This window comes from Sporosarcina sp. P17b (genome assembly GCF_002743115.1).
In the GTDB taxonomy this organism is placed as follows: Bacteria; Bacillota; Bacilli; order Bacillales_A; family Planococcaceae; genus Sporosarcina; species Sporosarcina ureae_C.
Genome location: NZ_PDYP01000010.1, coordinates 57,672 through 98,176 on the forward strand (window position 1 = coordinate 57,672; position 40,505 = coordinate 98,176).

General features: G+C 41.8%; 45 protein-coding genes and 1 riboswitch (1 of these 46 only partly in view). Of the genes, 29 read left to right on the forward strand and 16 right to left on the reverse strand.

Annotated features, from left to right (window positions below; translation table 11 throughout):
- The 10 genes from CSV76_RS12100 to CSV76_RS12140 form a co-directional block, all read left to right on the forward strand.
- Positions 1-777 carry the 3' portion of a sulfite exporter TauE/SafE family protein gene (locus tag CSV76_RS12100; protein ID WP_085426805.1) on the forward strand. Its footprint begins 48 nt before the window's first position, so the window shows 777 of its 825 coding nt (coding positions 49-825); its start codon lies beyond the left edge, outside the window; its stop codon occupies positions 775-777.
- A gap of 5 nt (positions 778-782) precedes the next feature.
- On the forward strand, positions 783-2,162 hold the full coding sequence (locus CSV76_RS12105) for a bifunctional metallophosphatase/5'-nucleotidase (RefSeq protein WP_233192391.1): 1,380 nt from the start codon (positions 783-785) through the stop codon (positions 2,160-2,162).
- A 47-nt stretch (positions 2,163-2,209) separates the two neighbouring features.
- Complete coding sequence (gene yunB, locus CSV76_RS12110; protein ID WP_085426803.1) at positions 2,210-2,977, forward strand: sporulation protein YunB; 768 nt, start codon at positions 2,210-2,212, stop codon at positions 2,975-2,977.
- Positions 2,978-3,032: 55 nt separating this feature from the next.
- A riboswitch (Lysine riboswitch) is annotated at positions 3,033-3,208 on the forward strand.
- Positions 3,209-3,400: 192 nt separating this feature from the next.
- A complete protein-coding gene (locus CSV76_RS12115; RefSeq protein WP_085426802.1) occupies positions 3,401-4,969 on the forward strand; it encodes a Na+/H+ antiporter NhaC family protein in 1,569 nt (522 codons plus the stop codon).
- Positions 4,970-5,133: 164 nt separating this feature from the next.
- Positions 5,134-6,654 carry a sodium-dependent transporter gene (locus CSV76_RS12120; RefSeq protein WP_099625735.1) on the forward strand — a complete coding sequence of 507 codons (1,521 nt, stop codon included), beginning with the start codon at positions 5,134-5,136 and terminating at the stop codon, positions 6,652-6,654.
- The gene (locus CSV76_RS17130; RefSeq protein ID WP_232319588.1) at positions 6,655-6,792 is read left to right on the forward strand and encodes a MetS family NSS transporter small subunit; all 138 of its coding nucleotides are present in this window, start codon (positions 6,655-6,657) and stop codon (positions 6,790-6,792) included.
- Between the two features lie 158 nt (positions 6,793-6,950).
- A complete protein-coding gene (gene lipA, locus CSV76_RS12125; protein WP_085426800.1) occupies positions 6,951-7,916 on the forward strand; it encodes a lipoyl synthase in 966 nt (321 codons plus the stop codon).
- Between the two features lie 18 nt (positions 7,917-7,934).
- A complete protein-coding gene (locus CSV76_RS12130) occupies positions 7,935-8,288 on the forward strand; it encodes a YutD family protein (RefSeq protein WP_085428986.1) in 354 nt (117 codons plus the stop codon).
- 97 nt (positions 8,289-8,385) lie between these two features.
- Positions 8,386-8,832 carry a DUF86 domain-containing protein gene (locus CSV76_RS12135; protein WP_085426799.1) on the forward strand — a complete coding sequence of 149 codons (447 nt, stop codon included), beginning with the start codon at positions 8,386-8,388 and terminating at the stop codon, positions 8,830-8,832.
- Positions 8,829-9,599: a TIGR01457 family HAD-type hydrolase gene (locus CSV76_RS12140; RefSeq protein WP_335696122.1), complete on the forward strand. Its 771-nt coding sequence runs from the start codon at positions 8,829-8,831 to the stop codon at positions 9,597-9,599. Before CSV76_RS12135 ends, CSV76_RS12140 begins: the two co-directional genes overlap by 4 nt.
- A 787-nt stretch (positions 9,600-10,386) precedes the next feature.
- Here CSV76_RS12140 and CSV76_RS12145 read toward each other — a convergent pair.
- Positions 10,387-10,623, reverse strand: coding sequence for a YuzB family protein (locus CSV76_RS12145; protein ID WP_085426798.1), 237 nt, complete (start codon positions 10,621-10,623; stop codon positions 10,387-10,389).
- 139 nt (positions 10,624-10,762) lie between these two features.
- Between CSV76_RS12145 and CSV76_RS12150 the strand changes: the two genes are divergently transcribed.
- Positions 10,763-11,830, forward strand: coding sequence for an NAD(P)/FAD-dependent oxidoreductase (locus CSV76_RS12150; protein ID WP_085426797.1), 1,068 nt, complete (start codon positions 10,763-10,765; stop codon positions 11,828-11,830).
- Between the two features lie 163 nt (positions 11,831-11,993).
- Here the strand turns inward: CSV76_RS12150 and CSV76_RS12155 are convergent, their stop codons facing one another.
- Complete coding sequence (locus CSV76_RS12155) at positions 11,994-12,320, reverse strand: YuzD family protein (protein WP_085426796.1); 327 nt, start codon at positions 12,318-12,320, stop codon at positions 11,994-11,996.
- 83 nt (positions 12,321-12,403) lie between these two features.
- On the opposite strand from CSV76_RS12155, the gene CSV76_RS12160 reads away from it, so the two are divergent.
- Positions 12,404-12,643, forward strand: a complete 240-nt coding sequence (locus CSV76_RS12160; RefSeq protein ID WP_085426795.1) for a NifU family protein — start codon at positions 12,404-12,406, stop codon at positions 12,641-12,643.
- A 60-nt stretch (positions 12,644-12,703) separates the two neighbouring features.
- Here CSV76_RS12160 and CSV76_RS12165 read toward each other — a convergent pair whose 3' ends face one another.
- Positions 12,704-13,408 (reverse strand): DUF2225 domain-containing protein, encoded by a 705-nt coding sequence (locus tag CSV76_RS12165; RefSeq protein ID WP_099625736.1) that lies wholly within the window; start codon positions 13,406-13,408, stop codon positions 12,704-12,706.
- Positions 13,409-13,528: 120 nt separating this feature from the next.
- Here CSV76_RS12165 and CSV76_RS12170 point away from each other — a divergent pair, with 120 nt between their 5' ends.
- The 4 genes from CSV76_RS12170 (at position 13,529) to CSV76_RS12185 (ending at position 16,510) form a co-directional block, all read left to right on the forward strand.
- Entirely contained in the window at positions 13,529-13,894 is a 366-nt protein-coding gene (locus tag CSV76_RS12170) for a HesB/IscA family protein (RefSeq protein ID WP_085426793.1), read from the forward strand.
- Positions 13,895-14,252: 358 nt separating this feature from the next.
- On the forward strand, positions 14,253-14,402 hold the full coding sequence (locus tag CSV76_RS17555; RefSeq protein ID WP_099625737.1) for a hypothetical protein: 150 nt from the start codon (positions 14,253-14,255) through the stop codon (positions 14,400-14,402).
- A gap of 347 nt (positions 14,403-14,749) precedes the next feature.
- Positions 14,750-15,967: an NAD(P)/FAD-dependent oxidoreductase gene (locus tag CSV76_RS12180; protein ID WP_099625738.1), complete on the forward strand. Its 1,218-nt coding sequence runs from the start codon at positions 14,750-14,752 to the stop codon at positions 15,965-15,967.
- Positions 15,968-16,183: 216 nt separating this feature from the next.
- Positions 16,184-16,510: a YuiB family protein gene (locus CSV76_RS12185; protein ID WP_085426791.1), complete on the forward strand. Its 327-nt coding sequence runs from the start codon at positions 16,184-16,186 to the stop codon at positions 16,508-16,510.
- 98 nt (positions 16,511-16,608) lie between these two features.
- Here CSV76_RS12185 and CSV76_RS12190 read toward each other — a convergent pair whose 3' ends face one another.
- On the reverse strand, positions 16,609-17,085 hold the full coding sequence (locus CSV76_RS12190) for a divergent PAP2 family protein (RefSeq protein WP_085426790.1): 477 nt from the start codon (positions 17,083-17,085) through the stop codon (positions 16,609-16,611).
- Between the two features lie 158 nt (positions 17,086-17,243).
- Between CSV76_RS12190 and CSV76_RS12195 the strand changes: the two genes are divergently transcribed.
- Positions 17,244-18,758, forward strand: a complete 1,515-nt coding sequence (locus CSV76_RS12195) for a leucyl aminopeptidase (protein ID WP_099625739.1) — start codon at positions 17,244-17,246, stop codon at positions 18,756-18,758.
- A gap of 70 nt (positions 18,759-18,828) precedes the next feature.
- Entirely contained in the window at positions 18,829-19,071 is a 243-nt protein-coding gene (locus CSV76_RS12200) for a hypothetical protein (protein ID WP_099625740.1), read from the forward strand.
- 18 nt (positions 19,072-19,089) lie between these two features.
- On the opposite strand, the gene mnhG is transcribed toward CSV76_RS12200, so the two are convergent.
- Genes mnhG through CSV76_RS12235 form a run of 7 tightly spaced genes read right to left on the reverse strand, consistent with a single transcriptional unit; the run spans position 19,090 to position 24,859 of the window.
- The gene (gene mnhG / locus CSV76_RS12205; RefSeq protein WP_099625741.1) at positions 19,090-19,473 is read right to left on the reverse strand and encodes a monovalent cation/H(+) antiporter subunit G; all 384 of its coding nucleotides are present in this window, start codon (positions 19,471-19,473) and stop codon (positions 19,090-19,092) included.
- Complete coding sequence (locus tag CSV76_RS12210; protein WP_085426787.1) at positions 19,457-19,738, reverse strand: Na(+)/H(+) antiporter subunit F1; 282 nt, start codon at positions 19,736-19,738, stop codon at positions 19,457-19,459. The genes mnhG and CSV76_RS12210 overlap by 17 nt, the downstream gene beginning before the upstream one ends.
- Positions 19,735-20,217, reverse strand: coding sequence for a Na+/H+ antiporter subunit E (locus CSV76_RS12215; RefSeq protein WP_085426786.1), 483 nt, complete (start codon positions 20,215-20,217; stop codon positions 19,735-19,737). The genes CSV76_RS12210 and CSV76_RS12215 overlap by 4 nt, the downstream gene beginning before the upstream one ends.
- Positions 20,218-20,223: 6 nt before the next feature.
- The gene (locus CSV76_RS12220; RefSeq protein ID WP_099625742.1) at positions 20,224-21,708 is read right to left on the reverse strand and encodes a Na+/H+ antiporter subunit D; all 1,485 of its coding nucleotides are present in this window, start codon (positions 21,706-21,708) and stop codon (positions 20,224-20,226) included.
- Positions 21,701-22,042 (reverse strand): Na(+)/H(+) antiporter subunit C, encoded by a 342-nt coding sequence (locus CSV76_RS12225; RefSeq protein WP_099625743.1) that lies wholly within the window; start codon positions 22,040-22,042, stop codon positions 21,701-21,703. The genes CSV76_RS12220 and CSV76_RS12225 overlap by 8 nt, the downstream gene beginning before the upstream one ends.
- The gene (locus tag CSV76_RS12230) at positions 22,042-22,464 is read right to left on the reverse strand and encodes a Na(+)/H(+) antiporter subunit B (protein ID WP_029054412.1); all 423 of its coding nucleotides are present in this window, start codon (positions 22,462-22,464) and stop codon (positions 22,042-22,044) included. The genes CSV76_RS12225 and CSV76_RS12230 overlap by 1 nt, the downstream gene beginning before the upstream one ends.
- On the reverse strand, positions 22,451-24,859 hold the full coding sequence (locus CSV76_RS12235; RefSeq protein WP_099625744.1) for a Na+/H+ antiporter subunit A: 2,409 nt from the start codon (positions 24,857-24,859) through the stop codon (positions 22,451-22,453). Before CSV76_RS12235 ends, CSV76_RS12230 begins: the two co-directional genes overlap by 14 nt.
- 183 nt (positions 24,860-25,042) lie before the next feature.
- Here CSV76_RS12235 and CSV76_RS12240 point away from each other — a divergent pair, with 183 nt between their 5' ends.
- The gene (locus CSV76_RS12240; protein ID WP_099625745.1) at positions 25,043-25,615 is read left to right on the forward strand and encodes a YufK family protein; all 573 of its coding nucleotides are present in this window, start codon (positions 25,043-25,045) and stop codon (positions 25,613-25,615) included.
- Between the two features lie 41 nt (positions 25,616-25,656).
- Here CSV76_RS12240 and CSV76_RS12245 read toward each other — a convergent pair whose 3' ends face one another.
- The gene (locus CSV76_RS12245; RefSeq protein ID WP_233204476.1) at positions 25,657-27,510 is read right to left on the reverse strand and encodes a transglycosylase domain-containing protein; all 1,854 of its coding nucleotides are present in this window, start codon (positions 27,508-27,510) and stop codon (positions 25,657-25,659) included.
- A gap of 120 nt (positions 27,511-27,630) precedes the next feature.
- Positions 27,631-28,872, reverse strand: a complete 1,242-nt coding sequence (locus tag CSV76_RS12250; protein WP_085426780.1) for an MFS transporter — start codon at positions 28,870-28,872, stop codon at positions 27,631-27,633.
- 160 nt (positions 28,873-29,032) lie between these two features.
- On the opposite strand from CSV76_RS12250, the gene CSV76_RS17350 reads away from it, so the two are divergent.
- From CSV76_RS17350 to yugI, 5 genes are all read left to right on the forward strand, one after another.
- Positions 29,033-29,182, forward strand: a complete 150-nt coding sequence (locus CSV76_RS17350) for a hypothetical protein (protein WP_158232800.1) — start codon at positions 29,033-29,035, stop codon at positions 29,180-29,182.
- 166 nt (positions 29,183-29,348) lie between these two features.
- Complete coding sequence (locus CSV76_RS12255; RefSeq protein ID WP_085426779.1) at positions 29,349-29,939, forward strand: peptidylprolyl isomerase; 591 nt, start codon at positions 29,349-29,351, stop codon at positions 29,937-29,939.
- Between the two features lie 29 nt (positions 29,940-29,968).
- On the forward strand, positions 29,969-30,190 hold the full coding sequence (locus CSV76_RS12260) for a hypothetical protein (protein WP_085426778.1): 222 nt from the start codon (positions 29,969-29,971) through the stop codon (positions 30,188-30,190).
- Between the two features lie 116 nt (positions 30,191-30,306).
- Positions 30,307-30,573 (forward strand): DUF1871 family protein, encoded by a 267-nt coding sequence (locus CSV76_RS12265; RefSeq protein WP_199173058.1) that lies wholly within the window; start codon positions 30,307-30,309, stop codon positions 30,571-30,573.
- A gap of 116 nt (positions 30,574-30,689) precedes the next feature.
- On the forward strand, positions 30,690-31,064 hold the full coding sequence (gene yugI / locus CSV76_RS12270) for a S1 domain-containing post-transcriptional regulator GSP13 (protein ID WP_085426777.1): 375 nt from the start codon (positions 30,690-30,692) through the stop codon (positions 31,062-31,064).
- Positions 31,065-31,174: 110 nt separating this feature from the next.
- Here the strand turns inward: yugI and CSV76_RS12275 are convergent, their stop codons facing one another.
- The gene (locus tag CSV76_RS12275) at positions 31,175-32,476 is read right to left on the reverse strand and encodes a sigma 54-interacting transcriptional regulator (RefSeq protein WP_085426776.1); all 1,302 of its coding nucleotides are present in this window, start codon (positions 32,474-32,476) and stop codon (positions 31,175-31,177) included.
- Positions 32,477-32,655: 179 nt separating this feature from the next.
- Between CSV76_RS12275 and pruA the strand changes: the two genes are divergently transcribed.
- The 3 genes from pruA to CSV76_RS12290 all read left to right on the forward strand — a co-directional run bounded on the left by pruA (position 32,656) and on the right by CSV76_RS12290 (position 36,810).
- Complete coding sequence (gene pruA / locus CSV76_RS12280; protein WP_099625746.1) at positions 32,656-34,200, forward strand: L-glutamate gamma-semialdehyde dehydrogenase; 1,545 nt, start codon at positions 32,656-32,658, stop codon at positions 34,198-34,200.
- A 32-nt stretch (positions 34,201-34,232) separates the two neighbouring features.
- The gene (locus CSV76_RS12285; RefSeq protein ID WP_085426774.1) at positions 34,233-35,426 is read left to right on the forward strand and encodes an ornithine--oxo-acid transaminase; all 1,194 of its coding nucleotides are present in this window, start codon (positions 34,233-34,235) and stop codon (positions 35,424-35,426) included.
- 139 nt (positions 35,427-35,565) lie between these two features.
- A complete protein-coding gene (locus CSV76_RS12290) occupies positions 35,566-36,810 on the forward strand; it encodes a Glu/Leu/Phe/Val family dehydrogenase (RefSeq protein ID WP_099625747.1) in 1,245 nt (414 codons plus the stop codon).
- A 41-nt stretch (positions 36,811-36,851) separates the two neighbouring features.
- Here the strand turns inward: CSV76_RS12290 and CSV76_RS12295 are convergent, their stop codons facing one another.
- Positions 36,852-37,109, reverse strand: coding sequence for a DUF378 domain-containing protein (locus tag CSV76_RS12295; protein WP_099625748.1), 258 nt, complete (start codon positions 37,107-37,109; stop codon positions 36,852-36,854).
- Positions 37,110-37,213: 104 nt separating this feature from the next.
- Between CSV76_RS12295 and CSV76_RS12300 the strand changes: the two genes are divergently transcribed.
- Complete coding sequence (locus tag CSV76_RS12300; RefSeq protein WP_099625749.1) at positions 37,214-38,377, forward strand: iron-containing alcohol dehydrogenase; 1,164 nt, start codon at positions 37,214-37,216, stop codon at positions 38,375-38,377.
- A gap of 107 nt (positions 38,378-38,484) precedes the next feature.
- Here CSV76_RS12300 and CSV76_RS12305 read toward each other — a convergent pair whose 3' ends face one another.
- Complete coding sequence (locus tag CSV76_RS12305) at positions 38,485-39,207, reverse strand: MgtC/SapB family protein (protein ID WP_099625750.1); 723 nt, start codon at positions 39,205-39,207, stop codon at positions 38,485-38,487.
- A 125-nt stretch (positions 39,208-39,332) separates the two neighbouring features.
- Between CSV76_RS12305 and CSV76_RS12310 the strand changes: the two genes are divergently transcribed.
- Positions 39,333-40,235: a DMT family transporter gene (locus tag CSV76_RS12310; protein WP_085426769.1), complete on the forward strand. Its 903-nt coding sequence runs from the start codon at positions 39,333-39,335 to the stop codon at positions 40,233-40,235.
- Positions 40,236-40,505: the final 270 nt, after the last annotated feature.

The following is a 40,505-nucleotide window of genomic DNA, read 5'->3' on the forward strand; positions in this document are numbered from 1 at the left end:
GGTTCCATCGCAGGCCTTGGAGGCGGAACCATTTTAGTTCCAGTGACATTGTTTGTCGGTCTGAACCTCGGCATGATTCCCGATATTACGCCGCAGAGTGTAGTCGGTTTGTCGGTCATTATGATGATCGCGAACGGACTTGGTTCGACAGTTTCATATATGAAAGTCAAAACTATTGATTATAAAAGCGCATTTCTATTTTTTGTAGCGAGTATTCCGGGCATCATAATCGGTGCGTTGATTAATAAAAACTTGAGTTTGCAATCATTTAATTTATATTTTGGTATATTGCTCATTGTTTTATCTACACTGTTATTAACAAGAAAATATTTAAAACCGATTCGATGGTTTGTTGACAATGGCAAGAAAATGAAGTTTACTGATCCGCAGGGCAAAACACATATCTATGGCTATCCAATATGGTTTGCGATTCTACTAGCATTATTCATTGGATTTACTTCGGGATTATTCGGAATTGGTGGAGGTACGATGATAGTGCCAGCCATGATTTTACTATTCTTGTTCCCACCACACGTGGCTGTCGCGACATCGATGCTCATGGTATTTTTATCAGCCATCGTCAACTCGATTTCACATATTTCACTAGGTCACGTACCATGGCTCTATACGATTCCTGTTGTGCCAGGAGCTTATTTTGGCGGGATGCTCGGAGCGTACTTAAATAGCAGAATGAAATCAGAAACTTTGGTTTTAGTCATACGCATCATTTTACTCATCTTTGGACTGCGTTCCATTTATGAAGGGATTTGGGGTTGACACTTATGAAGGAAACCGTAGCGACAATTCACATTTATCATACGAATGATGTACATAGTCATTTTGAAAACTGGCCGCAAATTCGCCATTTCCTCTCGCAGCGTAAGCAGCAAGCGGCAGACAATGGCGAAGCATGTTTTTTATTTGATATCGGAGACCATATTGACAGATCTCACCCATTCACAGAAGGAACAGAAGGTAAAGGAAATGTGGAATTATTAAATAAATCAGGATACCACGCTGTAACGATCGGCAACAATGAAGGAATCACCATGTCCAAGGAAGCGTTGAATACATTATATGAAGATGCGAATTTCGATGTAGTGCTCTGCAACTTAAAATATCAAGATGGAGAGCTGCCTCACTGGGCAAAAACGTCTAAAGTGTTTGAGACTGCAGAAGGCGTGCGTGTCGGTGTTATAGGGGCTACAGCTCCGTATTACGCGTTTTATGAACAACTAGGCTGGAGTGTTACTGAACCGCATATAGCATTACAAGAAGTAGCGCGTAACTTGCGCCCTCAATGTGATGTGATTGTTTGCCTCTCCCATTTAGGTATTCATGAAGATCGTCTGCTAGCTGAACAATGCCCAGAAATTGATGTTATTTTGGGCGGCCATACACATCATTTATTGCAAAACGGTGAATGGTTTGATGACACATTGATCGCGGCTGCTGAAAAGTTCGGTCATTATGTCGGACATGTGCAAGTAGATGTGGACCGCATGACGAATCAAGTGATTCATATGAAAGCAGAAGTGTTCCCAACGCAAATGATGGAAATGTCCGAAGAAGACATAAAACAGGTGAATGATTTATTTGCTGAAGGGGAAGAAACTTTACAAGTCCCGGTATTTTATAATCCTTCACCGTTATCACAGCGTTTAACAGGAGATAGTCCATTATCTTCACTGTTTGGTCGGGCGTTACTCGACTATTTGGATGCTGACTGTGCATTATTTAATGCAGGGATTTTCCTTGGTAGTCTAGAGGAAGGATGGATTACAAAAGGTGACTTACATTCCTTATTACCGCATCCCATCAATCCATGTCTTGTTCATTTAGATGGGGCAGAACTGCTGACAATCTACGAGCAATCGCTTGATCCAAAGTGGACAGAGCTTCCAATCAAGGGGCTTGGTTTCCGTGGTACATTAATGGGCAGCATGATTCATGAGCATTTATATGTCAATCATGAAGGGCAATTATTCGCCGGAAATCGATTAGTGAAGCCTGGGGAAAACTACACACTGGCGACGCTTGATATGTTCACGTTCGGCTTTTTCTATCCTTTATTAAAAGAAGCAAAGAAAGAATATGTCATGCCGGAAATGCTTCGTGATGTACTCGGTTGGTACGGCAGAAAATATTTCAATGAACGCTAGTTATGTATGCCTCCTACTTCGCATAATGTGATGTAGGAGGCGTTTTTATGCGGTTTTATACGAATCAAAAACGGCCAAAGAGACACAATTATGGCAAAACCATACTACGATTTGTCATCCCAACCGTTTTAGTAGGGGTGGCGATATTTTTCTATACCGTCAACAAACAACTAACGCCGATCTATACACAGTACGCCGAAGTGCAAACCCAGAAAATAGCCAGTCACGTCATCAGCCAGGCAATCAATAATCGATCTACCAGTGTCTATGATGTCAATGAAATTATTGAAAACGTCCCCGACGATACAACCGACACGGTGACGACGAAGTTCAATGCAGAAATCATTAGCCAAGTTATGTCCGAAATACATCAGCTCGTAGAAGATCATCTAGAGCGAGCAGAGGGCGGAGATCTGGATATGCTACCGCCACTTGGCGATCTTGAATACAATCCCGATCGTATGCAAAAGGAACAGGGCATCGTGTTTTTTGTTCCACTTGGGCAAGCAACCAATATTCCCTTAATTGGTAACTTGGGTCCAAAAATTCCTATCCGTTTCCATGTTGTAGGGGATGTACATGCAAATGTTGAAACTGATATACGAGAATTCGGTATTAACAATGCCTATGTAGAAGTAAATTTGTTGTTGAAAGTGAATGTACAGATCATCGTTCCATTAGCGACAAGCAAGAGTGTCGTAGAGCAGAAAATCCCTATCGCTATTGGCTTGATTAGAGGGAAGGTACCGCAAATTTATTCGAAAGGAGAGCAAATGCCAGCACAAATCGAGGTTCCCCTTGAGAAGACCGAGTAAAAGGGTGTTGTGAACGATGTCGATTATTGCTACACTAAGTACAGAAGAATATCGAGACTTACGTAGAGGCTGCATTGTTTATAAGTACCTAGCGAGAGAGTGACGTCTATGACCGCGAGTGAAAGGAAGCAATGCCGAAGTTTGAGAAGAGTCTGCTTCTCAAGTTGGGGTCATTTCAAAGAGGAATGACACTGTCATACAGCGACAAATGTATGGAGAGCTACAATAGCCAATTGAACTATGATTTATTAACATATTGCTTGTTCAACTGGTCAGCCGACTCCTACACGTGCGTTAGTACTTGTGGAGTGGGCTATTTTTGTGGAGAAAATTCAGAAATACAAAATATTGTCAGCATTCCACTCTTCGAAAGATCTTCTGCATTTCGATATTATCTAGCAACTTGAAAGAGGAGGAATTACAATGATCGGAACGTGGGTCTCTATTTTGCCTCCTATTATCGCCATCGTGATGGTGTTAGCGACGAGGAGAGTATTATTATCATTAGGAGCGGGAATTGTTACAGCAGCTTTACTTTTAGCGAACTTTGCTCCGTTCGAGACACTAAAAGGTGTATGGAGAGCCATGACAGTTTCATTTTGGGATGGCGGACTCAATACGTATAATATATTTATTATGTTATTTCTATTATTACTAGGTGTCATTACGGCATTTGTTAGTCTATCCGGAGGAAGTGCAGCATTTGCGCGCTGGGCTGTCACGCGTATTCGTACAAAACGTGGCGCAAAGCTACTGACAATGGCGCTCGGTATTGCCATATTTGTAGACGATTACTTCAATGCATTGGCAGTTGGCCAGATTGCAAGACCTATTACGGATCAGCATAAGATCTCTCGTGCAAAACTAGCATATTTCATTGATTCTACGTCAGCACCTATCTGTGTCGTGTCACCTATATCCAGTTGGGGCGCGTTTTTGATTGGACAACTAGCACTTATTTTAGGTACGACAGCAGCGGTCAGCTATTCACCGTTGACTGCATTCGTCATGATGGCGCCGATGAATTTTTATGTCATCGCGACATTGTCCATGGTCTTCTTCTTCGCTTGGACGAATAATGACTTCTTTGAAATGAAGAAGCATGAAGATCGTGCCATGAATGAAGGCGAACTGTTTGACCAAAATAAAGAAATACCTGGTCAGCTAAAGGAAGAATTTCCAGAGCATACACACGGTAAAGTACGTGATTTAGTTGCGCCAATCGTGACATTGATTGTGGTAACGCTTGGCATGATGATTTATACGGGTTATAAAGAAGCAGGTATCTTTGATATTTGGGCTATCTTCGAAAACACGGATGTACCGTTCTCCTTGGTAATTGGTGGTACTACAGCTACATTACTAGCTATGTTGTTATATACACTACAAATGAAAGAGAACGAAACAGCAAGCGTTTCATGGATGGGACGCGCATTTGTAAGTGGCGTAAAAGCGATGATGCCTGCGATTTTAATCTTAATCTTTGCTTGGGGATTGACGGAACTTATTGCATCGCTTGATACAGGACTATTCCTTTCTGCAATGGTAGAGCAATTGAATATTCCGGTCGCATTCCTTCCAGTACTGATTTTCGTATTAGCGGGATTAATGGCATTTTCAACAGGTACGTCATGGGGGTCGTTTGGTATCTTGATGCCGATCGCAGGGACGATCATGGTCAATGCAGCACCTGAACTATTATTACCAGCATTAGCAGCAGTTCTTGCTGGTGCGGTATTCGGAGATCATTGTTCACCGATTTCCGATACAACCATCTTATCTTCCACTGGTGCAGGGTGTAATCACATGGATCACGTCTCTACACAATTGCCTTACGCACTCGTTGCTGCGAGTGTTTCAGCGATTGGTTATATTGTTCTAGGAATTACTGGTTCAGTTTGGATTGGACTCGTAGCAGTTATTATTATCTTGATAGTTTTATTCACATACTGGAACGCAAAAGGAAAACAACGCGCTGCGCGAATAGCATAATTTTACGGTTTGGACTAAGGGTGAAGAATACTTCATTCTTAGTCCAAATTTGTTTTGACATCTACTATTCTGCTGTTTATACTAAATATACGGAACTGGAGTTTTCAGAATATATCGAATGGTAACAAGTTTTGTGAAATAACAAAAAGAGAGGAGAGTGTTTAATGGAAACACGCTCACAATGGGGAACAAGGGCCGGTTTTATATTGGCTGCAATCGGGTCTGCTGTCGGACTCGGAAATATCTGGCGCTTTCCTTATGTCGCCTATGAAAATGGCGGTGGCGCATTCTTTATCCCGTACTTATTTGCACTTTTAACAGCGGGTATCCCGATTCTGATCATGGAATTTACAATTGGTCATAAATATCGTGGATCCGCACCTCTTTCATTCTTCCGTTTAAATGGTAAGAAGGCAGAGTTTCTAGGATGGTGGGGGATTTTCGTATCGTTCGTCATCTCCACTTACTATGCTGTGATCATTGCATGGGCAATGAAATACACGATCTATTCATTTAACTTATCTTGGGGAAAAGAACCCGAAGCATTCTTCTTCGGTGATGTTCTGAAATTAGCGGATAACCCAGGAGATGTCGGAGGGATTGTAGGAGGCGTAGCATTGCCACTACTATTCGTTTGGATTATTTGTTACATCATCTTGATCGGTGGAGTCAAGAAAGGGATCGAGTTGGCGAACCGAATATTTATTCCTGTTCTATTCCTTCTATTCTTATTCGTCGTCATCCGTGCCATCACACTTGACGGAGCTATGGTAGGACTTGATGCATTCTTTAAACCGGATGTCGAAAAATTATTGAATCCGCGTGTATGGGTTGCCGCATATGGACATATCTTCTTCAGTTTATCGATTGCCTTTGCGATCATGATTACGTATTCTAGTTATTTGCCGAAGAAATCGGATATTACGAATAACGCATTCATCACAGGTTTTGCGAACTCTTCTGTTGAGTTATTAGCAGGTATCGGGGTATTCGCAGTACTAGGATTCATGGCAACGAATCAAGGGGTAGATGTAGCAGACGTTGCGACAGCGGGTGTAGGTTTAGCCTTTGTCGTGTTCCCTGAAATTATCAATCAAATGCCAGGATTAAATGGCCTGTTCGGCGCATTCTTCTTCCTGTCATTGACACTTGCGGGTATTACTTCACTAATCTCCATTACTGAAACATATATCGCGGGTATGTCAGATAAATTCAATATTTCAAGACGTCGTTCAGTAACTATTGGTGTCGGTCTCTCAGCAGTGATTTCTTTGCTATACGCTACAAATGGCGGTTTGTACTTCCTAGATGTAGCAGATTACTTCATTAACCAATTCGGTATTGCAGTCATCGGTTTAGTTGAAGTTTTCTTACTAGCTTGGGTATTCCGCAAACTCGGAGTGTTCGAACAACATGCCAATGCAGTATCAGATATTCGACTTGGATGGTGGTGGAAGGTTTCACTTTCATTCATCACTCCTATCGTATTAGGTACTATGTTATTCTTCCTAATCAAAGACAATATTGCTGAAAACTATGAAGGGTATCCAACGTCGTTCTTATGGACGATCGGATGGCCAGTAGCGATAGGCGCATTTGTGATGTCGATTGTATTCACATCATTAAAATGGAGAAACAACACAAGAATTACATCAGATTACGATGAAGACAAAGGGGGGCTATAAATGGATACAGGAATGAGCGGTTCTGCAATCCTTATGATGCTAGTCGGAGTGACGATCATCTGGGGCGGTCTATTTATTAGCATCTTTTATGCTACAATCCTCAGCAAGTTCAAAAAGAAGTTCAAAGTTGAACAGTAAACGATCTACACCTGCAGCCAGCTAGTTGGTTGCAGGTGTTTTTTTAATAGTGAAGCGTCACTAATTTCACTTTTATTGTCATGTATAATCTGTGTCATATATAATTGAAGCTTATCTGAATTTATGTTACATTGACATGAGTAGAATCTATCAACAGAATGGAGTCGGTAGCGTTGTCATGCAAACCTGAGACAGGAAGAAAATCTGAGCATGTTAGAAAGCCGGATTGGCTGAAGATTAAGCTAAACACCAATGAGAACTATACAGGTTTAAAGAAGTTAATGCGCGAGAAAAACTTGAATACTGTGTGTGAAGAAGCACGTTGTCCAAACATTCACGAGTGCTGGGGAGAGCGACGTACAGCTACTTTCATGATCCTCGGTGCTGTATGTACACGCGCATGCCGTTTTTGTGCAGTTAAAACAGGTCTACCAAATGAACTGGACACTGCTGAACCAGAACGTGTAGCGGAATCAGTTGAATTGATGAACTTGAAACACGCTGTAGTCACGGCTGTTGCGCGTGATGATCTCAAAGATGGCGGCTCTGCTATTTTTGCGGAAACGATCCGTGCAATTCGTAGAAAAAATCCATTTACATCTATTGAAGTATTGCCTTCAGATATGGGTGGAGATAAAGAAAACTTGCAACGTTTGATGGATGCAAAACCAGATATATTAAACCATAATATTGAAACTGTGCGTCGCTTGACTCCAAGAATTCGCGCGCGTGCAACGTATGATCGTTCACTTGAACTACTTCAACGTGCGAAAGAAATGTATCCTGAGATTCCGACGAAGTCTTCATTGATGGTCGGACTTGGAGAGACTGTGGAAGAGATCATTGAGACAATGGATGATCTTCGTGCGCATGACGTAGATATCATGACAATTGGTCAGTACTTACAACCAACAAAAAAACACGCAAAAGTGGTAAAGTATTATTCGCCTGATGAGTTTGGTGAATTGCGTAAAATCGCAATGACTAAAGGATTCTCTCATTGTGAGGCGGGGCCGCTTGTACGCTCAAGCTACCACGCAGACGAGCAAGTAAATGCTTCGGCTAAAGAGAAACAGCGCCAAGGTGACGAGCTGCTGAAACTTGAAGGACAAGCGAGCAGTTAAATGGAAGTGAAGCAGAGTATGGTTATTTTAGAGAACATGCAGTATGAAATCGTAGAAGAGTTTCGCGAAGGTTTCGATGAAGAGGCCTTGAATGAACGTTTTAGCGAAGTACTGTTAAAGTATGACTTTATTTTGGGCGACTGGGGATATGGACAATTACGATTAAAAGGCTTTTTTGAAGATCGTAATTCCAAATCCACTTACGAAACAAAAATTAGTACTGTCCAAGATTATATCTATGAATACTGCAACTTTGGCTGCGCTTATTTCATCTTGAAGAAGATTGGAAAAGTAAAGCCTGAACCGATAGAAGCAGAAGTAGTGGAAGAAGTAAAACCTGAAGCCGAATCTGCTCCTAAAGAACAACAATAAAAATGAAGGCTTCGAGCAAATTTGCTCGGAGCTTTTATTCGTCTGGCTGAAAATATGGTAAGATAGGAACATGAAGTATACGAGGAGGAAGAACAGTATGTATTTTGTAGATCAAAATGAAATCAATAAAACATTAGTGTATATGGAGCAGTTGATCAATACGTTTGAAAAGGAAACGGACTGGCAGCAAAGCGAAGTAAATAAACTAGCTTTAGAGCGGATTGCACATGGCTTAATTGAAGGAATTATTGATGTAGGTAATTCTATGATCGACGGATTCATCATGCGTGATCCAGGTAGTTACGACGATATCATTGATATTCTTGAAGATGAAAAAGTCATTCAATCTGAGCAAGCTGTGCCTCTGAAAGCTTTCATCTCTTTACGTCCAATGATTGTGCGTCAATTCGTAGAGGTCGACTCAAGTAAAGTAGAGACATCGATTCGCGATACATCCAAAGAACTAAAACAATTCCCAGGACAAGTCCGTGACTACTTAACGAATGAATTAGGCCCAGTCTCGGCGTTTCTACCAACTGAATGATGAAACAATATAAAGCCTATTGCTTCGATTTGGATGGCACGATGTATAGAGGGACTGAACCGATACAGGAAGCTGTAGATTTCGTTGCAACGTGCCAAGCGCAAGGCAAGGACACATACTTTATTACGAACAACGCGGCTCTTACACGCACTGCTCAACAGGAGAAACTAGCGAGTTTTGGGGTACAGACAGAAGTCGATTACATCATGAATTCAGCGACTGCACTGGCGCGTTACTGTGCCCTACATTACGCAGGCGCTAACGTGATGATGATTGGTGAAGCAGGATTGCGAGAAGCGCTAGAAATCGAGCACATCAACATTACCACGACGAATCCCGATGTCGTCTTAATGGGACTTGACCGCCAGATTACATACGGCAAACTCGCGGATGCCTGTCTGGCGATACGTAGCGGTGCACATTTCTTAGGCACCAATCAAGACGTCAAATTCCCGACCGAAAAGGGACTCGTACCAGGTAACGGTTCGTTCTTAAAAATGATGGAAGCAGCAACTGAAACAAAGCCACTCATCGTAGGAAAGCCCGAGCCGCATATGCTGGAGTTCATCCAGCAGCAGGGGATGTACAAGAAAGAAGATATGATCCTCATCGGCGACAACTACGATACAGACATCATGGCGGGCATCCGCTACGGTATCGACACGGCGTACGTTGCGACAGGGGTCACACCAATGGAAGAAGTGCTAGAAAAAGCACAGCAACCCACGTATCTACTGAACTCACTTGCAGATTGGCCAATTAACTAAAAAGTTATCCGGGAGTCTTAGTACATAGACTCCCTGGGTAACTTTTTTAATGCGCAAATGAGTAGCTGACAGAGTGTTGGCGTGGGGATTTAGTGCCAACATGTGCTCCTAACGCTTCGCTTTTACTCGAAAAAGCCGTCCTTCGCTACGGCTTTCGCTCCAATCCCTTGCAATGCGAGTGGTTGATACTTTTTGTTGTGCATTGAAGTTATGGTTGTGATTAATGTTGAGCTTGCGAGGCTATGAGCGGTTATCCAGGTTCTATGATCACTTAGATGAATCTATGAGCACTCGTGGCGTCTGATAGAGCGGATAGTGTGTGCTATAGAGCACAAAAAGTGTTCTATGAGCGCTCAAACGGATTCTATGAGCGAAAGCTGGACGCTGGAGCTTCAATCCCTTGCAATGCGAGTGGGTGATACTTTTTTTGTGCATTAAACTTAGGATTGTAAATAATGTTGAGCTTTCGAGGCTATGAGCGGTTATCCAGGTTCTATGATCACTTAGATGAATCTATGAGCACTCGTGGCGTCTGATAGAGCGGATTGTGCGTGTAATAGAGCGCAAAATGAGTTCTATGAGCGCTCAAACGGATTCTATGAGCGAAAGCTGGACGCTGGAGCTTCCATCCCGAACCACTCTCAAACTCACTCACTATTCCTAAGCTCTTGCTTTTGACCTTATCGTACTCACCAATTTACTCCTTAATTCCATCATCTATCAGGGATTGAAAAAAGACGTCCAAGAAGCACTACACTTCCCAAACGTCTCAAGCATTCTATTTGTATTAAAAAAGTGGATTCTCCTCAATGAACTGATAAATACGCTTCGTCAATTCATCCGCAGTATCCGCTTCGACAAGTTCACCATTAACTAGCGCATACAACGTATCACTACACTTCGTACAATAGCTCAAACAACCATATTCCAACACGTCAACGTTCGGATCACGCTCCAACGCCTCAAATACAGGGTAGGAACCATTGGCCAAATTACTGATACAAAACTCCACGATGGGATTCATCTTTCTCACCTCGCCTACTAGAAATGGTACTCTTTTTTTGCAAATGCGTCAATGAACTTGGCATATTGTGAAAGTCATCACAAACTGCTATAATAGCAAATGAGATGCACGAGAAAAATAGACATAGAAGGAGAACATAATGAGAAAATTACTTTTACTAGGTGCCGGCTATGGTAATATGAGAATTTTATTGCGTTTGCTAAATAAAGAATTATCAACTGATATCGAAATTACACTTGTCGATAGAACCCTGTTTCATAGTTTGAAAACTGAATTTTATGCACTGGCAGCAGGAACGGTTCCTGACTCGGATGTTCGCGTAGCGATTCCAGTTCATGAACAATTGAAAGTGGTAGAAGGCGAAATTCAAGAGATCAAGCCCGAAGAACAAGAAGTATTATTAGCAGATGGACGAGCACTACCTTACGATGAATTGGTTATAGGACTAGGTAGCGAAGACAATTATCACAACGTGCCTGGTGCTGCTGAACACACACTGAGTATCCAAACAATCGGTAAATCACGTAAGACGTATCAGACATTGCTAGGTTTAGGCGGTGGTGCAACGGTAGGAATTGTAGGCGCTGGACTAAGTGGGATCGAGTTAGCTAGTGAATTGCGTGAGAGTCGTCCTGACTTGAATATTAAATTATTCGACCGTAGCCCACGTATTTTACGAGACTTCCCTGAGCGATTGAGTAACTTCGTCAAAGGATGGTTTGATCAGAACGAAGTAGAAGTCGTTGCGAATTCAAACATCACGAAAGTGGGCGAACATGTCCTATATAACCATGAAGATACGATTGATGTAGACGCAGTCGTTTGGACGGCTGGTATTAAACCAGGTAAAGTTGTGGATGATTTAATCGTTCAAAAAGACCGTTCAGGCCGAATTGTACTCAATCAATATCACCAAATTCCGAGCTATCCTAATATTTACGTTGTAGGGGATATTGCTGCGCTTCCACACGCACCAAGCGCTCAGTTGGCTGAAGTACAAGGAGAGCAAATTGTTCAAGTACTACGCTCTACTTGGAAGGGTGAACCACTGATGCTTGAAATGCCTGAATTAAAACTAAAAGGCTTCATGGGTTCATTAGGAAAGAAACAAGGATTTGCATACTTGGCAGATCGTACTGTTACCGGCAGAATCGCACGTCTAATGAAATCTGGTTTGCTATGGATGTACAAATGGCATAATGGCTAATATGGGGTATGTAAAAGTCACTTCAAAAGAGGTGGCTTCTTCTTATGCATTATTTTCCGGAGCTAGTAAGTACATACAAAAGAAGCGACATGTTCACCAAGAACGTGTCGCTTCTTCAAATATATAGATTTCGTGTTCTCAATTAATCAAGCAAATTATCAATTTATCCTGCGTGGTAACCATGTGATTCCAATGCATTAAAAACAGGCTTCAGCTGGATATGACCTTCGCCAATCATTTCGTCATTAATCAGTACAAGTGGATAAAAGTACTCATCATCCCGGATTTTTTCTGCAATTTCTTGCTGGCGAGATTCTGCTAATTCTTGATCAATATCGATATACGTAATAGTAAAAGGCTGGTCAGGGTACTTTCTTGAAATTGCCGCCTCAAGCCATTCATACGTATCTTTAGAAGAAGGTGCATTTACACAACTTGCGCAGATGATTTCTGCTCCATAAACTTCAATTGTTGCAGGTGATTGTGACATATTAGTCAATCCTCCGATTCATTATTGGATTTTTTCTGCTTGGCAGTTTATAATAAGTATAAGGAAAGGAGAGTGTGATTACAATGACAACAGATACTAAATTATATGAGCCCGTAACAGAAGTGCTAAATAAATTACGTCCATTCCTTTTGCGAGACGGTGGGGACTGCGAATTAGTGGATATTGACGAAGGAATTGTGAAGCTGCGCCTTTTAGGAGCTTGCGGAACATGCCCGAGTTCAACAATTACATTAAAAGCTGGTATTGAGCGCGCATTACTTGAAGAAGTACCAGGTGTAGTAGAAGTAGAACAGGTCTTTTAATTTCACCAAGAGAAAAGCCGTGTAAATGAAGTTTTATCTTCTTTGCACGGCTTTCATTATTCAACTTGTTTTAGGAACGGCTTCTTCATCCCGAATTTCTTGCCAACGATCTTTGGCCATTTGGATTATCTTAGGTTCAGTCGATCTTTTTTGTGTTTCGATGACACGAGAAAAGTTTCGAATGGCTTCTGCACGATCATGGATACGCCAAGATAGTTCGGCAATTAGATATTGTACGCGGGTCTCAGACATTTGTGTTCCTATATAATCACCTTCAGAGAATGCCTGTATATATAGGTCACGGGAAATCTTTAGGTACCGCATTTCTTTAGGGAGATTTTCATCTTCCCGATAGATCCAAGCTATACGTAACATCATGCCTGCCATAGTTAAATGCTTTTCCTTTTTGAAGTTGGCACTTAGGTAGGCTAATTTATAGGCTTCCACTGCTTGCTTTTTTGTACGTTCGCCTCCAAATGACCGGCTATGCCATTTAGCTGTTATATTTTCAGCGATCATTTCTTTTGTGCCAGGTGCAAAATACGGAGCGAAATCATCAGTGAAGGCAAAACCGCAATGTGGGCAAACGGCAACGTTATAAAAAATAGGGTTAATTTCCTTATCTATGTAAATAGGTCTAAAATCGCTATCGTGGTCGATTACTCTTACTTGGCGTGAACGGATTTTAGTAGTAGGAAAATGCTCTTTACAAAGTAAACAATGCATTTTCTTCTCGTAAAATGGGCTGATTTCCACTAATATCATTCCTTTCTGTCCTGAGTCTTATTATACATTAAAATAGACCTAGTAGGGGGACTATTTGTTTGCATTGTGATGAAAAAGATTGATATGATAAAAAGAAAACGTGGAAAGTGAGTGGTAGATATGACAAATACAGTAGAAATTACAGAAGCAGCAGCATTTCACGTGAAAAAGATGATGGAACACAATGAAGAAGAAGGTTCTTTCTTGCGCGTTTCCGTTAATGGCGGAGGTTGCAGCGGGTTAACATATGGTCTAGGCTTTGCACAAGAAAAAGAAGCAGATGATATTTCTTATACAGCACACGGAATTCCTGTAGTGGTGAAAGAAGAGGATGCAGCTATTCTCGTAGGTACGAAAGTGGATTATAAGGAATCTTTAATGGGTGGCGGTTTCACGATCGACAATCCAAACGCGATTGCGAACTGTGGTTGCGGTACTTCATTCAGAACAGCTAAAAAAGCTGGCGCACCTGCAGAATGCGATTAACAGTTGGAATGCAATACTCGCATCATCCTAAAAAAGTGAGAAAGTAAACCTCTTTGATTTGTCTGTTGCTACAACAGAACAAGTCAAAGAGGCTTTTTTATATAGTTAGAAACTGACAAAGTTGTCCCGCAGTTAAATGACTACCGTATCAAAATAATATAAAGGCTCGGCTTAATAAGTCGCCTGCATTATAGAAAATCATTTCTTGCATACATTCATCCATGAACTCATTAAGTTTTTACTGCTATATGTCGAATAAAGCGATACACTAATATAGTACAAGTGTAGAGTAGTAAAAGTTTTAATATAAAAGTATTGAATACATTCTCTTTAAATAATATAAAAGTAGGTGAATACGATGGGGAAATATCATTTGGATTCCAAAGGTAAGATGGCAGTAGCGAAGTATCATGAAAAAAATAAACCAGCCCAATTTGATAAAAAACAACAACTTGAAAAAATACGTTTGGATTATTTGGAGAAAAAGCAAAATCAAAAAGAAAAGTAATATTTTGGATAACGTTTTTACGATTATTAACTTCATATAATTACAGATTATAGTTGCGGTACTTCATTTATCCAGACCTAAGAAAGCCTGCGATTTAGCGGTTGCAAGTGAAATAAGCCAGACAAATCGAGAGAAATCCGGTAGAATTATCCATGGAGAATTCTACTAATTAAATTTGATTATTTGCATAATATCAATTGTGTTGAAATACTCGCTCAAAAGGTCTACTATAAGTAATGAAAGTAAGATTAAATTAATATCAAACTAAATGCCGGCACTGCAAAACCAAGTTAGATTGATTTTACACGTACTCGGCGTTTAATAAACTAAAAGGTGGTTCGATTTACGTGAAAAGACCAACAATCTTAGTATTGGGTGCAGGTTACGGTGGCTTGATGACCGTTGTCAATTTACAGAAGTCATTAGGCGCAGACGAGGCAGACATCGTTCTAATCAACAAAAATGATTATCACTATGAATCTACATGGTTGCATGAAGCGGCAGCTGGAACATTAACTCCAGAACAAGTTCGCTACGATATCTCAAGTGTAATCAATAGCAATAAAGTAAAATTCATCGAAGCTGAAGTAACTGGCATCGATGTAACTACGAAAAGTGTAAAGACAAATCTTGGATCACACACATATGATTACCTTGTGATCGGACTTGGTTTCGAAGGTGAAACTTTCGGTATTCCAGGTTTGGACAAGTACGCATTGTCTATCGCAAATGTGAATGCAGCACGTCAAATCCGTGATCACATGGAATATCAATTCGCTACATGGTCTACTGAAGAAGTAAAAGATGATAGCCGTTTAACTATTATCGTAGGTGGAGCAGGATTCACAGGAATCGAGTACCTTGGGGAACTAGGAAACCGTGTACCTGAACTATGTAAAGAATATGATGTGCCAGCTAAAAAGGTTCGCATTCTATGTGTAGAAGCGGCGCCAATGGTACTACCTGGTTTCGATCCGGAACTTGTAGAATATGCAGTACGTCAATTAGGCGCGAAAGGTGTAGAATTCTCAATCGGAACACCGGTTGTAGAAGCAACTCCTGAAGGCGTGAAGATTAAAAAAGGCGAAGATGAATTTGAATTCATCAAAGCTGGAACGGTTGTATGGGCTGCGGGTGTTCGTGGTAACCGTCTAATCGAAGAATCAGGTATCGAAAACATGCGTGCTCGCGTAAAAGTTGAAAAAGACATGCGTGCGCCAGGATTCGACGATGTATTTGTCGTAGGTGACTGTGCATTGATGATCAACGAAGCGATCAATCGCCCATTCCCTCCAACAGCACAAATCGCTATGCAACAAGGTGATATGATTGCGAACAACATCATCGCGTTGATGAAAGGAAACCCAACTAAAGAATTTGTACCTGATTTAAAAGGTAGCGTTTGTTCATTAGGGGATTCTGATGCAATTGGTGTCGTATTTGATAAAAAAGTGACAGGTACTAAAGCGTCATTTATGAAGAAAATGATCGATAACCGTGCGTTATTCATGATCGGTGGTCTTGGACTCACGATTAAAAAAGGTAAATTTAACGTTCTGAAATGATTATAAAATAGCACTCGTTTTTGCGAGTGCTTTTTGTATGCAACAAAATAGCCAACAAGTCAACTATGAAAGCAGTCGAAGTAGGGGAAATCGTCTGTCAGATTTTAAGAATTCATGACATCTTAGAAGAACGTTGTGTGTACACTGTCTCATTCTATTGAAAGACTTCCCATCATCCTGTAAAATGTTGAGGTGATGAACTGGAGGTTAGCAAGCATGCAAACTATATCCATAGCTCAAGTGATGCTATCGATCTTGATATTTATTGTTATGTTTTTCGGTATCGGCTTTTTATTGAACATGCTATTGCGTATGACTTGGCTGATGGCTATTATTTATCCGATTATCGTGATTTTTATTATTGATGATGTGGCGATGTATGAGTACTTTACGAAGCCAGGCTATGCGTTTAGTGAGCTAGGGGCGAATTTAATGTCGCTTCATGTGGTAGATATCGTGATTTTGGCGAGTGGTATGGTCGGAGCGATTATCGCAGGATTTGTGATGAAGGTTTTACGCAAGATGGGGTATCAGATGTTCTGATGCTTTAATTATGTGGATGAAAAGAAACGGAACTGGACAAGAAGTCGTGATTTACGACAGCTTGTGACAGTTCCGTTTTTTTGTGCTTCTTTTAGAGTTTACAATATAACCGTATACGTAAGAATGGAGATGAGGATGCCGGTTAGGGCTCCGAAGAATACTTCGTTTGGTTTATGGCCTAGTAGAGTTTTGAGTTCCTGGATTTTGGCGTCGTTGTCTTTTTTAGGCCAGTGTTTTAGATCATCGACGAACATTTGGAAGTCAGAACGCATTTGGTTAATGATAACGGCTTGTTGTCCCGCTTGGTAGCGAATGCCAGTTGCGTCAAACATGACGATGACTGCGAAGATGGCAGATACAGCGAATAAGGGTGAGTCTAATCCTGCTTCAAATGCGATGGCAGTTGTTAGTGCGGTGACTGCGGCTGAGTGGGAGCTTGGCATGCCACCTGTGGAAGTCATAAGTCCGAAATCGAGTTTACGTGTTAATAAAAAATGAATGGGTATTTTTACGAATTGTGCAAATAAAATGGCGAATAGCGCTGCGAGGAGCGGTATGTTTTCAAAAATAGCCAAGAGATTCCACTCCTTTTATGTTAGTAGTTTTGCAAACAGTATATCATAATCTGTATTGAATCGTAGTAAAAACCCAACAATCCTTGTCGTTGGAAGTGCTAATCTGACTAGTCTATACTAGTATGGGGTAAGCGTAAAGAAAAGGGGAGGAATAAAAAATGATAAACGTAGAAACAGCATCCGCAATGAATCAGAAGGAAGTGGAGGTGCTAGTTGTAGGAGTACCTGACCATCCAGAGAACGTAGAAGGGTTTGATCAGTTCGTCGAATCATTCCATCCTTCATTGACAGACTGGATTAAATCGCATGATATTCAACAGAAATTTAAAACTATCACAAAAATGCCCGCCTTATCTAAGCAAACTTACGACCGTGTATATTTTGTAGGCGTTGGCAATCAGAAACAACTGACAGAACAGAAAGTACGCGAACTATTCGCTACTGTAGGTAAACAGCTACATAAGGATCGTGTGCGTACCGTAGGGGTCTGGACAGCGCCCTTCTGCAATGAAGAGATCCATTGTGAGGATGTAGCGTTCCTAGCCTCTGAGGGTATCGGTATGGGCTCGTATGCGTATGAAGGATTCCAAACCTCTTCTAACGAAGTAGATGTACCACTTACTACAGTAACGTTCATTACGAATGCTGATGAACAAAGCATCATAGCGGCAGGGGAAGTAGGAATGATCTCTGCGCATGCAGTGAACGAGGCGCGTACTCTCGTCAATGTGCCACCAAATCTATTGACGGCGACTAAGATGGCGGAGTATGCACGGGAATTAGCCGAAAGCTATGACTTAGAAATCGACATTCTTGGTAAAGCGGAAATGGAAGAGCTTGGTATGGGTGCAATTCTTGCGGTCAATCAAGGTTCAGTAGAAGAACCGAAGCTAATTGTGCTGAAGTACCAAGCGACTGAACAGTGGGAAGATGTAATTGGATTAGTAGGTAAAGGAATCACGTATGACACCGGTGGCTACTCGCTGAAGCCTAAAGACGGCATGGTAGGCATGAAAGGTGACATGGGTGGTGCAGCGGCTGTTCTGGGCGCTATGGCCATCATAGGAGAGTCATGGCCAAGAAAGAACGTAATTGCCGTTATAGCTTCATCAGACAACATGATCTCCGGCGAAGCATTTAAACCGGACGACGTCATCACTTCATTAAGCGGCAAGACGATTGAAGTGCTCAATACAGATGCAGAAGGTCGTTTAGTACTGGCTGACGCGGTGACGTATGCGAAGCAAGCGGGAGCTGAGTATCTGATAGATGTAGCCACGTTAACAGGTGGTGTCATTGTAGCGCTCGGTAACGATAAAACGGGTGCGCTGACGAATAACGAGGAATTCTATAAGCAGTTCCAGGAAGCAGCGGATGAAACAGGAGAATTTATTTGGCAAATGCCGTTAACTGAAAATGATCGCAAGCGAATTCGTAAAAGTGATGTTGCTGATTTGAACAACTCACCTGGACGCGATGGCCATATGATATTCGGAGGTGGCTTCGTAGGAGAATTTGTAGGGGATACGCCTTGGATTCATTTAGATATCGCAGGCACATCTGACGCCGCAAGCCCACATGTGCTTGGCCCTAAAGGCGCGACTGGCGTTATGGTCCGTACATTAGCGACATTTGTAGAGCGCTTAGCTGCTGAAACAGAATCACAAGAATAATTCACTCTAGGCGCTTTACCCATTCCTTCTTTCTAGTTGGTCATAGGATAGAGGGAAAGGGGGAACTTGGATGACAAGACATAATAATTACAGAGGTGGCTATGGTGGCGGTCGCGGTCATTATGGCGGTGGTTACGGAGGATTTGGTGGTTTCGGTGGTCCATTCCTAGGTGGTTTAGTTGGCGGGTTTTTAGGTAATGCTATTTCTCCAGGTTACGGTTTCGGTGGCTATGGTGGGGGGTATTATCCACCTTACTACAACAGCTATCCATACTATCCACAACCGTATTACCCTTATTATCCATACTTTTAAAAAAACACGCCGAGATGACTACTTGTCATCCGGCGTGTTTTTATTTGACTCTTTGCGGTGCTTTTTTGCAGCTTCTTTCAGGTCATCGCCAACCGTTAATTTGGTAGGTTCTACTCCTGCCATATAAGCTGCACGAGTCATCAAATGACCGCCAATGGGAGAAGTGATGAACAAGAAGACGATACCGAGCAACAGTGCGACACTGAAGTGGCCTTCATTCCACCAGAAGTGGAGGAAAACGCCAAGCAATAAACTCATAACTCCGAGTGTTGCACTCTTTGAAGCGGCATGTGCGCGAGTGTAGACATCCGGCAACCGCAAAATTCCGATGACTGTGACGATCGTAAAAATGATCCCCACTGTGACAAGAAACACAATAATAATATCAGCGATCAGATCCACTATCGATGATCTCTCCTCTCTCAATAAATTTAGAGAAGGACACCGTACCGATAAACGACATAATCGCAATCAATAGAATCGCATCGATGAAGAAAGGTGTATCAAACAGGATGGATAGCAACGCGATTGCCGAGATTAGCATGACGCCAATCGCATCGAGCGCGACTAGCCGATCCGGAACAGACGGGCCTTTCCATACACGATATAATAATCCGAGCATAGACAAGATGACCAGCACGAGACAGACTGAGTAAAATAGGTTCATCCTCGGCTCACCTCCATGATGGCTTTCTCGAATGTGTTCTTAATAGAGTCGATTGCTTCATCCACATCATCCACGTCGATCGCATGGATATATAACGTTCGCTGATCATCCGATACATGCACGACGACTGTACCGGGTGTCAATGTAATCAAACTGGATAATAGGGTGATTTCCCAATCTTTCTCTAGTTCAGTCGGTAAAGCAAAAAACATAGGTTGCATAGTAGAAAGATCCGGTTTTATGACTAGTAATAACACGGAAATATTCGACAAGATAAGCTCTTTTAGGAAAATCGCTGTAAGTTTCACTGCAGACCAGATTCGCCAAATGTACAAGCGCCCTCTGAAATAGCGGCGAGTCATAATGATCATCAACAGTCCGATGATATATCCAATGATGAACGTAGAAGGTGTCAATGAACTTGACATGAACATCCAAACGACTGCAATGAAGAAATTTAAAAGTATCTGAAAAGCCATTGACCTCTACTCCTTTAACACCGCATTTATATAGATGGATGGATCAGCTAGTACATCTGCTGCATCCGTCATATATGGCATAAGCCACTCTGCACCAACACCGTACGCTACCGTAACGACAACCAGCATGATAGCTGGAACCATCATCTGACGATAAACGCCTTTGTCTCGAGCAGGTAACTCGTTCTTTTGAGGACCCCAGAAAGCATAAATGAAAATCCGTATAACGGACAACAACACAACTAAGCTCGATGCGAGAATGATGATGCTGCCAATTATGTGATCCGCTTCGAACGCGCCTTTTGTGATGAGCACTTTTCCGATGAATCCACTTAATGGAGGTATACCTGCTAGACCGAATGCAGCGATTAGGTACATCCAACCGAGCGTGGCATGGGTCTTAATTAAACCACCCATCTCCCGCAAATTAGAAGTCCCGGTCACATAAATGATGATGCCGATCAAGACAAATAGTGCACCTTTGATCAACATATCATGAATCAAATAAAATATTGCCCCTTCGAGTCCAGCAGTATTCATTTGTGCAACACCGAATAAAATCACACCTACTGCAATGATGATGTTGTAAATGATAATTTGCTTTACATCGAAATAAGCGAGAGCACCGATGCAGCCTGCAATGATTGTCAGTAACGACAAAATCATTAGAAACTGATGTGTAAACCCGATATCGTGCACGAAAAACAACGTATACGTACGCGTAATCGCATAGACACCTACTTTAGTAAGCAAGGCACCGAACAATGCAAGCACTGGAATTGGCGGCGCAGCATACGAATTAGGCAGCCAGAAGTATAGAGGGAAGATTGCCCCTTTAATGCCAAAGACGATCAAGAATAAAATCGCAATGACCGAGATGATTCCCGGTTGATTAATTTCAGCAATCTTCACCGAAATATCCGCCATATTCAAAGTGCCGATAATGGAATACAAATACGCTACCGTAATAACGAAAATCGCAGATGAAATAACGTTGATCAATATGTATTTGATGGATTCGCGAAGCTGTCTCTTCTCGCCGCCGAGCACGATCAGTAAATACGATGCGATCAGTAGCACTTCGAAGAATACGAACATATTGAAAATATCACCTGTTGTAAAGGCGCCGTTGATTCCTGTAATCATGAAAAGAATTGCAGGATAGTAGAAAAACCTTTCTCTTTCTACACCAATTGACGAAAAGCTATAGAGGACGACAAAAAATGTAATACTAATTGTCGTCGTGACGAGCATGGCGGAGAACATGTCCGACACCATCGTAATTCCAAATGGTGCAGGCCAGCTTCCGAGCGTCACGGTTTGGATTCCTTCTGTCTTCACTGTCGCGATAAGCCACAAAGAAGCAACTAGACTGAGAGCCAATCCGATCAGTGTCAAAACTCTTTGGACGATCACTTGCTCTTTGAAAAACAATAAAATCATCGCGAAAAAGAAAGGAATAATGATCGGAAATAAAAGAAGATTAATCATGTTCATCATTCCCTCTCAATTCATTCATATTATCTGTTTGATGTACAGCATACATACGATACGCCATGACGAGCATGACTGCTGTCACACCAAAGCTAATGACGATTGCAGTTAAAATCAATGCTTGAGGCAGGGGATCTGCAAAATCTGTCACACCATCAATGAGTACAGGTGGCGCTAAGCCTCCAAGTCCACCCATCGTTAAGATGAGCAAGTGAGCTCCATGACTGAGCAACCCAGTACCTAAAATCACTTTCAGTAAACTTCTCGATAATATCAAATAGACGGCTGCCGTAAATAATATCCCGATGAGAATTGAAAGAATAAACTCCATCAGTCATCGCCTCCAATCGATTGAATAATCGTGATGGCGGAACCGACGACAACTAAGTAGACTCCACTATCAAATAACATCGCTGTGTGAAGAGACGTATGTCCGAATAGTGGTAAATCAAAATCACTGAATGCATGTGTGAAGAACGGCACATTAAAGAAAATCGAGCCGGCCGCTGTACCTAATGCAAGCAATAGTCCGATCGCAGTCATAATCGTAAAGTTAAACGGTAAAATTTGTTGAATCGTCCGTAAATCGAATGCCAACAACAACAGCACAATCGCCCCTGTTGTCAACAAGCCACCAACGAATCCTCCACCTGGTGCATAGTGACCCGCGAAAAAGATGTGGATGGAGAACAGGAAGATGATGAAAAACACTACTTTGGCTGTAGTTTGTAAAATAACATCATTTGTTTTCATCGTTCGGCTCCTTTCTCGATACACGTAAGCGAATCATGCCAAGTACCGCAATCCCTGCAATAGCTAATACTGCGATTTCAAATAATGTATCAAATCCACGGTAATCTACAAGAATGACGTTGACGATATTTCCGCCAGCGGCTTCTGACTCGACCGTATCTTTATAATACTTAGAAATCGAAGGGATCATTTTTTGTGAGTGGCTGGATAGGGCGACCAATGTCACCATCACACCTACACTCAATGAAACAATCAAGTTGACTACTTTAATGCGTTTCGTTTCACCGTGCGAACTGAGTGCCGGCAAATGCTTGAATGCCAGCAAGAACAACGCAACGGATACGGTCTCGATTACGAGTTGCGTCAATGCTAAGTCAGGCGCTTTGAAGATGACGAAGAATAATGCGACGGAATACCCGACACCGCCGAGCGCGATAATCGCAGCAAGGCGAGACTTCGCAAACACAACAAATCCGACAGACAAGATTAACACGATCGCATTTAACGATCCATATAATGTAATCGCTGAGAAACTATTCATATCGACAACAAATGCATCCTTAATGAACAACAGCGCGATGATCGAAACGGACATGAATGCGAACATATACAATAAGTATGTCCGGATCTTACCTGTCATATAAAGACGAGAAACTCGATTCAATCCTTTTTCACTTCCACGCATCAACGCATCATAGCCTTCATTCAACGATAACTTATCAGGCTGGATACGATAGAGTGGCTGCCATTTTGGAATGGTCAGATAAAGTAATGTACCGAATGCGATCACGCCAATAGTCAACCATAGGCCAACTGCTCCAAAACCATGCCAAGCTTTGACATGAATATCGATAGCGGAAGGGTTTGCGTACAATGTCGGTTGAATGGCCATGACAGCCGGTTTAATAATCCACTTACCAACTACGTTCGGAATGAAGAACACAAGAATGACGATCGTTGCCAAAATCATAGGTGAAATCAGCATGCCAATCGGCGCTTCATGCGGTTGTTTCGGCAATTTGTCGAATTTCTTCTGACCCATAAATGTTTTTAACACAAAATACAAACTGTACGTAAACGTAAAGACACTGGCAATCCAAGCAACGATCGGGAACATAATGCCCCATGTATCGAAGTTGAATAATTCAAAGTGTCGAAGCGCTACCATGGATTCAAGGAACATTTCCTTACTTAAGAATCCGCTAAACGGTGGCAGTCCAGCCATGGATAATGAACCGATAGCTGCAACAGTAAAGCTGATTGGCATCACGCTCATTAATCCACCGAGCTTACGAATATCTCGGGTGCCGGTTTCATGATCGATAATGCCTGCAATCATGAAGAGTCCGCCCTTGAATGCTGCGTGGTTAATCAAGTGGAAAATCGCCGCATACGTCGCAAAGCCGAACATGGCCGCCGTCGCATGATACGAGATGGCGCCTGCACCGAGCAATGACATAATTAATCCGAGCTGGCTGACGGTTGAAAATGCTAAAATCGCTTTCAAATCCGTTTGCTTCACTGCAAAGAACGAACCCCAGAACAGTGTCAGCAATCCGATTCCAGTAACAAGCCAAATCCATGTGGACGACGTACCGAAAATCGGCGTAAAACGTGCAACCAAATAAATACCCGCCTTAACCATCGTGGCGGAGTGTAAGTATGCACTGACTGGTGTTGGCGCTTCCATTGCATCCGGTAACCAGATATAGAATGGAAATTGTGCCGATTTCGTAAAGGCACCAAGCAATAATAAGATTAAAGCTAGTGTGAAATATGGTTGACTTACAAGTTCAGGAGCTTGCGCAATCAATTCACGAACAGAGAAGGTTTCTCCCATGATACTGAGCAAAATGAATGCCCCGAGCATCATCAATCCACCAAACACTGTAATCATCATGGATTTCAATGCACCAAAACGTGATTTATCCTTCGTGTACCAGAAACCAATCAATAAGAAGGACGAAATCGATGTTAACTCCCAGAATAAATAGAGCGTCATCGTGTTGTCAGATTGTACGACTCCAAGCATGGCGGTCATAAAAATCAGTAAGTAGACATAAAAACTACCTAGATCTTCTTTTTCTCTATCCATATAAAATACAGAGTACAATACAACTAACGAACCGATACCGGTGATCAATAGCGTAAATAATAAACTTAGACCATCTATGTACGAAGTAAATGCAATACCTAGTGATGGAATCCAATTTAATTCAGAACTAGCATGACCACCATCCATCACTAACGGCAAGAAACTTAAGTAATAGCCGAACAATACTAGCGGGACGAGAAAGACGAACCAACCCGTATGTATTCCTTTGATCTTCTTATAAGCAAAAGGAACAAGTATTGCGAAGATTACAGGTAAAAAAATCAATAACACGAATTCCAAGAGAATCCTCCTTCCAACCATATTCTTCACATATTCAAATTTCCATAGCGATATGCGTGGGCGTATTTGTTAGTATAGCGTAAAACATTTCAAATTGCATAGACGACAGTTGTCCAATTATTGCTTTATTCGACTTCCTTCTTATATTATTAGGAGGGTGAAAAAATATTTTTGAGGTGTAGTATGAAAAATCCATATTTATTCGGTTATTTGCCCTTTGTCACCGTACTGTTATTCAGTTTAACGTTCGGTGTCTACAGTGTGGGGGAGACATTGATCCTCTTTAAGGAAATCGGTCTCTATCAAGGTATGCGGGAGTTTTTATCGGACTTTCAGTTGCGAATATTTTTGTTGACTATGTATTCCCTATTATTCTTTATGTTATTCGCTGCATTAAAATTGATTGCGGTTACTATTCATGAAACGGCCTTATTATTTTTCTTGAAAGAAGAAGCGGATGCGTCATATAGTGCTTCGAAGTCAGGCGCAGTCATTTACTTTATCGGTGCGCTTGCTTCGGCAATTGGCATTCAATCCTGGAAGACATTGGTGTTAATCTTTCTCATCACTTCTTTTGTCTATTTCATTTATGTAATCTACAAATTAAGTCCATTTATGCCGTTAACGCATACAGTGGGTTTGATCTTCTTTCAAATCATCATCTGGAGTGTATTGGTGGCGGGACTTGTCTATATTATCTTCAGGCTGTATAACGGCTTGTTGGCCAGTATACCGTTAGCGAATCCGGTGAAATAAAAAGAGCCTTGCAGTTCCGAAGTGACGGAACTGCAAGGCTTTTATGGTCGCATCGTAGAGGAAAAAGCGCGCAGATGGATTTTTTGATCACGTAGACGTGGTATCGGCGTCGGTTTATCATAGCCGATCCACACAGCGGACGTATAACGATCATTCATGCCGATCGTCCACAAGTCTTTAAACGAATCAGTCGTTCCCGTCTTCGCTCCCGTATAGCTAGTTGTATATGGAATCCCTTCGCCTGTCCCGTTGACGACTACTTCTTTCATCAAGGAACGTATACTGCGAACTGTCGAAGGAGACCAAACCGCTTTTGACGTATCCTTCCACTTATATAGCACTTCACCTCGACTGTCCTTTACCGCGCGAATAGCATGCGGTGTCAAATATATCCCGTCAATAAAACTCGTAGTCGCTCCGGCAAGTTCGAGTGGCGTCACGCCATGAGAAAATCCGCCGAGTGCAGCAGGGTAGGAACGATCTGCTGCCACTACATGCTGGAAATGAAATGGAGCTAGATGAGAAAATGCTGTATCTATCCCTACACGTTGCAACAAACGCACAGCCGTCGTGTTATAGCTGTTGCGGAACGCTTCCCGTACAGTAGTTGTGCCGAACTGATAGTGGCCAAAGTTCTTCGGACAATACCCGTTGATACAAATATTACTACTGTTGACAGGTGTATCCGCATGATACGGGCCGCTCTCGAAAAACGGTGCATAGACGAGCAGTGGCTTGATTGCTGAACCAGGTTGTCGAACTGCTTGATAAGCTCGGTTGAAGTCTGTCTTTTTATATCCTGAACCCGCATACAGACTAATAATTTCGCGCATTTCATTGTCTATAACTGCAGCGCCCGCTTGAACCCCGCCCGTTCCAATCAATGCATTCAAACGATTTTCATCATGTTGCTGCTTATTTTGATCAAGAGCCGTTTCAATCGTTACGCCTTTACTGATCACATCACGGGTGCGGCGATTGATTTCATTTTGCCAACGCTGTCGTTCTTCCGGTGTCTTGGCCTTGTTCTTCGACACATCGAGTCTTTCTGTCTGCGCAATAAGGTCTTTTAATTCTTCCAATACATAAGAACTGTACATAGGATGAAACTGTTCTTTTTTCTTCACGTGTAATTTAATAGGCAATGTACTGTATCCATCAAATTGTTCTTGTGTAATCACTTGCTGATCAAGCATTACTCGAAGAAGTCGTATTTGACGTTCTTTTGTTTTGTCGAAATGTTTGATGGGATTATAAAGTGAAGGATTGTTTGGAATAGCTGCTAAAAATGCAATTTCTGCTTCATTTAATTTTTCGAGAGGGCGGCTGAAGTAATAGCTTGCCGCACCACCAATTCCGTACACTTGATTGCCGAAATACATTTCATTCAAATACATTTCTAGAATTTCATCTTTTGTCGATTGCTTTTCTAACTCTGCAGCGAGGAATAACTCTTTAAATTTTCTCTCGTATGTTTTCTCTGTTGATAAATAACGCATGCGCACAACTTGCTGTGTAATGGTCGATGCGCCTTGCCGTTTGTCGTCTGCTGCAGCATTGATCGTAAAAGCCCGAATGATGGCCGCGATGTCATACCCACGATGCTCATAAAATGTTCGGTCTTCACTTTTTAAAAATAATTGACGAGTAAAAAACGTCATGTCTCCTAAAGCGATCGGTCGCCGCCATTCAGTATATTCTTCCGCGAATAATTTGCCGTTACGGTCTTTCATTTGAATAGGGGAGACCATGGCGGGTGCTTCTAATTGCACTGCGTCACGAATAGAAGCGTGCAAAGTTTCAGTCTGCACCGTCTCCGCCTGGATTTGGTTTTGTATAAATAATAATAGTGGAACGCAAGCAAGCGTGATCACTAGTCCAATCGTTTGTTTCAACTTACTAGCCTCCCTGTACTTTCGCATAGCTATAGAAAAATATAACATATTGGAACAAGTGCCGCCTGAATCATAGGACATAAAAGCCCCGCAACCGATTAACGGTTTGCGAGGCTAAGATTATATGTGTTCATCTGCTTCAACTTGCCGGTCTTCCAAGAAGTGTTCGAAATCCTGTGTAGGTCGTCGTACAGCCATGGATAAGAACAGATACCCAACGATGAACAATACGCCTGTCACGACGAATACTGCCGGAATGCCGATATATCCACTGACAATCCCACCGAACATTGGCCCGATGATATTACCAAGGAAGCGGAAACTGGTGTTGTACCCCATTACTTCGCCTTGAACTTCCAGTGGAGCTTCTCGGCGGACAAGTGCTGTCGTCAGTGGAATCATACCACCTGTCGAAATACCAAACAAGAACCGCAACAAGACCAGTTGCCAAAGTTCCGTAACGAACGCTTGCGGGATAATGAAGACGAACGACATGATCAGCAGTAATCCAAGAATTTTTTCATACCCGACATCGTCGCCAACCTTCCCCCAGTACCTGGCAAATAGTAAATTACCGAGTCCTGTAGCACTGAACGTCAATCCAGCAAGGAACGCAACATTGGTTGCAGCGTGAGTCAGATCCGCTACGTAGAGTGACAGCAAAGGTTGAATGCTGAAATTCCCGACTTGGATCAACGTCGTAACGAGCATGACGTTGAACATCAGACGGTGTTTGAATAATCCGCCCAAAATAACTTTCCGCGAATACTTCGCCACTTTCCGCACTTTCACTCGCGCTTCTTCTTTAATTCCAAATAGCACAAGCATTGTGGCAAACAGTACGGAAACGGACGTGATGATGAAGGCATACTCAAAACCGAACGTATCCGCCATCATACCGCCAAGAACGGGACCGAATAACATTCCCGAGACACCGCCCATTTGCAACGTCCCGAGCATCTTACCTGCTTCCTCACGTGGCGTCTGAGATGAAATGAAAGCTAATGACGTCGGCAAAAAGCCTGTAACTAGACCCATCAGAAGTCTTAAGACAAAAAAGGTTTCTACGGAATTCACAAAGCCCATCAAAAAGACCGAAATCGTAATCCCGAAACCATTAATTAGCAATATGGGCTTAAAGCCAAAACGATCTGCAAATCGTCCCCAAATAGGAGACATAATGAGCGCGGTAATAAATGTAGCACCAAAAATTAATCCTGCCCACTTCTGGACATATGCATCAGAGTAATCTCCAAACGTTTCAATATATAACGACAGGAACGGCATAATCATCGTCATCGTCCCTGCTACAAGAAAGTTCGTGACCCAGATGATGATGAAATTCTTCTTATGTCGACTCAAAATTGTAACGCCTTCCTCCTGTGATTATTAGATGATTTATAGTATAAAACAATTCGGCAGTCGAAGGAAACATAGTGCTTACATCTACAGTTGGAGTGAAAGTGGTAAATTGGCTTTTTAGATTACGCTACAGTAGAAAGGGGGGGAGGGCTATGAGCGGTTGCAAGACGACTATGATCGTTCACGGCCTGTCATAGAGCGGTCAACAGAAAAGTATGAGCGGAAATGGATCGTGATAGAGCGCTTGACGGGCACAATAGAGCGAATACGCTTGAACTATGAGCATCTCTCACGCGAACAAACACAGTAGATCAACGTTTCCCGCTTCACATAGTGTGCTCTATCTCCACAAAAAAACTCTGTCAACTAACTGTCACAGTTACAATTATCGAATTTTCTAGTCATGTATGATAAACTGTTTTCATACACAAAACAGCATCAAAATGAACACGTATGCAAATTAGAGGAGGAATATCATGTATCCACAATTATCGACTGAAGTAGCAGAAAACGAAGCACTCGTTACAATGAACACAACAATGGGGCCTATCAAAATAAAGCTCTTTAAAGAGCAAGTTCCAAAGACTGTTGAAAACTTCTTGACTCACGCAGAAAACGGTTATTACGACGGTATTATTTTCCACCGTGTAATTCCTGAATTCATGATCCAAGGTGGAGACCCAACTGGAACAGGTATGGGCGGAGAAAGCATCTATGGCAACACATTCCAAGATGAGTTCACTATGGACCTATTCAACTTACGTGGCGCACTATCTATGGCGAACGCTGGACCGAACACAAACGGTAGCCAGTTCTTCATCGTCCAAGCATCTTCACTTGCAGGCGCATCAGCTTCACAATTGAAAAAAGGTGGCTGGCCTGAAGAGATCGCGGATGCGTACGAAGCAAACGGTGGAACACCACACTTGGATCAGAAGCACTCTGTATTTGGTCAGGTACTAGAAGGAATGGACGTAGTCGATAAAATTGCAAACGCAAAAGCTAACCGCGACAATAAGCCAAAAGAAGAAATTAAAATTGAATCAATCGAAATCCTTCAAAAATAAGAAGGTTTAATTCATAGGGGGAAACTAGCATGGACTTCGTTCTATTGATGCCGTTTCTTTATTTTCCTGAAGATAAATCAGAATACATTCCAGCAGCAATCTCTTTCGTCATCTTCATGACGCTAATGCTGTTCGTATTTCGTTGGATTCTTAAGAAGTCCAAACGGCAGGAAGAAGAAACGAAAGAGCTGGAACATCGTATTTTAAAAGAACGACAACAAATTAAAAATCAAGAACATCCCATCGATTGATCGGGATGTTTTTTTGAGTTTTCTCGGATGCTATCAATCTCTCTGCAACTGTTTTCTTTTTTCTTTCACAACACTGTGCTATCATTAAAAGAAAAATGCGAATCAGGTGACAAATCGTGCAAACCATCGAAATGAATAAAAAAGCGGTTGTACTTCTTAAGCAGTGGGATCCATTCCAAGAAGGAGAACACGCATATGATACAGAGATTGCAGATGTAGTGACGAAGCTTCATGAAGTAGATCATCCAGCTGACTTGGCTAAATGTATTCGCGATGCCTATGAGCATACACATGATATGTGGATACCTTTAGAGAAGTGTATGGATATATCCTATAAATTAATTGCGATTAAATATAAAGCCAACTCAATCGTCCAATATTAAATAGTTAACGCCGTCTTTTGGATGGCGTTTTTTTGTTCAAAACTTTGAAATATGGTATACTATGAAACGGCCGCAAAGGCAGACTAGATACTACTTTAGATTGGGAGCTGTTTTGCATGTCTCACAAATTTGCAGTAGGAGATGAGCTGTCCGGAAAAGTTACCGGAATACAGCCGTACGGTGCGTTTGTAGCGCTGGATGCTTCAACGCAAGGGTTAGTGCACATCTCTGAAATCACGTATGGGTTCGTTAAAGACATTCATGAATTTTTGGAAGTTGGGCAAGAAGTTCACGTCAAAGTACTGGATGTGGATGAAAAAGCGAGTAAAATCAGTTTGTCTATCCGTGCATTACAAGAGCCACCGAATTCTTACTTGAACAATCAACGTTCCCGTCAATCATTGCAGGAACGTGTAGATCAGCAAGACGCGGATGGCTTTAATTCATTGAAAGATAAGCTACAAGGCTGGATCGAACAATCCGGACGTTAATAAAAAAGGACTGTCACAGGGAGTGAATATAACTTCCTGTAACAGTCCTTTTTTGTGTTTTTAAATTAGTAAGTAACGTCATTAAAGTTATTTCTGCAACATCAGTATCTTTATTCCTTCAACTTCTTCAATCGATATTGCAAATTCTGTCTGCTCATACCGAGTGAGTTGGCAGTTTTCGTAATATTGTCATCGTGCAGCTTCATCGCTTTCTGAAGATAATACCTCTCCGCTTCTCGTAAATACTGATCAAGCGGTACTAACTTTGAATCGCTTTGTACAATGAAGTCTTTTGGCTGCGAAGATTCATCCGAAATGGACTCCACCTTTAACTTAAACTGCAATGGCAGCATATCAAACGTCAATGTATCTTCACTTGTACGCATGGAAGATACCTCGTCGAGCAAAAACTCCAGCTCACGCAAATTCCCTGGCCATTCATATGCACATAGTAACTCGCTGACTTTTTCATCGATTTTTGCTAACCCCGTTCCGAGCGATTCTATTCTCGTCTTCAAATAGGATTCGGCAAATGGAATAATATCTTCAGGTCGCTTACGTAGGGGAGGGATCCGGATAGCGAATGACGCGAAAAAGTAATAAAGCTCCTTTAACAGTGTCCCGGATGCAATGAGTTCAACTGGGTCATCTCCAATACTCGCGATAAACTGATGAGTGGATGATTTTTGCAAAACGAAAAGTAATGACTGTTGCAATGAAATTGATAAGGAGTCGATTCGCTCACAAAATAACGTCATCGTCAATTGCTGTTGTAAAGTTTCGTCAAGTTGCCGAATGATATCTGTATCAGCATGTAGGCAATGGAATGTGTGAAATACTCTTTGATTTTCCGAGGTTCCGTAGTGAATAGCTTCAGCAAGATTATCTTTCCCAACGCCAGTCTCACCAATTAATAATACAGGTAATCCTGCATCTGCCGCTTTTTCAGCAGTCGAAATGACCGACTTCATCGCAAGAGAGTGGGCTGTGATTTGATTGAATGTGATCGGTCCACGGTTTTTACGCAATGGTTGCAGAACGAACTTCTCCAATGCAGTAATATCTTGGGCAAATTCGATCGCGCCGATCAATTTCTGTTCTTCGTAAATAGGATAAGTGTCATTCATCGTTGTGATTTCTAATTCGTTCGTATTCCAATACCTCTGCTTCACTCGCAATTGTGGTTCTCCACTCTGCAACACTTTCATCAAGGTACTTTCACTTTTGTCGAAGTTGAATAGCTCCAATATAGAATGGTCTTTTATATCCTCGAGATTTAATCCTTCGATTTCCTTCATTTTACGATTGTAGACAAGTGTGCGTCCTGAATGGTCTACGGCATGTATTCCGATATTTGCATGATCCACTGCAAATTGATTGCATATATCTAATACATCTTTATAACTATTCATCAAAAACACCTTCCTAACGTAATACTTAACAGAATATTATTAGTAAAATACTAAAAAGAAAAATAAATGTATCAAAACACTTGCAAAGTGCAACGTTTTCTTGCATCATTATAAATGTAAACGTTAACAAACGCAAATATATTTTGCACTCTCAAATATAAAGGAGGACTTGATCCTAAATGATTCCATACAAACACGAACCATTCACAGATTTTACAGTAGAAGAAAACCGCAAAGCATACGAAGAAGGTTTTAAAACCGTAGAAAGTTATATTGGCCAAGACTATCCGTTAATTATCGGTGGCGAGCGCATCATGACAGATAAGAAGCTAGCGTCTACTAATCCTTCAGATAAAAATGAGATCATCGGGAATGTCTCGCAAGCTAGTCGCGATTTAGCAGAACAAGCGATGAATACGGCAAAAGAAACATTTAAAACGTGGAGAAAAGTGAAGCCTGAATTCCGTGCTGATGTACTATTTAAAGCTGCGGCAATCGTCAGACGTCGTAAGTTCGAGTTTTCTGCACTCCTTACAAAAGAAGCGGGCAAGCCTTGGAACGAAGCGGACGCAGATGTTGCAGAAGGTATCGATTTCCTAGAATACTACGGTCGTCAAATGCTTACACTAAAAGAAGGTATGCACGTAGAGAGCAGACCAGGAGAATTTAACCGATTCGATTATATACCACTTGGTGTAGGCGTAGTTATTTCACCGTGGAACTTCGCATTTGCCATCATGGCAGGTACGACAGTAGGAGCATTAGTGACAGGGAACACAGTATTGTTGAAGCCTGCATCTACTACAACAGTAATTGCATATAAATTCATCGAAGTACTGGAAGAAGCCGGCATGCCTTCAGGCGTTGTCAACTATATCCCAGGGTCAGGTGCAGAAATTGGCGACTATCTAGTCGATCACAAAGATACTCGTTTCGTTTCGTTTACGGGTTCACGCGAAGTCGGTACACGCATTTTCGAACGTGCGGCTAAAGTACATGACGGCCAAATTTGGTTGAAGCGCGTAATTGCGGAAATGGGCGGTAAAGATACGATTGTTGTCGATAATGAAGCAGACCTTGAATTAGCAGCACAATCTATCGTGAAATCTTCATTCGGATTCAGTGGACAGAAATGTTCTGCATGTTCTCGCGCGATCATTCATGAAGATGTCTACGACGAAGTAGTGAAGCGCGTAGAAGAAATTACGAAAACGTATAACTGGGGCGATCCGGTAGATAGCAAGAATACTGCAGGTCCAGTAATTGACCAGGCTGCATACGATAAAATTATGGACTATATTGAAATCGGTAAGAAAGAAGGACGTCTCATTGCAGGCGGAACTGGCGATGACTCCAAAGGTTATTTTGTAGCTCCGACAGTATTCGCAGACGTTGATCCGACTGCGCGTATTTCTCAAGAAGAAATTTTTGGACCGGTCGTGGCGCTTTCTAAAGCTTCATCCTTTACAGAAGCGATTGAGTTTGCGAACGATACAGATTATGGTTTGACAGGTGCTGTCATTACGAATAACCGTCACCACATTGAACAGGCTCGTGAAGATTTCCATGTTGGTAACTTGTATTTCAATAGAGGATGTACAGGTGCTATCGTAGGATATCAGCCGTTTGGCGGATTTAATATGTCGGGTACGGATTCGAAAGCTGGAGGACCGGATTACTTGCAGTTGCATATGCAAGGGAAGACTACTTCAGAGACGCTATAAATCGATTAAGAGAATTCGAGGAGTGAACAGAGATGACGAAAACAACAACTGTTATTGAAAAAACACAAAAATACGGTGCGAATAACTATAATCCGCTACCTATCGTAATTTCGGAGGCGGAAGGTGTCTGGGTGAAAGACCCTGAAGGCAATAAGTATATGGATATGTTAGCTGCATATTCCGCACTCAATCAAGGACATCGCCACCCGAAAATTATTCAAGCGCTGAAAGACCAAGCTGACCGTGTAACGTTAACTTCACGTGCATTCCACAATGATCAACTGGGTCCGTGGTATGAAAAGATGGCAAAGCTTTCAGGTAAAAATATGGTATTGCCTATGAATACAGGTGCAGAAGCAGTGGAAACAGCTTTAAAAGCAGCTAGACGCTGGGCGTATGACGTAAAAGGTGTAGCTGGCAATCATGCAGAAATCATTGCATGTGTCGGGAACTTCCACGGTCGCACGCTTGGAGCAGTTTCACTGTCGTCTGATCCTGAATATAAAAAAGGATTCGGTCCGTTACTACCTGGTATCAAGTTGGTAGAATACGGTGATATCGATGCATTAAAAGCTGCGATTACTTCCAACACGGCGGCATTCCTAATCGAGCCGATCCAAGGCGAAGCTGGAATCATCATTCCTCCAGAAGGATTCATGAAGGAAGCTGCGAAACTATGTAAGGAAGAAAACGTTCTACTAATTGCGGATGAAATTCAAGCAGGACTATGCCGTACGGGTGAAATGTTTGCTTGTAACTATGATGATGTTACACCAGATATGTATATTCTTGGTAAGGCACTAGGTGGCGGAGTATTCCCGATCTCTTGTGTGCTTGCAAATGATGACATCCTAGGGGTATTCAATCCGGGTTCTCACGGTTCTACATTTGGTGGGAATCCGATGGCTTGCGCAGTATCCATAGCAGCACTTGAAGTGTTGGAAGAAGAAGAGCTGGCGAAGCGATCTAAAGAATTAGGAAATTATTTCATGGATGAATTGAAGAAAATTTCTCATCCTGCAATTAAGGAAGTACGTGGCCGTGGATTATTCATTGGGATGGAACTAACAGAAGAGGCACGTCCGTATTGTGAAAAGCTCAAAGAACTAGGTTTACTATGTAAAGAAACGCATGATACCGTCATTCGTTTTGCTCCTCCACTGACTATTACTCAAGAAGAGCTGGATTGGGCATTGGAGAAGATTCGCACAGTATTTAACAAGTAAGTAACGTTCACCCACCCATCCGATTTCTGCATAAAAATAAATTCAAAGAAGGTTTGGAATTGATGGGTGGATGTTTCAACACGTCCGTGTTATAATGTGTCCGTGAAAGACAATACCAAACAAAGAGGCGAGCCATACAATGACAGAAAACCTGAATCTATTTACGTCTACACAAGTTGTTATAAAAGAAGCACTTGAAAAGCTAGGCTATGATGAAGGAATGTATGAACTATTGAAAGAACCACTTCGTATGGTGGAAGTGCGCATTCCAGTCCGTATGGATGATGGAAAAGTAAAAGTATATACCGGTTACCGTGGACAACACAATGACGCAGTCGGACCTACAAAAGGTGGAATTCGATTCCATCCTAACGTTAGTGCTGATGAAGTGAAGGCGCTATCTATGTGGATGACGCTAAAAGCTGGAATTGTGGATTTACCATATGGTGGAGCTAAAGGCGGTATCATCTGTGATCCGCGAGAAATGTCGATGGGTGAACTAGAAAGACTAAGCCGAGGCTATGTGCGTGCACTTAGTCAAATCATGGGACCTGCAAAGGATATCCCTGCACCGGACGTCTTTACGAATTCACAAATCATGGCATGGATGATGGATGAATACAGTAAAATTGATGAATTCAACTCTCCTGGTTTCATTACAGGGAAGCCAGTCGTACTCGGTGGTTCACATGGCCGCGAGCGCGCAACAGCTGAAGGTGTAACGATCATTATCAATGAAGCGGCAAAACGTCGCAACATCGATATGAAAGGTGCACGTGTTATCATTCAAGGGTTTGGTAACGCAGGTAGCTTCTTATCCAAGTTTTTACATGACTCCGGTGCGAAAGTTATCGGAATATCTGATGCATATGGAGCTTTGCATGATCCGGACGGTTTAGATATCGACTATCTATTAGATCGTCGCGACAGCTTCGGAACAGTTACTACATTATTCGACAATACGCTAACCAATGCGGAATTACTCGAAATGGATTGTGATATCTTAGTTCCAGCTGCTATTGAAAACCAGATTACAGAAGAAAATGCTCATAATATTAAAGCGGATATCGTAGTGGAAGCAGCGAATGGTCCAACTACAGCGGAAGCTACAAAAATCCTGACAGATCGCGGTATTCTACTAGTACCAGACGTATTAGCTAGTGCTGGTGGCGTAACAGTATCGTATTTCGAATGGGTTCAGAACAATATGGGCTATTATTGGTCTGAAGAAGAAGTTCGTGAAAAATTGACAGAAAAAATGATTGCTGCATTTGAAAATGTCTATAATATATCGTCTACACGTAATATTGATATGCGTTTAGCGGCATATATGATTGGTGTACGCAGAACAGCGGAAGCAAGCCGTTTCCGTGGCTGGGTATAATAACAACTAAAGGCATCTCCTCATATAAGAGGAGATGCCTTTTAAATTTGTTCAACGGATGAAGTGGAATGAGTTTCTTCAGCGGGTTTATGTCCGTCTTCCCTTCGCCAATACGTAAAGAGGACTTGTAACGCCATAAGACCAGACAATCCGATGATGATATACAGGAAGCGTGCTAGAGGCTGATAGGCACCTTCAGTAAGTTGTGCGATGACGTCAAAACGAAAGATTCCAACGACTCCCCAGTTTAATGCGCCGATCAGCGCGATGGCCAATGTAACTTTTTGCAGTGTTTCCATTTTATCTCCTCCTGTAAAAAGTATATCCTGTTTTTAGAACACTATACTTGCATCATAAATACATCTTTTTCATAATAGAGAGTAAGAAAGAGGAGGCGTATGATTTGGATAACTTTATTTTTAACAATCCGACTAAATTAATATTCGGTAAAGATCAACTACAACGATTGCCAAAAGAGCTTGAACAATACGGTAAAAAGGTGTTACTCGTGTACGGTGGCGGCAGTATTAAGCGCAATGGCCTGTATGACGAAATTACAAAGATGTTAAACGACAATGATTTCGAAGTAGTGGACATGCCAGGTGTTGAACCCAATCCTCGTTTGTCGACAGCTAAGAGAGGCGCAGACCTTTGTAAAGAACATAATATCGATGTGATTCTCGCAGCTGGTGGCGGTTCTGTAATTGACTGTACGAAGTTAATTGCTTCCGCAGCGAAATATGACGGTGATCCTTGGGACTTTGTAACAGGTAAAGCAACGCCTAAAGAAGCACTTCCATTCGGTACGGTGCTGACGATAACTGCAACTAGTTCAGAAATGAATGCGGGTTCTGTTATTACTAATGAAGAGACACAAGAGAAATACGGCTGGGGTGGGCCATTAAGCTATCCACAGTTTTCTATATTAGATCCGAAATATACATTGTCAGTGCCGCTTGATCAAACAGTCAATGGAATTGTTGATACGATGTCCCACATTTTCGAACAATACTTCCACACGGCAGACAACGCATTGTTGCAAGATGAAATTTGCGAAGCGGCATTACGCTCTGTTATGAAGACTGGCGAACAACTAGTAAAAGATCCAGAAAATATAGACCTTCGTGAATCCATGATGTTTGCAGGAGTTTGGGGATTGAACGGTTTCTTATCGATGGGAACAAGAGGGGACTGGGGTACGCATAATATTGAACACGCCGTATCTGCTGTCTACGATATTCCGCACGCAGGCGGTTTGGCGATTCTATTCCCGCACTGGATGAAGCAAACATTCCCCAAAAACCCAAAGCGCTTTGTACAGCTAGCTGTTAATGTGTTCGGTGTAGATCCAGCTGATAAAACGGATGAAGAAGTTGCAATGGAAGGAATCGACCGCTTAAGTGCCTATTGGAAGAAGATTGGCGCACCTGTCACACTAGCGGATTATGATATCGATGACTCTAAATTAGAGTTAATGGCTGAAAAAGCTGCTATAAATGGTCCGGTCGGTGGATTTGCTAAGCTTTCTAAGGATGAAGTTCTTACTTTATTGAAAGCTAGTTTATAATTCCTGATATTATGTTTCTATTGAATATGTAAAAAGACTGAAAACAACTGCCTGTAGCGGGGTTGTTTTCAGTCTGCAACGTCAAGTCACTTCGGCTTGGCGTTTTTTTATGGATAAATAACGAGCTCTACCGATTCTACATAAGAAAGTGTAGTTAGTTCTATGTAGAGTGAAGAGGTAGATTTTTTTGGATGTGCCATAAGTTTAAATTGCAATTCATGATGGTAATGATGTTCGGGTGTTTGGAATTGTCTAATACGCATATGGTCAATTTCCATGTTTTCTTCATGTAAGTATTTTATGAGATCATCAATCTTAGACTTTTGCGTAATGATAATCGTGCAATTTGCTTCTTTTGTACGTAACCGTTTCGGACCGAATCTGCCTAGCATAGGCGCGATTAGCTCAATAACGATCATTACACTGATTACAGTGAAGAATGCTTCGAAGTAAAAACCAGCCCCTACTGCAATACCAATTCCCGCGGCGCCCCAGATCATAGCAGCAGTAGTAAGTCCTGTTATATTATCGTTATCCCTGCGCAATATCGCACCGGCGCCAAGGAATCCGATACCACTGACGATTTGTGCAGATAGTCGTAAAGGATCCATTGTAATATTAATATCATCGCGGGACGGTACTAAATAGGCTGCTTCCATTGAAATGATTGTCAATAGGCAACTGAATGTAGCGATGACCGCGCTTGTCTTCAGTCCGATAGGTTTCTTCTTGATTTCTCGCTCCACGCCAATAATGATACTAAGTACGAGGGCGACACTGATTTTGATTAGCGCTTCTCCATTAAATGAATCCGCAAGTAATGTAAACATAAATTATCCTCCTTCACTTACAAAATAGGAAGATTACCTATATACTTTCTTTTATACGGCAATCAACTCGTACATGCCTCTCTTTCTATTGTAATGGAAAGGGAGATAGAAAGAGAAGTGATATTTTGAATAAACCATCAATTCATCCTTACATACCGATAGCGATTGGTGTACTTACTGTCGGCTTATCTGCAATCTTCGTAAAGTTGGCCACTGCAGATGCAGGAGTCATCGCCTTTTATCGTATGTTCTTTTCAGCAGTCATTATGCTTCCGTTATTCTTAATTTCGTATCGTAACGAGCTAACAACATTAACGAAAAGAGAATGGTTGTTTACTGCGAGCTCAGGAATATTTTTAGCAATCCATTTTATATTGTGGTTTGAATCCCTGAACTACACATCAGTCGCCAGCTCTACCGTACTAGTTACGCTGCAGCCGGTATTTGCATTGGCTGGCACAGCATTGTTCTTTAAAGAGATCATTACAGGGAAGATGCTCACTGCTGTTCTTGTTGCATTAACCGGAAGTTTTATTATTAGTTGGGGAGACTTTCAAGTAAGTGGGGCCGCATTATTTGGAGATATCTTGGCGTTGCTAGCTTGTGCATTCGTTACAGCTTATTTATTAATTGGTCAAAATGTGCGTAAAAGAATATCACTCGTGACGTACACCTTTCTTGTTTACTCCGTGAGTTCGGTTGCATTATTTATCTATGTACTCGTCATACAAGAACCGTTCTTTGGATATCCCTCATCTGATTGGGGCTGGTTCTTAGCTTTAGCAATCTTGCCAAATCTACTGGGGCACACATTATTTAACTGGGCAGTTAAGTGGGTGAGCACAAATGTAGTATCAATCGCCATTCTATTTGAACCTGTGCTTGCTTCAATCGCCGCTTACTTCGTGTTACACGAAAAAATAACTACACTTCAATTAATAGGCGCAATCGTTGTCCTGACGGGGATTCTACTGTTTATTATCGATGTGAAATCAATAAAGAAAAAACTATTTACGAAAAACACTTGATTTCTCTATACGATCTATTGTATATTAGTTCTTGTCGCTTCGGACGTAAACGAAATCAACGAAAAAAACTTCTTTAAAAAAGTTGTTGACTTCGAGAAACGCTGAGTGTAATATAAAGAAGTTGCTTTCACACAGGCAACAAACACGAACCTTGAAAACTGAACAGCAAAACGTTAACGAAATACAGTTTGTGCCTGGCTTGCCAGTGACATAAACAAAAATGAGTATCTTAATTGATGCCAGCAAATGAAACTCGAGCTAATCGAATTT

Bases quoted from the DNA above. Each gene is read 5' to 3' on its own strand.
- CSV76_RS12290 (WP_099625747.1), top strand. From the start codon at position 35,566: ATGACAGAAAACCTGAATCTATTTACGTCTACACAAGTTGTTATAAAA.
- CSV76_RS17130 (WP_232319588.1), top strand. From the start codon at position 6,655: ATGGATACAGGAATGAGCGGTTCTGCAATCCTTATGATGCTAGTCGGA.
- CSV76_RS12305 (WP_099625750.1), bottom strand. From the start codon at position 39,207: ATGTTTACATTACTTGCGGATTCATTTAATGGAGAAGCGCTAATCAAA.
- CSV76_RS12240 (WP_099625745.1), top strand. From the start codon at position 25,043: ATGAAAAATCCATATTTATTCGGTTATTTGCCCTTTGTCACCGTACTG.
- CSV76_RS12140 (WP_335696122.1), top strand. From the start codon at position 8,829: ATGATGAAACAATATAAAGCCTATTGCTTCGATTTGGATGGCACGATG.
- CSV76_RS12170 (WP_085426793.1), top strand. From the start codon at position 13,529: ATGACAAATACAGTAGAAATTACAGAAGCAGCAGCATTTCACGTGAAA.
- CSV76_RS12105 (WP_233192391.1), top strand. From the start codon at position 783: ATGAAGGAAACCGTAGCGACAATTCACATTTATCATACGAATGATGTA.
- CSV76_RS12120 (WP_099625735.1), top strand. From the start codon at position 5,134: ATGGAAACACGCTCACAATGGGGAACAAGGGCCGGTTTTATATTGGCT.
- CSV76_RS12275 (WP_085426776.1), bottom strand. From the start codon at position 32,476: ATGAATAGTTATAAAGATGTATTAGATATATGCAATCAATTTGCAGTG.
- CSV76_RS12115 (WP_085426802.1), top strand. From the start codon at position 3,401: ATGATCGGAACGTGGGTCTCTATTTTGCCTCCTATTATCGCCATCGTG.
- CSV76_RS12185 (WP_085426791.1), top strand. From the start codon at position 16,184: ATGCAAACTATATCCATAGCTCAAGTGATGCTATCGATCTTGATATTT.
- CSV76_RS12255 (WP_085426779.1), top strand. From the start codon at position 29,349: ATGTATCCACAATTATCGACTGAAGTAGCAGAAAACGAAGCACTCGTT.
- CSV76_RS12165 (WP_099625736.1), bottom strand. From the start codon at position 13,408: ATGATATTAGTGGAAATCAGCCCATTTTACGAGAAGAAAATGCATTGT.
- CSV76_RS12295 (WP_099625748.1), bottom strand. From the start codon at position 37,109: ATGGAAACACTGCAAAAAGTTACATTGGCCATCGCGCTGATCGGCGCA.
- CSV76_RS17555 (WP_099625737.1), top strand. From the start codon at position 14,253: ATGGGGAAATATCATTTGGATTCCAAAGGTAAGATGGCAGTAGCGAAG.
- lipA (WP_085426800.1), top strand. From the start codon at position 6,951: ATGGAGTCGGTAGCGTTGTCATGCAAACCTGAGACAGGAAGAAAATCT.
- CSV76_RS12220 (WP_099625742.1), bottom strand. From the start codon at position 21,708: ATGATTAATCTTCTTTTATTTCCGATCATTATTCCTTTCTTTTTCGCG.
- CSV76_RS12285 (WP_085426774.1), top strand. From the start codon at position 34,233: ATGACGAAAACAACAACTGTTATTGAAAAAACACAAAAATACGGTGCG.
- CSV76_RS12215 (WP_085426786.1), bottom strand. From the start codon at position 20,217: ATGGCTTTTCAGATACTTTTAAATTTCTTCATTGCAGTCGTTTGGATG.
- pruA (WP_099625746.1), top strand. From the start codon at position 32,656: ATGATTCCATACAAACACGAACCATTCACAGATTTTACAGTAGAAGAA.
- CSV76_RS12150 (WP_085426797.1), top strand. From the start codon at position 10,763: ATGAGAAAATTACTTTTACTAGGTGCCGGCTATGGTAATATGAGAATT.
- CSV76_RS12195 (WP_099625739.1), top strand. From the start codon at position 17,244: ATGATAAACGTAGAAACAGCATCCGCAATGAATCAGAAGGAAGTGGAG.
- CSV76_RS12225 (WP_099625743.1), bottom strand. From the start codon at position 22,042: ATGGAGTTTATTCTTTCAATTCTCATCGGGATATTATTTACGGCAGCC.
- CSV76_RS12130 (WP_085428986.1), top strand. From the start codon at position 7,935: ATGGTTATTTTAGAGAACATGCAGTATGAAATCGTAGAAGAGTTTCGC.
- CSV76_RS12260 (WP_085426778.1), top strand. From the start codon at position 29,969: ATGGACTTCGTTCTATTGATGCCGTTTCTTTATTTTCCTGAAGATAAA.
- CSV76_RS12145 (WP_085426798.1), bottom strand. From the start codon at position 10,623: ATGAATCCCATCGTGGAGTTTTGTATCAGTAATTTGGCCAATGGTTCC.
- CSV76_RS12155 (WP_085426796.1), bottom strand. From the start codon at position 12,320: ATGTCACAATCACCTGCAACAATTGAAGTTTATGGAGCAGAAATCATC.
- CSV76_RS12160 (WP_085426795.1), top strand. From the start codon at position 12,404: ATGACAACAGATACTAAATTATATGAGCCCGTAACAGAAGTGCTAAAT.
- yugI (WP_085426777.1), top strand. From the start codon at position 30,690: ATGTCTCACAAATTTGCAGTAGGAGATGAGCTGTCCGGAAAAGTTACC.
- yunB (WP_085426803.1), top strand. From the start codon at position 2,210: ATGCGGTTTTATACGAATCAAAAACGGCCAAAGAGACACAATTATGGC.
- CSV76_RS12135 (WP_085426799.1), top strand. From the start codon at position 8,386: ATGTATTTTGTAGATCAAAATGAAATCAATAAAACATTAGTGTATATG.
- CSV76_RS12200 (WP_099625740.1), top strand. From the start codon at position 18,829: ATGACAAGACATAATAATTACAGAGGTGGCTATGGTGGCGGTCGCGGT.
- CSV76_RS12210 (WP_085426787.1), bottom strand. From the start codon at position 19,738: ATGAACCTATTTTACTCAGTCTGTCTCGTGCTGGTCATCTTGTCTATG.
- CSV76_RS12230 (WP_029054412.1), bottom strand. From the start codon at position 22,464: ATGAAAACAAATGATGTTATTTTACAAACTACAGCCAAAGTAGTGTTT.